Source organism: Candidatus Avoscillospira sp. LCP25S3_F1, from assembly GCF_052117125.1.
GTDB lineage: Bacteria > Bacillota > Clostridia > Oscillospirales > Oscillospiraceae > Avoscillospira_A.
Window position 1 is genome coordinate 1 of record NZ_JBQKJT010000016.1, and the last position, 54,597, is coordinate 54,597.

Annotated in this window: 53 protein-coding genes, 3 tRNA genes, 6 pseudogenes and 2 riboswitches; of the genes and pseudogenes, 29 read left to right on the plus strand and 33 right to left on the minus strand. The window is 56.1% G+C overall.

Annotation, left to right across the window (positions count from 1 at the left end; all coding sequences use genetic code 11):
- Positions 1-108: 108 nt before the first annotated feature.
- Positions 109-516 (minus strand): annotated as a pseudogene (locus ACTQ33_RS13275) (recombinase family protein); the annotation flags it as partial.
- Positions 513-722, minus strand: coding sequence for a transposon-encoded TnpW family protein (locus tag ACTQ33_RS13280; protein WP_441465080.1), 210 nt, complete (start codon positions 720-722; stop codon positions 513-515). The gene ACTQ33_RS13280 and the pseudogene ACTQ33_RS13275, both read right to left, overlap by 4 nt.
- A 248-nt stretch (positions 723-970) precedes the next feature.
- Here ACTQ33_RS13280 and ACTQ33_RS13285 point away from each other — a divergent pair, with 248 nt between their 5' ends.
- From ACTQ33_RS13285 to ACTQ33_RS13295, 3 genes are read left to right on the plus strand one after another with little or no spacing between them, the layout of a single operon-like run.
- Complete coding sequence (locus tag ACTQ33_RS13285) at positions 971-1,903, plus strand: sigma-70 family RNA polymerase sigma factor (protein ID WP_441465081.1); 933 nt, start codon at positions 971-973, stop codon at positions 1,901-1,903.
- A gap of 56 nt (positions 1,904-1,959) precedes the next feature.
- Positions 1,960-2,874 (plus strand): hypothetical protein, encoded by a 915-nt coding sequence (locus ACTQ33_RS13290; RefSeq protein ID WP_441465082.1) that lies wholly within the window; start codon positions 1,960-1,962, stop codon positions 2,872-2,874.
- Complete coding sequence (locus ACTQ33_RS13295) at positions 2,867-3,889, plus strand: virulence RhuM family protein (RefSeq protein WP_441465083.1); 1,023 nt, start codon at positions 2,867-2,869, stop codon at positions 3,887-3,889. Before ACTQ33_RS13290 ends, ACTQ33_RS13295 begins: the two co-directional genes overlap by 8 nt.
- Before the next feature lie 48 nt (positions 3,890-3,937).
- Here the strand turns inward: ACTQ33_RS13295 and ACTQ33_RS13300 are convergent, their stop codons facing one another.
- The 13 genes and pseudogenes from ACTQ33_RS13300 to ACTQ33_RS13360 form a co-directional block, all read right to left on the minus strand.
- Complete coding sequence (locus ACTQ33_RS13300; RefSeq protein WP_441465084.1) at positions 3,938-4,309, minus strand: TnpV protein; 372 nt, start codon at positions 4,307-4,309, stop codon at positions 3,938-3,940.
- A gap of 139 nt (positions 4,310-4,448) precedes the next feature.
- Positions 4,449-4,550 (minus strand): annotated as a pseudogene (locus ACTQ33_RS13305) (recombinase family protein); the annotation flags it as partial.
- 111 nt (positions 4,551-4,661) lie between these two features.
- The gene (locus ACTQ33_RS13310) at positions 4,662-4,850 is read right to left on the minus strand and encodes a transposon-encoded TnpW family protein (protein ID WP_002569233.1); all 189 of its coding nucleotides are present in this window, start codon (positions 4,848-4,850) and stop codon (positions 4,662-4,664) included.
- Positions 4,847-5,701 carry an ATP-binding protein gene (locus ACTQ33_RS13315; protein ID WP_441465085.1) on the minus strand — a complete coding sequence of 285 codons (855 nt, stop codon included), beginning with the start codon at positions 5,699-5,701 and terminating at the stop codon, positions 4,847-4,849. Before ACTQ33_RS13315 ends, ACTQ33_RS13310 begins: the two co-directional genes overlap by 4 nt.
- Positions 5,698-5,868, minus strand: a pseudogene (locus tag ACTQ33_RS13320) (phage replisome organizer N-terminal domain-containing protein); the annotation flags it as partial. The pseudogene ACTQ33_RS13320 and the gene ACTQ33_RS13315, both read right to left, overlap by 4 nt.
- A 9-nt stretch (positions 5,869-5,877) precedes the next feature.
- A pseudogene (locus tag ACTQ33_RS13325) lies at positions 5,878-6,072 on the minus strand (hypothetical protein); the annotation flags it as partial.
- Positions 6,073-6,256: 184 nt separating this feature from the next.
- Entirely contained in the window at positions 6,257-7,879 is a 1,623-nt protein-coding gene (locus ACTQ33_RS13330; protein ID WP_441465086.1) for a relaxase/mobilization nuclease domain-containing protein, read from the minus strand.
- Positions 7,851-8,249, minus strand: coding sequence for a plasmid mobilization protein (locus ACTQ33_RS13335; RefSeq protein ID WP_002569238.1), 399 nt, complete (start codon positions 8,247-8,249; stop codon positions 7,851-7,853). Before ACTQ33_RS13335 ends, ACTQ33_RS13330 begins: the two co-directional genes overlap by 29 nt.
- A gap of 648 nt (positions 8,250-8,897) precedes the next feature.
- Complete coding sequence (locus tag ACTQ33_RS13340) at positions 8,898-10,982, minus strand: methyl-accepting chemotaxis protein (protein WP_441465087.1); 2,085 nt, start codon at positions 10,980-10,982, stop codon at positions 8,898-8,900.
- A 216-nt stretch (positions 10,983-11,198) separates the two neighbouring features.
- Positions 11,199-11,315, minus strand: a pseudogene (locus ACTQ33_RS13345) (Maff2 family mobile element protein); the annotation flags it as partial.
- Positions 11,306-11,821 (minus strand): annotated as a pseudogene (locus ACTQ33_RS13350) (MSCRAMM family protein); the annotation flags it as partial. The pseudogenes ACTQ33_RS13350 and ACTQ33_RS13345, both read right to left, overlap by 10 nt.
- 101 nt (positions 11,822-11,922) lie before the next feature.
- On the minus strand, positions 11,923-12,264 hold the full coding sequence (locus ACTQ33_RS13355) for a translation initiation factor 2 (protein ID WP_441465088.1): 342 nt from the start codon (positions 12,262-12,264) through the stop codon (positions 11,923-11,925).
- A 348-nt stretch (positions 12,265-12,612) separates the two neighbouring features.
- Positions 12,613-12,689, minus strand: a tRNA-Pro gene (locus ACTQ33_RS13360).
- Positions 12,690-12,793: 104 nt separating this feature from the next.
- Between ACTQ33_RS13360 and ACTQ33_RS13365 the strand changes: the two genes are divergently transcribed.
- The 3 genes from ACTQ33_RS13365 to ACTQ33_RS13375 are packed head-to-tail and all read left to right on the plus strand — an operon-like array spanning position 12,794 to position 15,889.
- Entirely contained in the window at positions 12,794-13,345 is a 552-nt protein-coding gene (locus ACTQ33_RS13365; protein ID WP_441465089.1) for a site-2 protease family protein, read from the plus strand.
- Positions 13,346-13,398: 53 nt separating this feature from the next.
- The gene (locus ACTQ33_RS13370; RefSeq protein WP_441465090.1) at positions 13,399-15,231 is read left to right on the plus strand and encodes a TIGR03960 family B12-binding radical SAM protein; all 1,833 of its coding nucleotides are present in this window, start codon (positions 13,399-13,401) and stop codon (positions 15,229-15,231) included.
- Positions 15,224-15,889, plus strand: a complete 666-nt coding sequence (locus ACTQ33_RS13375; RefSeq protein ID WP_441465091.1) for a TIGR03936 family radical SAM-associated protein — start codon at positions 15,224-15,226, stop codon at positions 15,887-15,889. Before ACTQ33_RS13370 ends, ACTQ33_RS13375 begins: the two co-directional genes overlap by 8 nt.
- Positions 15,890-15,931: 42 nt before the next feature.
- Here ACTQ33_RS13375 and ACTQ33_RS13380 read toward each other — a convergent pair whose 3' ends face one another.
- The 5 genes from ACTQ33_RS13380 to ACTQ33_RS13400 form a co-directional block, all read right to left on the minus strand.
- Entirely contained in the window at positions 15,932-16,717 is a 786-nt protein-coding gene (locus ACTQ33_RS13380) for an amino acid ABC transporter ATP-binding protein (protein ID WP_441465092.1), read from the minus strand.
- Positions 16,718-16,729: 12 nt separating this feature from the next.
- A complete protein-coding gene (locus tag ACTQ33_RS13385) occupies positions 16,730-17,482 on the minus strand; it encodes an amino acid ABC transporter permease (RefSeq protein WP_441465093.1) in 753 nt (250 codons plus the stop codon).
- An 88-nt stretch (positions 17,483-17,570) separates the two neighbouring features.
- Positions 17,571-18,491, minus strand: a complete 921-nt coding sequence (locus ACTQ33_RS13390; RefSeq protein WP_441465094.1) for a transporter substrate-binding domain-containing protein — start codon at positions 18,489-18,491, stop codon at positions 17,571-17,573.
- 83 nt (positions 18,492-18,574) lie between these two features.
- Positions 18,575-19,873, minus strand: a complete 1,299-nt coding sequence (locus ACTQ33_RS13395) for a methionine gamma-lyase family protein (RefSeq protein WP_441465130.1) — start codon at positions 19,871-19,873, stop codon at positions 18,575-18,577.
- Between the two features lie 42 nt (positions 19,874-19,915).
- Positions 19,916-20,707 (minus strand): TIGR04255 family protein, encoded by a 792-nt coding sequence (locus tag ACTQ33_RS13400; RefSeq protein WP_441465095.1) that lies wholly within the window; start codon positions 20,705-20,707, stop codon positions 19,916-19,918.
- Positions 20,708-21,012: 305 nt separating this feature from the next.
- On the opposite strand from ACTQ33_RS13400, the gene ACTQ33_RS13405 reads away from it, so the two are divergent.
- The 8 genes from ACTQ33_RS13405 to ACTQ33_RS13440 all read left to right on the plus strand — a co-directional run bounded on the left by ACTQ33_RS13405 (position 21,013) and on the right by ACTQ33_RS13440 (position 31,829).
- The gene (locus ACTQ33_RS13405) at positions 21,013-21,954 is read left to right on the plus strand and encodes an alpha/beta hydrolase (RefSeq protein WP_441465096.1); all 942 of its coding nucleotides are present in this window, start codon (positions 21,013-21,015) and stop codon (positions 21,952-21,954) included.
- Between the two features lie 208 nt (positions 21,955-22,162).
- Positions 22,163-24,325, plus strand: a complete 2,163-nt coding sequence (gene nrdD, locus ACTQ33_RS13410; RefSeq protein WP_441465097.1) for an anaerobic ribonucleoside-triphosphate reductase — start codon at positions 22,163-22,165, stop codon at positions 24,323-24,325.
- Positions 24,326-24,483: 158 nt separating this feature from the next.
- On the plus strand, positions 24,484-25,641 hold the full coding sequence (locus tag ACTQ33_RS13415) for a cation diffusion facilitator family transporter (protein ID WP_441465098.1): 1,158 nt from the start codon (positions 24,484-24,486) through the stop codon (positions 25,639-25,641).
- 268 nt (positions 25,642-25,909) lie between these two features.
- Positions 25,910-27,418 (plus strand): ABC transporter ATP-binding protein, encoded by a 1,509-nt coding sequence (locus tag ACTQ33_RS13420; RefSeq protein WP_441465099.1) that lies wholly within the window; start codon positions 25,910-25,912, stop codon positions 27,416-27,418.
- Between the two features lie 14 nt (positions 27,419-27,432).
- Positions 27,433-28,500: an ABC transporter permease gene (locus ACTQ33_RS13425; RefSeq protein WP_441465100.1), complete on the plus strand. Its 1,068-nt coding sequence runs from the start codon at positions 27,433-27,435 to the stop codon at positions 28,498-28,500.
- A 1-nt stretch (position 28,501) separates the two neighbouring features.
- Positions 28,502-29,422 (plus strand): ABC transporter permease, encoded by a 921-nt coding sequence (locus tag ACTQ33_RS13430; RefSeq protein WP_441465101.1) that lies wholly within the window; start codon positions 28,502-28,504, stop codon positions 29,420-29,422.
- A 63-nt stretch (positions 29,423-29,485) separates the two neighbouring features.
- A complete protein-coding gene (locus ACTQ33_RS13435; protein WP_441465102.1) occupies positions 29,486-30,562 on the plus strand; it encodes a BMP family protein in 1,077 nt (358 codons plus the stop codon).
- Positions 30,563-30,689: 127 nt separating this feature from the next.
- On the plus strand, positions 30,690-31,829 hold the full coding sequence (locus tag ACTQ33_RS13440; RefSeq protein ID WP_441465103.1) for a 5-bromo-4-chloroindolyl phosphate hydrolysis family protein: 1,140 nt from the start codon (positions 30,690-30,692) through the stop codon (positions 31,827-31,829).
- 166 nt (positions 31,830-31,995) lie between these two features.
- Here the strand turns inward: ACTQ33_RS13440 and ACTQ33_RS13445 are convergent, their stop codons facing one another.
- Positions 31,996-33,591 (minus strand): NAD(P)/FAD-dependent oxidoreductase, encoded by a 1,596-nt coding sequence (locus ACTQ33_RS13445; protein ID WP_441465104.1) that lies wholly within the window; start codon positions 33,589-33,591, stop codon positions 31,996-31,998.
- Positions 33,592-34,818 (minus strand): NAD(P)/FAD-dependent oxidoreductase, encoded by a 1,227-nt coding sequence (locus tag ACTQ33_RS13450; RefSeq protein WP_441465105.1) that lies wholly within the window; start codon positions 34,816-34,818, stop codon positions 33,592-33,594.
- 329 nt (positions 34,819-35,147) lie between these two features.
- Here ACTQ33_RS13450 and ACTQ33_RS13455 point away from each other — a divergent pair, with 329 nt between their 5' ends.
- From ACTQ33_RS13455 to ACTQ33_RS13470, 4 genes are read left to right on the plus strand one after another with little or no spacing between them, the layout of a single operon-like run.
- On the plus strand, positions 35,148-35,993 hold the full coding sequence (locus ACTQ33_RS13455) for a putative manganese transporter (protein ID WP_441465106.1): 846 nt from the start codon (positions 35,148-35,150) through the stop codon (positions 35,991-35,993).
- A gap of 10 nt (positions 35,994-36,003) precedes the next feature.
- The gene (locus tag ACTQ33_RS13460) at positions 36,004-36,414 is read left to right on the plus strand and encodes a Fur family transcriptional regulator (protein WP_441465107.1); all 411 of its coding nucleotides are present in this window, start codon (positions 36,004-36,006) and stop codon (positions 36,412-36,414) included.
- A 42-nt stretch (positions 36,415-36,456) separates the two neighbouring features.
- The gene (locus ACTQ33_RS13465) at positions 36,457-37,245 is read left to right on the plus strand and encodes an RNA-binding protein (protein WP_441465108.1); all 789 of its coding nucleotides are present in this window, start codon (positions 36,457-36,459) and stop codon (positions 37,243-37,245) included.
- Between the two features lie 4 nt (positions 37,246-37,249).
- Positions 37,250-37,450, plus strand: coding sequence for a DUF896 domain-containing protein (locus tag ACTQ33_RS13470; RefSeq protein ID WP_441465109.1), 201 nt, complete (start codon positions 37,250-37,252; stop codon positions 37,448-37,450).
- 46 nt (positions 37,451-37,496) lie between these two features.
- On the opposite strand, the gene ACTQ33_RS13475 is transcribed toward ACTQ33_RS13470, so the two are convergent.
- The gene (locus tag ACTQ33_RS13475) at positions 37,497-37,781 is read right to left on the minus strand and encodes a DUF1294 domain-containing protein (RefSeq protein ID WP_441465110.1); all 285 of its coding nucleotides are present in this window, start codon (positions 37,779-37,781) and stop codon (positions 37,497-37,499) included.
- Positions 37,782-37,815: 34 nt separating this feature from the next.
- On the opposite strand from ACTQ33_RS13475, the gene ACTQ33_RS13480 reads away from it, so the two are divergent.
- Positions 37,816-38,334, plus strand: coding sequence for a hypothetical protein (locus tag ACTQ33_RS13480; RefSeq protein WP_441465111.1), 519 nt, complete (start codon positions 37,816-37,818; stop codon positions 38,332-38,334).
- Between the two features lie 280 nt (positions 38,335-38,614).
- Here the strand turns inward: ACTQ33_RS13480 and ACTQ33_RS13485 are convergent, their stop codons facing one another.
- Together ACTQ33_RS13485 and ACTQ33_RS13490 are read right to left on the minus strand one after the other, a co-directional pair.
- Positions 38,615-39,559 (minus strand): TIGR03943 family putative permease subunit, encoded by a 945-nt coding sequence (locus ACTQ33_RS13485; protein ID WP_441465112.1) that lies wholly within the window; start codon positions 39,557-39,559, stop codon positions 38,615-38,617.
- A gap of 12 nt (positions 39,560-39,571) precedes the next feature.
- Positions 39,572-40,747, minus strand: coding sequence for a GTP-binding protein (locus ACTQ33_RS13490; RefSeq protein ID WP_441465113.1), 1,176 nt, complete (start codon positions 40,745-40,747; stop codon positions 39,572-39,574).
- Between the two features lie 168 nt (positions 40,748-40,915).
- Here ACTQ33_RS13490 and ACTQ33_RS13495 point away from each other — a divergent pair.
- Both ACTQ33_RS13495 and ACTQ33_RS13500 read left to right on the plus strand, forming a co-directional pair.
- Positions 40,916-41,004: transfer RNA gene (locus ACTQ33_RS13495), tRNA-Ser, on the plus strand.
- Between the two features lie 26 nt (positions 41,005-41,030).
- Positions 41,031-41,122: transfer RNA gene (locus ACTQ33_RS13500), tRNA-Ser, on the plus strand.
- A 66-nt stretch (positions 41,123-41,188) separates the two neighbouring features.
- On the opposite strand, the gene ACTQ33_RS13505 is transcribed toward ACTQ33_RS13500, so the two are convergent.
- The 4 genes from ACTQ33_RS13505 to lexA form a co-directional block, all read right to left on the minus strand.
- Positions 41,189-42,370: a tyrosine-type recombinase/integrase gene (locus tag ACTQ33_RS13505; protein ID WP_441465114.1), complete on the minus strand. Its 1,182-nt coding sequence runs from the start codon at positions 42,368-42,370 to the stop codon at positions 41,189-41,191.
- 54 nt (positions 42,371-42,424) lie between these two features.
- A complete protein-coding gene (locus tag ACTQ33_RS13510; RefSeq protein ID WP_441465115.1) occupies positions 42,425-43,348 on the minus strand; it encodes a zinc ribbon domain-containing protein in 924 nt (307 codons plus the stop codon).
- A gap of 61 nt (positions 43,349-43,409) precedes the next feature.
- Complete coding sequence (locus ACTQ33_RS13515) at positions 43,410-44,129, minus strand: Ltp family lipoprotein (protein WP_441465116.1); 720 nt, start codon at positions 44,127-44,129, stop codon at positions 43,410-43,412.
- A gap of 42 nt (positions 44,130-44,171) precedes the next feature.
- Positions 44,172-44,792: a transcriptional repressor LexA gene (lexA, locus tag ACTQ33_RS13520; RefSeq protein WP_441465117.1), complete on the minus strand. Its 621-nt coding sequence runs from the start codon at positions 44,790-44,792 to the stop codon at positions 44,172-44,174.
- Positions 44,793-44,946: 154 nt separating this feature from the next.
- Here lexA and ACTQ33_RS13525 point away from each other — a divergent pair, with 154 nt between their 5' ends.
- From ACTQ33_RS13525 to ACTQ33_RS13560, 8 genes are all read left to right on the plus strand, one after another.
- On the plus strand, positions 44,947-45,144 hold the full coding sequence (locus ACTQ33_RS13525) for a helix-turn-helix domain-containing protein (protein WP_441465118.1): 198 nt from the start codon (positions 44,947-44,949) through the stop codon (positions 45,142-45,144).
- Positions 45,145-45,156: 12 nt separating this feature from the next.
- Positions 45,157-45,384: a hypothetical protein gene (locus ACTQ33_RS13530; RefSeq protein WP_441465119.1), complete on the plus strand. Its 228-nt coding sequence runs from the start codon at positions 45,157-45,159 to the stop codon at positions 45,382-45,384.
- A 334-nt stretch (positions 45,385-45,718) separates the two neighbouring features.
- On the plus strand, positions 45,719-45,916 hold the full coding sequence (locus tag ACTQ33_RS13535; protein WP_441465120.1) for a hypothetical protein: 198 nt from the start codon (positions 45,719-45,721) through the stop codon (positions 45,914-45,916).
- A 333-nt stretch (positions 45,917-46,249) separates the two neighbouring features.
- The gene (locus tag ACTQ33_RS13540; protein ID WP_441465121.1) at positions 46,250-46,495 is read left to right on the plus strand and encodes a hypothetical protein; all 246 of its coding nucleotides are present in this window, start codon (positions 46,250-46,252) and stop codon (positions 46,493-46,495) included.
- Positions 46,492-47,034 (plus strand): DUF4376 domain-containing protein, encoded by a 543-nt coding sequence (locus tag ACTQ33_RS13545; protein ID WP_441465122.1) that lies wholly within the window; start codon positions 46,492-46,494, stop codon positions 47,032-47,034. Before ACTQ33_RS13540 ends, ACTQ33_RS13545 begins: the two co-directional genes overlap by 4 nt.
- Positions 47,018-47,455 (plus strand): putative ABC transporter permease, encoded by a 438-nt coding sequence (locus ACTQ33_RS13550; protein ID WP_441465123.1) that lies wholly within the window; start codon positions 47,018-47,020, stop codon positions 47,453-47,455. Before ACTQ33_RS13545 ends, ACTQ33_RS13550 begins: the two co-directional genes overlap by 17 nt.
- A gap of 13 nt (positions 47,456-47,468) precedes the next feature.
- Entirely contained in the window at positions 47,469-48,986 is a 1,518-nt protein-coding gene (locus ACTQ33_RS13555) for an N-acetylmuramoyl-L-alanine amidase (protein WP_441465124.1), read from the plus strand.
- A gap of 514 nt (positions 48,987-49,500) precedes the next feature.
- Entirely contained in the window at positions 49,501-50,367 is an 867-nt protein-coding gene (locus ACTQ33_RS13560) for a DegV family protein (protein ID WP_441465125.1), read from the plus strand.
- 718 nt (positions 50,368-51,085) lie between these two features.
- Positions 51,086-51,357: riboswitch (cobalamin riboswitch) on the minus strand.
- A 93-nt stretch (positions 51,358-51,450) separates the two neighbouring features.
- On the opposite strand, the gene folK is transcribed toward ACTQ33_RS13560, so the two are convergent.
- From folK to folE, 4 genes are read right to left on the minus strand one after another with little or no spacing between them, the layout of a single operon-like run.
- On the minus strand, positions 51,451-52,269 hold the full coding sequence (gene folK, locus ACTQ33_RS13565) for a 2-amino-4-hydroxy-6-hydroxymethyldihydropteridine diphosphokinase (protein ID WP_441465126.1): 819 nt from the start codon (positions 52,267-52,269) through the stop codon (positions 51,451-51,453).
- A gap of 9 nt (positions 52,270-52,278) precedes the next feature.
- A complete protein-coding gene (folP, locus tag ACTQ33_RS13570; RefSeq protein WP_441465127.1) occupies positions 52,279-53,085 on the minus strand; it encodes a dihydropteroate synthase in 807 nt (268 codons plus the stop codon).
- Between the two features lie 18 nt (positions 53,086-53,103).
- The gene (locus ACTQ33_RS13575; protein WP_441465128.1) at positions 53,104-53,580 is read right to left on the minus strand and encodes an HD domain-containing protein; all 477 of its coding nucleotides are present in this window, start codon (positions 53,578-53,580) and stop codon (positions 53,104-53,106) included.
- 10 nt (positions 53,581-53,590) lie between these two features.
- Positions 53,591-54,142 carry a GTP cyclohydrolase I FolE gene (gene folE, locus ACTQ33_RS13580; RefSeq protein ID WP_441465129.1) on the minus strand — a complete coding sequence of 184 codons (552 nt, stop codon included), beginning with the start codon at positions 54,140-54,142 and terminating at the stop codon, positions 53,591-53,593.
- 163 nt (positions 54,143-54,305) lie between these two features.
- Positions 54,306-54,402, minus strand: a riboswitch (THF riboswitch).
- Between the last annotated feature and the right edge of the window lie 195 nt (positions 54,403-54,597).

A 54,597-nucleotide genomic window follows, 5' to 3' on the forward strand; every position in this document is an offset into this window, starting at 1 on the left:
GGCATATACCTGACAACATTCTATAAAAACGGTTTGCGATTGAACCGCATCGCTTTGTCGAAAAAGAGTGATTCAGCAGAACACCCTTCCCAAACAGCTTATGTTCTTCATAATGTTGAGGAAGGGGGCAAACTCGTTGCTGTTCTGATCGTCACTGTCCACGCTGTTGGCGATGGCGACAAAGTGAACGCCGTGCTGCCGGAAGAATACCTCCGTGTAAAACCCGGTTTGCAGATAGTCACGCCCCGCCCGGCTCATATCCTTGACGATCACATGGGCAACCTTGCCCGCCTCAATATCTGCGATGAGCCGCTTCCATGCCGGACGCTCGAAATTGCCGCCGCTCCAGCCGTCGTCGGTATAGTGACGGCAGTTGGTGTAGCCCCTCTGCTGGGCATAGCTTTCGAGGTATTTTTTCTGATTCACAATGGAGTTACTATCCCCGGCGTTGTCATCGTCGCGGGACAGCCGCTCATAGAGAGCGGTAATTTTGCTTTCAGTCTGTTTCACGCTCATGATGCGCTCCTTTCAGACTGCCGGCTCATTTGTGGTGTCTCCATTATAGCATAGGTTCCGTCGTTTGTAACCATATCATTGCGTACAATCCGCAAAATTTTATCCTCCATGGTCTCGCCGCCGTTTTCATTGAACACGACTTTGACCTTGTAGGTGGTGCCGCCGATCCGGCGGATGATAAACTGTTCTCGTTTGTTCTGCTCCATAGGCATCCTCCTTGCGTGATTGGTTGGTTTTTGATATAATGTGTTTGGTTCCGTTGGCTGTAAGCTAACCGTGGCTTTCTGTTGGTTTTCCATGCTCCATATCCTCCTTTTCTTCGCTGATGGCTCGGAAAGTAACCCGTGTAACTTGTGCTAAGATTACTTCCTCCACTAATAGGAGAAATACGGGGCGTAAATCGGAACTGCTTTTGAAAAAAAGAAAAATATTTTTTCGGGGAGGTGAAGCTGTCGTGGAATCATGGGAGGATGAACTGCTGCTGGATGATGGTTTTTCCGATGAGGAAGAAGATGCCGAGGAGCAAATAGAGGAAACCGGCCTTGAAATGGATGCGGACGGCTTTGCCGATTGGGAGGATTCGTCTGACACTGCGCCGGTGGATGAGACGCTGGAGGAAGCGCTTGCAGAGGAACACACGCTGGAGCTGGAAAGCGAGCTGGAACAGGACGAGCATCCCAGAGACTATGATGCCGAGCTGGAGGACGAGGAAGAGGAAGCCGCACCCACCAGCGAGAAGCGGCTCAAGCGGGAAATTCGGGCAGAGGCTCTGCGGCGGCTGGAGGAAGCAGCCCGGACGGAATCCGATTTTCTGACTGTGGTAGACGAGTGGAACAAGCTGGACAGAAATCGGGAACGCCGAGAGCGTGACCACGAAAACCTGCGTGGAGACGTGCCGCTGGAGTTTCAGGCGGTGCCCGATCCGAAGATCGCCCCGCTATGGATGAATCTGCCAAGATTCCGCCAGCTCTGTCAGGGAAATTTTCTTGACATCATCTTCTCCTGTCCCTACGAGCTGCATGAGCTGACAGCAAGCAGTTTTCTCTCCAAGCTCTTTTTCACCCTCAGTGATGAGCAGAAGGAGGTGCTGTATTACCTGTTCGTCAAGCAATACAGCACCGCACGGCTTGCTACCCTCCGCGGGCAGTCTGACCGGAATATCCGAAAGCTGCGGATGACCATTCAGAAAAAGCTGCAAAGGCGGATGTATGAGCATCTGAGCGAAAAGCTGGAAAACGATCAGAGCCTTACCCTGCGGGAGCGCGAATTCATGGAGAAATATGAAGCATCGCTGCAAACCATGGGCAAGGATGCCGTGATCCGCCGAGAGAACAAAACAAAGCCGAGAAAAAAGAAAGCCGTCCTTGACGATGCCAAGGACGGTTGATACAATAGTAATATGGTTAATATATAGATAGATTACGATTTGAGAGGAACAGCGTCATGAACAATCTGTTTGCGCAGTCCCGTTCCCATTGGGTGCGGTATGACCGCTATGAGATCAAGACCGGCAAGGACGGAAAACGCTATATTACGCCGGAGAAGGCGGCAAAGCCCGACATCTATAACCCGCTGAAGGAGTCCTCCGAGATGGTGCTGGAGGCGCTGAATGTGGGGATGCTGATGATGAACCGCAGGTCGGAGGATGCGGTGGAAAAGGCAATTCTGGCCTTTGTGAACCATTACGGTCTGTTGGGGCTGATGACGGCTTTGCCTACCACGCCGTCATTTATGGACTATGAGGCAGTCTATCTGCCGAAGAATCACTTCATCAAGGAAGAAAGCATGGCGACAGAGGACTACCTTGCTCTGTTCTATCCCTTCGACAAATTGGATGTGGTGAAAAAGGGCGTGGAATCCAGTTGGAATGTTTCCGGGGATAATATGATGATTGCCCTGACCATGACCTTCATGGATGAGCCGATGGCGAAGAACATGAGCTTCCAGCGGGAGTATGCCGAACCTTATGACTGGGTGGCGCAGCAGTTCAAGGATTGGGCGTTCACGCTGACTACCTCTATTTTGTACTACAATGACTACGACAGCATTGATGAGGACACAAGAAATCTTTACCGCAAGGCCATGGCTGCCTTCGGCGGCATTGCGCCTACCTATCATATTGAGCTGCTGGAGAAACCGACCATCTATTGGGACTTCCATTCGTTGCTGCTGGGCATCCAGATGATGTTCAGCTTTATGATGGTGGACGATGCAAGACCCCTGCGGCTGTGCAAGCACTGCCAGAAGGTGTTCCTCGGCAGTCGGACCAATTCCGCATTTTGCAGCGCCCGGTGCAAGAATCAGTATAATGTCTATAAAGCACGGGCTAAGAGCCGGGAGGATAAAGAGAATGGATGAGAATATGGCACTTACCCCATACGAGACAAGAGAAATTTTGTTTTATAAGACCGATAACGGCGACGTTAAGGTTGAAATCCTGCTATATCAGGAAAATTTATGGCTGACGCAGGCAAAGATGGCGGAGCTGTTTGAGGTGCAGAAAGCTGCCATCTCAAAGCACCTGAAGAATATCTTTACCTCTGGTGAATTGATGGAGGATTCAGTTGTTTCCGTTTTGGAAACAACTGCAGCAGATGGGAAAAACTATCCCACACGGTACTATAATCTGGACGCGATCATTGCGGTCGGCTATCGGGTGAACTCCAAAAAGGCCACCATGTTCCGCATCTGGGCGAACAGGATACTGAAGGAGTACATCATCAAGGGCTATGTCATGGACGATGAGCGCCTGAAAGAGCCGCAGAACTTCTTCGGGAAGGATTATTTTGAAGAACAGCTGGAGCGCATCCGTGACATTCGCGCCAGCGAGAGAAGATTTTACCAGAAAATCACGGACATATATTCCCAATGCAGCGCCGACTATGACGTGGACAGCCCTGTGACAAAAGAATTTTTCGCCACTGTACAAAACAAGCTGCATTACGCAATTACAAAGCACACCGCAGCGGAGATCATCTATGACCGGGCAGACAGCACGAAACCGAATATGGGCCTGACAACATGGAAAAATGCACCCAGCGGCAGGATCCGCAAATCTGATGTTTCGATAGCCAAGAACTATCTGGATGAAACTGAGATGGGAAGCCTGAACGAAATCGTCACAATGTATCTTGATTACGCCGAGCGACAGGCGCGCCGTGGAAACATCATGTATATGCGGGATTGGGTCGCACGGCTGGATGCGTTTTTGCAGTTTAACGAGGAAGAAGTGCTGCATCATAAAGGAAAAGTAACAGCGGCCATTGCAAAAGCCTTTGCCGAGAGTGAGTTTGAGAAATACCGTGTCATTCAGGATCGGCAGTATCAGAGTGATTTTGACCGGCTTGTAGCCAGCACCGAGGAAAAGGATTAAAACGCAGAAATGCCCGTTATCGGCCATGCAACCGATAACGGGCATCTGTCATTCATACACGAGCTCAGTCAGGACGATTTCCTCCGCACGGCTGCGGATGCTGTTCATGCGGCGCACCCATTCCATTTGGTCGGCGGCTTTCAGAGTTTCTGTCACGCCTTCCTGCTTCGCCATTGCAGGAACGATGATTTCCATACGCTCATTGCAAGCTTGGTCGATCTCGGCAAGGTGCCAATGCAGCGTTCCGCTTGTGAGCAGGTTTGCGTAGAGAACTGGACGATGTTCTTTCAGATAGCTGCGACGCATACGTCCATACTTGCCGATCTGGTATTCCGGTTCATCCGGCAGCGCAAGGTTCGGGATAAGATAATCACCCTCCTGACGGTAAGTGCCACCCATTTTCTCAAATAGAGATTTCATAAGAATTAGCTCCTTTTTGTGTTGATTTGCAGCGGTTATAAGGCTTTTTTGGCTCCTTTCCTACAACTGCTGTTCCATTCACCACAAATGAGCCGCAGTCATATGTATTAGGTGGGAGAAACCACCCTCTACATAGTAACTCTTGATTGGAAATGGAATTGCTCTCGCCTTGCAGCTCGTCCTCATGGGAAAGTCTTGGGTAAAGGGCGGTAATTGGTTGTTGGTTGGTCTGTCTTAACATAAAATCCTCCGTTTCCGACAGCCAGCCCCACTATTCCGTACCTTGATTGTACCACATGGGGCGGCTGTCTGTATAGCGGCAAAAGCGTCAAATCTGCTTCTTTATGGTCGGTCAAATCGCCGTTTTTTGTGTAGCAGCTTCCGCTTCCAGCACTTTCATCATCTTGTCGGCTGCGGTGTCGGTTGCGCCCTGCTTGAAGAAGCCGGAAACGGTAAGGACGGAGTTGCCCATGCGGATTTCCGTTACACAGTCCGGGCGGCGGTCTGTTTTGGTGGTGCTTGTCTGTTTGGTTTCTGTCATAGGCTCTCCTTTTGCTGCTTCATCAGTTGCTTTAAGCGTTCCAGCTTTTCCTGTGCGGTTTCCTTTCGGAAGTTGCTGCCCGTGAAGCGGACAGGGGCGCACATGGAAGTCAGCCTGTCATAGATACGGGCGTGGGGCGTGTCCTGCGGATGCTGCAATTCCTCCAGCGTGAGGTTGGTCGTGGCGATCAGCGGCTTGCCGCTTCGGTAACGGCTGTCAATCACGCTGTAAACCTGTTCCAGCCCGTATTCTGTCCCTCGCTCCATACCGAAATCATCAAGTATCAGCAGAGGGTAGCTGCAAAGGCGGGAAATATATTCGTTCCTGCCCTCAAAGCTGGCGGCAAGGTCATTGAGTATCGTTGCAAAGTTTGTCATGCAGACGGCAACCTCTTTTTCCATAAGGGCGTTGGCGATACAGGCGGCAAGGTAGCTTTTTCCCGTCACCACGCCGCCCCAAAACAGGTAGCCGATATTTTCAGCCTGCATGGTTTCCCAGCTCTCCACATAAAAGCGGGCGGTTTCGGTCTGCGGGTTTCTGCCGTTGTCATGCTCAAATGTCCAGTTCCGCATAGCAGGGTCGGTAAAGCCCCGGCGTTTCAAGTCCTCCACTTTTTCAAGGTGCTTCTGTCGGCTTTCGGCGGCTTGCTGCTTTTCACGGGCTGCTCGCTGGCAGTCGCAGTCTGTTGGGTGGCGGTCACGCCCGAAACAGGTCTTTCCCTCTGCAAAGTAGGCTTCTTTGGGCGTATGGCACTTGCCGCAGTATAAAAGCCCGTCCTCGCCCGTGTAGTCCTCCGCTTCGGCGGTAGTGGCTGTAATGTCCGTAATCATAGCTTCAATCTCGTTTTTCATAAGCTCTCGCCCTCCTTGCATGAATAATCGGGTATGCCCTGTTTCGGGGCAGCCTTGCCTTTGGCAGCGTCTTCCTGCGCCCACTTGTAAATGGTGGCTGCATGGCTGTGGTACTGCTTCCCAGTGGAAGCGATATGGCAGGAAAGCCGGTCAATATAATATCTGCCATTGTCCCTGTCCTCCTTTTTCCGGCGTTTGGAGTAGTAGCGGGGGCAGAGTATGATAACCGCCCGGAAGCTCTGCTTGCAGCTATGGGTACAGCCCCGGCAGAGGTCGTTGTATGTGATACGGTCGCAGGTGGTATTCCCAACTTTCACTTGCCGCAGGAAAAAAGACCATTCCAGCCGCCGTTTCTTGCTCATTCTTGGCATGGGTGCGCTCCTTTCTGCCGTTTCCGCTGGTGTAGCGGTATCGGCGGTAATTCTGTATCATCTCGGTATCATTTTCGGGGTTTTTCTGCCCTGTAAGCCCGTTAAAAAATCCTTTGGTATTGCGGATAGGGTACGGGGCAGCCCCCTTATTCTGTATGGGTTCGGGTACATTTTGGGGTGGTTTTTATCGCTCCTGTTCCTGCCTTTTCACAGGCTTGCGCTCCCGGCGTAAAATCTGGTCGATATTGCCCTTGACGGTCTGTAAGCGGCGGTATTCCTCCCGTTTTGCCCGGTAATCGTTGTAGCCGCTGTTTTTCTCTTTGATAAGGCTTTCAATCTCTGCTTGCAGGGATTTATAGCTCGGCAGCTTGGAAATGCCGTTCTCCCTGAAATAACGGGCGGCTGCGTCTGCTATGATAAAGTCACTTTCGTGCTTCTGTCGGTAGGCTGCTTTTGCTTTGGCGTTTTTCTGCTGTTTCAGCCCGTCCCGGACAGGGCGGGTCTTGGAATAGGCAAGTACCTGCCGTTGCAGCTCCTTTTTCCCGTTCAGCGTCTTTTCCACCTGCTTCAGCTCTGTAAGGCTTTCCTGCATGGCGGCATAGGCGGCAGAACAGGCTTCGTCCAGTTCCTCCGGGGAAGAAAAGCCGTACTGCTGATAAGCGGTAACGGTAGCTGCCATTTGCTTTAGGTTGTGCTTTGCCGCCCAGCGGTCATAGCCCACGCCCTTGCCCTCGGCTCGCTTGGCTTCCCGGTCAACCATGCGCTGCAAGGTGTTGTCTGCCGGGGTGGTTTTTGCAGCTTTTTCCCCTTGTAACGGCTTTATAACTGCGACAGGGTATTCGGGTATGGCTTTGGTCTGTTCGGCGGCTCTGTGGGCGTTCTGTGTGAGCAGGGCAAGGACAGCAGCCTTGTCAAAATCGTCCCCCAGCTTCCGGGCTGTGATAGGCTTTGTCCTGTCCGGCGTGAGGTAGGAAAGCCGCCCCCGGCTCTCCTTGACGGTCACGCCCTCCCGCAGCAAAAGGGAAGAAAACTCGTCAAAGCTGCCAGCTTGGGAAAATGCCTGCCGTATCGTCCGGCGCAGCTTCGCCTTGTCCGTTTCAAACTTGGTGGGCTTGGTCGGCTGTCCTGCGGCTTCTCTGACAGCGTTCTCTTTATCAAGGGCAAGCTGCCCTTTCTTTGCCGCCCAGTATTCCCGTTCGGTTATCCGTTCCTTGCTGCCGTTCAAGAGGTCGATTTGGTAAAGCCCCTCCCGGTGGCACATCTCCATGACTTCACTCTTGAAATATTCCATAGCGGCATTGGTGCAGCGGTGCTTGCAGCCCTCCCGTGTATCGGCTGGTCTGTCCATGTAGGGCAGAAGCGGGACTTCATAAATCCGCAGGGAGTTGATGACGATATGCACATGGATATTGCCGCTGTGGTTATGCCCGTCCGGGTGGGTGCATACAAGGGCTTGGTGTCCGGGGAAATGCTCTTTGCAGAACTGCTCGCCCAGCTCCTGTGCCCGGTCTACGGTCAAGCCGTTGTCTGTCCCGTCCCGTGGGTCAAAGCTGATGATATAGTGGTGGCTTTTCACATCTTCCCGTTTTTGGTTTTTCTCATAGCGGAGATTGGCTCGCATACAGGCAACGGCGAAATCCTCGCCCCCGCAGTTAAGGGAAGAAATGCGGTAATCCTCCCTCGGTATCAGCCGCCCGTTTTCATCAAGGGTGGGCTTCATGGTAAACTCGTCATGCTCAAATGTGAGGTAGGCTTCCGCTGCGCCATAGTCGGCATTTTTAGAGCTGATATGTTTGAATGTTGCCAACAGCGTCACCCACTTTCTGCAAGACTTCAAACTTTAGGGCAGCAAGGTCTGAAACCGCCGCCCGTACCTCCCCAGCAAGTTGCGGGTAGGGGCTGTGCCACTCGTTCAGCGTCCGGGCTATCTGGTTTAAGTTGCCGCCGATCCTGCCGTATTCGGCGGTCAGCTTCCCGACAGCGGCAAGCAGCTCGTCGTTGACGGGAGAAACGGTTATGATGGGGCGTATGGCTGCCCCGGTTATGGCTTGCCGGATAAACTCGGCTTGGCTCATGTTGTAGGCAGAAAGCCTTTCCGCAAACTCGGCGTATTCTTCCTCGGTCATGCGGGTCTTGACTACCCGGCTGCGGTGCGGCGTGTTATATCGTTTTCGCATGGTAAAAACCTCCTTTCGGCTGTGCGTGGTGCCTCTCACTAATAGGAGAAAAACAGGGTGTGAAGCGGAACTGTTTTTGAAAAATCCGAAAAAATATTTTGAGGGATTTTTAAGCGGCGTAAGCCGCATGGCAGGGTTTGGGGAAGGCACTCCCCAACAAGATTCCCGCAGGGGCAAAATGAGCGATAAGCGAATTTTGGTACTGCGGTAGAATCTTGCTCTGAGTAGCCGCAAACTCCAGTGTGTAGGTGGCTTACTTCTTTTCCGTTAAAGATACTTTGAAAATGGGCATTGCTGCCCGCTGTCCGGGGGAAACGGAAAATTTCTTTTTCCTACCGTTCCGGCAAGAGAAAAAGGGTATATCTCCCCGTTCACACCTTAATACCGCCGTTTTTTCGATTTGCCGGAAATGGGCGCAAAAAAAGCAGTAAATCTTTTTCAAGACTTACTGCTTTCACTGGCCGCACCGTTGGGCGGCGGTTATTCAGTTTTGAAAATAGAGAGGGGGCGGCAGCACTCTCTGCTGTCGCCCCTTGATTGCCTATCAGCAAAGGCGAGCGAGGCTGTCAACGGCGGCGCGTAGCGGCGTTCATTTCATCGTTGACTGTCTCGGTTGGCTTTGCTATTCACGTCCTTTTATATAATTATTTAATATTTTACACATTCCTGCCCAAAATTGTCATAGGATAGTTCCGTATCATTACTTTCATCACGATACATATTATCAAAACCATCACTGGCGGGCAACTTAAACTTGCTAATCATAGTTTTAAGTTCCTGTGCCTGTCCAGAAAGTTCTTCACTTGCTGCCGCACTCTGTTCCGCTGTCGCAGAATTGGTCTGCACCACACTGGAAATTTGGTCAATGCCTTGCGTCACCTGAGAAATAGCTTCGGCTTGTTGCTCGGATGCTTTTGAAATTTGTTGAAATACCTTATCCATTCCCAATGTTGATTCTATCACAACATCCATGCTTTTCTTAGTTTCAGCCATGCTCTCGCTGCCTTCTTCAATGGCTTCCAACATTCCTCCAATCAGTTCTGTTGTTGCCTTAGACGCTTCGGAAGAACGTCCGGCAAGGCTGCGCACTTCATCTGCCACTACCGCAAAGCCTTTTCCCGCTGTTCCAGCTCGTGCAGCTTCTACCGCAGCGTTAAGCGCTAAAATATTTGTCTGGAACGCAATATCGTCTATCGTTTTAATGATACCCCTTACTTGATCTGCACTGGCATGGATTTTTTCCATCAATTCAAGGGAATATTCCATGCGTTCGCCGCTTTCCGTAACATGACCACTCATTAGGTCGCCTTCTTTAGCTGCGTTCTGCACCATTTCTGTGTTAGCTTTTACCGTAGAGGAAAGTTCTGTGAGCGTTGCCGCCAATTCCTCTACTGAGGAAGCCTGTTCCGTAGAGCCTTGCGCCAAGGACTGCGCCCCGGAAGATACCTGTTCGGAGCCGGAAGATACCTGTTCAGAAGCCTGTGAAATACCATTCATCATCTGTGCCAGATTTTTTATAAAATCGGAAATAGAATGTTGGATTGGAAGAAAATCGCCTTTGAAATCAATGCTGCTCTTAACCGTCAGATCCCCGTCTGCTAATTTTCTCATAATAACATCAATTTCACTGACATAATGAGAAAGGGTTTCCATGCAAGAACGCAGAGACGCGGCAATCTCACCAATTTCGTCATTCCCTTTGTATTCAACTGTTGCTTGAAGATTTCCGTTGCTCATTTCCCTTAGTCCATGGTTAATTTCAGAAACAGGGCGCAGACGTTTCCCTACGACAAAATAAAGAATAACTGCTACAACCACTGTGGAAAGGAAAAGCAAGACACAAAGGGTAACTACCATCTTCACTGCAAGAGAATGATACTCCCAACTCGACATACGGGACAGAACCTTCCAGCCGCCGGAAAGCTCATCCATCACGCTCATGCGTTTTTCACCGCCAACGGTATATGAAAAAACATTCCCGCTCGGTGCCTGCAATTCGTTCTCAATCGCACCAGTAGCCCCAAATTCGCTGAAATTCTTTCCTACCAATTCGTCCCGTGTAAATCCTACAATTGTATTATCTTGTGAAAGAAGAATCATCTGCCCGGAATTTCCAAAAGTCATAGACTTAATAAATTCTGAAATAGAAGTAATCCTTAAATCTAAAATCAAAAGACCTGCGGTATTGGAACCATTCATCACAGGTGTTGCAATCGAAACACACATTTCACCGGTGGCTTCGTCCATATAAGGCTGTGTAACATATGTACCTTTGCTTGCTGCGCTGAAATAGGGACGTCCTGTCAAAGATACGTCCAGACGTCTCCCGTCCTGTGTATAAATGGTGTCCTCGGCAAGGCTGCCAAATCCTCCTCCCAGAATATCTGGATATTCTTCCATAGCTTCCTGCAATAAGCTGAGTGTTCCTTGAAAATTCCCATTGGATGAAAGCACTGTTTCGCTTCCTGCCATTAGGCCTGTCAAACGGTCATCTATTGACAGCATTTCCGTTACGCCAATGTATTTTTCAATAAACTGCTCTACCTGCGTTTTTGCGCTTAGAGTGACTTGTTTCATATATGCGTCCTGCTTTTGATTTACTCCATAACTAATAAGGCTACTCATCAAAATAGCACAGATTACATTAAACACAAACAGTATCGCTACGGAAAACAGCACAACTGTTGTAGATAACTTTCTAGTTTTTTTGTCTTTTTCTTTACTTGAAATCATTGTGGTTTCTCCCTTCTAAATGCCAATCCTGACATATTTTATCTGCAATAGTTTTCCAGACAAAAATTCACTTGCCTCCTTAAATCTTGTTTAGCTCACTTAATTTTTTATTATAGCACTCTCCATGACAAATTTCTACACAAATTAACGCTTTAATTTTACGGAATAATAGGGCTACTGCCTATTAAATTCTTGTGTGTTACTTTACGGCACATGAGCATTCGCGCCGGGGTTGTCGTTGCCGTAACCTTCCAGCAGGTTGATGACGCCCCACACGCCGAGACCAGCGCCGAGGGCAATCACGAGGGTCTGAAGAACGGTGATAGGGAATATACTCCAGGCTGTAAGCCCTCCCAAATGATCGTACCTGTGCTGGAAGTGGTCTGATCCATATACCGGCTGCCATCCTCAATCCGGGTCAGGCTGTATGTCACTCCGGCCAGGGCGGAGCCATCCGAACTGATTTTTGTGAGGCGGAGGGAAGGCAGCTTGCTGTTGGTAAAGACAAACTGGGCCGTCTCATTTCCATCCAGGTGGATGATCCTCTGTGCCTCGTCAATCACATATCCCGGACACTCCAGTTCAGTCACCACATAAGCGCCCACGGGGAGCTTGGAGAGGTCGATGGTCCCATCCTCCGAAGTCGTATATTCCTCCGGTCCCCAGGAGCCGTCCACCGCCTCAATGCGGAATTTGACATTGGCAATCGGCTTACTGAGATCCGCACTGTCTACCTTGATAAGATGGATGCCGGGCAGCTGGTCATTATAAAACACCCGTTCCACAATGCCCATGCCCGTGGTCAACTCCGCATATTGGGGGGTGGTATCTATAATATTGTTCGATGTCCGCTGTGCCCCTCTCCGCCTCCGTGCTGGCCTCACTGGCGTCTGGGGTGGTACCGGCGGCTCCGTTGTCCTCCGGGGCTTCCTCGGTGCTCTTAGGGGCCTCCTGTGGGGCCAGGCTGGCTTCGGGCTTCCGCCAGCGCCTGCTCGATCAGGCCCAGAACGAAGTCCCGCTGGGTGAGCTTTACGCCCGTCCGAGCAGTTTCTCTGGCCAGGTGGGTCTTGATGCGCTGGAAGAGTTCCTCGGGAATCTGGAATGCCATCGTTCTGCTGCCTGTCATGTTGATTCCTCCATTCTCATCTTTCATCTTGTAGTATTCAGTGAGCAGTGCTGCGATGTACTGGCTGGTGGTCATCTCCAGGCGGTCTTTTTCTTCTGTTACCCGGTTGTGCAGGGCAATGTCGATTTGAGCGCATAGGTTTTTCTTGTCTGCCATGGTCTGCTCTCCTTTCCTCGTTTTGCAACGCAAGTATATCCAAAACCATGGCGGAAAGCTATTACCAATACCACTAAGGAATGGGGAACAAAGCAAGCAATACTACTAACTGAAACATTCCTGCCTAAAAAAGCGAAAAGCCCCCGTTGGCAGTCCATTGTCCATTGGACTACCAACGGGGGCTTTTCGCTCTACCGTTGTTTGCTCCGGGGTTCGAGTCACCACACACTATAAAAACGGCCTTTTGTATCTCTGTCTCGGCTGGTGCTCGATTTTACCCCCTGAAACGGCTGAAACCCTTGCCGCAGCAAGGGTTTCATGGGTTGCATCTTTTTCAGCAACCTTAGTTGGTCGGAGTGCCGGGATTCGAACCCGGGGCCTCTTGGACCCGAACCAAGCGCGATACCAAACTTCGCCACACCCCGTAACGCTCATTTATTATAGTGGGTTTTCTCATTCTTGTCAAGTCATTTCCATGAGAATACTTTCACGTTCCCCCGCATATTCTGCCATGAGGTGGTTTCTCTTCATGGTTTTTCTGCACATCGACCCCGGATGGCTGGTCCTCATGGCTCTGCTCTGGTATTGGGACCCCCTGGGGTGTTTTTATCCCTTCTGCGCCGCCATGGCCCTCCATGAACTGGGCCATCTGGCGGCTCTTTCCCTGCTTCGCGTCCCCGTCCGGCAGATGCGGTTGGACCTCAGCGGCGCGGTTCTGGAGACCGGCGCCACCGACTACCGCCGAGAGATCGTTTGCGCCCTGGCCGGTCCCGCCGCCAACTGTCTGGGGCTTTTTTTCTGGGAGGTGATTCCCCTCTATGCCCGGTGTTGTCTGCTGCTGGGGGCCTTCAATCTGCTGCCCCTGCCACCCCTGGACGGTGGAAAAGCCCTGCGGGCGTTTCTGCTGCTGCGATGCAATACGGCCACGGCCTTTTCCATATTGATGGCCGTCACCTGGGTCACGGCAGCGGCGCTGATGCTATGGGCATTATGCCTGACGGCGGACCACGGTCTATGGCCTGTGGCGGCGGCGGGTCTGGCTTTACTGCGGTTGACTCTTACCATGAAAAAGCATTTGTAAATCCCGGCTGTACCCTGTATAATGGAGATAAATCTATACGAAAGAGGCCCAATATGACCACATTACTGGAACGCATTTTGCCAACAGTGCAAAAGCCCGCCCGCTATGTGGGCGGAGAATACAACCAGATCGTCAAGGACAAATCCCAGGTGCATGTCCGGGTGGCGTTCTGCTTCCCCGACACCTACGAAATCGGCATGTCCAATCTGGGTATGCGCATTCTCTACGGTGTCATGAACAACCAGCCGGACGTCTGGTGTGAGCGGGTTTTCGCTCCCTGGGGTGACATGGAAGCGCAGATGCGCAAGCACGCTCTGCCCCTTTGGGCGCTGGAAAGCCACGACCCGGTGAAGGATTTTGATCTCATTGCCTTTACGGTGGGCTATGAGATGAGCTACGCCAATATCCTGAATATGCTGAACCTGGCCCAAGTCCCCCTCCACGCCGCCGACCGCCACGATTTGAAGAACATTGTCTTTGCCGGCGGCGCCTGCATGTACAATCCGGAACCCCTGGCTGACTTCATCGACTTCTTCTCCCTGGGCGAGGGCGAGGACAGCACCGTGGAGATTCTCGATCTGTACCGGAAAGCCAAGTCCGAACACTGGACCAAAGACCAATTTCTGCTGGAAGTCTCCAAAATCGAAGGCATATACGTCCCCTCCTTCTACGAGCACACCTACCACGAGGACGGTACGTTACAAGCCATCACGCCCAAAAACGGCGCGCCCAAAACGGTGAAAAAACGCATTGTCCACGATCTGGACCACGCCTTCTACCCCACAAAGGACATTGTTCCCTCCACGGAAATCGTCCACGACCGGACCAATCTGGAGGTGTTCCGGGGCTGTATCCGAGGCTGCCGCTTCTGTCAGGCGGGTTTCACCTACCGGCCCGTGCGGCCCCGCAGTGTGGAGGTCCTGACACAGCAGGCCAAGGAGGCCCTGGAGGACTCCGGCAACCACGAGATCACCCTGTCCAGCCTGTCCACCTCCGACTATAAGCATTTGGAAGCGCTGGCCAACGCGCTGCTGGACTATTGCAGCCCCCGGAAGATCAACCTGTCTCTCCCCTCTCTGCGGGCCGACAACTTTTCCCGGGAATTGATGCTGAAGGTCCAGAAGGTCCGCAAATCGGGCCTGACCTTTGCCCCTGAAGCCGGTACCCAGCGGCTCCGCGACGCCATCAACAAGAACGTCACCGAGGAAGATGTTTTGGAGACCTGCGCCACGGCTTTTGAGGGCGGATGGAGCAGTGTCAAGCTGTACTTTATGCTGGGTCTGCCCACCGAGACCGATGAGGATGTGCTGGGCATTGCCGACTTGGTCTATAAAATCCTCAAAACTTGGCAGGAAAAGGCTACCAACCGGAAGCGTGGCTGCCGCATTAGCGTCGCCACGGCCTATTTTGTCCCCAAGCCCTTTACGCCTTTCCAGTGGGAGGCCCAGATTTCTCCCGAGGAATACACCCGCCGCCAGCGGCTTTTGAAAGAGCATATGCCCGCCAAGAGCGTGGACTACAAATGGCATGAATCGAGCCTGAGCCGTCTGGAGGCCGTACTGGCCCGGGGCGACCGCCGTTTGGGCGCAGTACTGGAACATGCGGTGCTCCATGGGGCCAAGCTGGACGGCTGGGACGAGTATTTCCGGTACGATCTGTGGTTGGACGCGTTCCAGGCCTGCGGCATCGATCCGGACTTTTACACCCGGGAGCGGAGCGAGGACGAACTGCTCCCTTGGGATACCATCGACGTGGGCGTAACAAAGAAGTTCCTCCAAAAGGAGCGGAAAGCCGCCTATGCTTCCACCATCACCCCCGACTGTCGGACCCAGTGTACCGGCTGCGGGGCCAATCTGCTCTATCCGGAGGGACCGTGCGATGCGTAGAATTTTGTTTGAAAAGACCGGCAACGGCATCTGGATTTCCCACCTCGATCTGATGCGGATTTTGCAGCGGGCATTCCGCCGCTCCGGCATCCTGCTGAAGCACACCCAGGGATTCAATCCCCACGCCTTTGTGTCGTTGGCCCTACCCCTGTCGGTGGGCACTGCCAGCTGGTGCGAGCTGTTGGAGTTTGAGTTAGCCGAGTCGGAGGGTGCCGTGGATACGGCGTCTCTGCCGGAGCGGCTCAACGCCGCGCTGCCTGACGGTATTCACTGTATTCTGGGCTATGACGGTGGACGAAAACTCAAAGAGCTGACCCATCTGCAAGTGGAGGTCCGGTTGGAATATGACCAGGGCGTTCCTACTGGGGCGGTAGATGCCATCGAAGATCTGTTCCATGGAGAAACATTGGTGGTGGAAAAGCGGTCGAAGAACGGTCCGGTGGAGCAGGACATTCTGCCCATGGTGAAATCCATGGCCGTTTCTGCCGAGGATGACAACACAGTGCTGCTGTCGGCGGTGATCTGTGCACAGAATCCATCGTTGAATCCGGACCTGCTGGCCAAGGCGGTGACTACCCACCTGCCCCAGCTGGCCCCGGACTTTGCCAAAAGTATGCGAATTGAGATGTTGACCCAGGACGGCACGCCCTTTCGTTAAACGCAAAAAATTCCGAGTTTGCTGTGCAAACTCGGAACTTTTTTATCCTTCGGAATACCGAGACAGAAATTGTCTCGTCCGCTCCTCTCTGGGGTCCTCAATGACCTGCCGGGCCGGGCCCTGCTCCACAATGAAGCCGCCGTCCATAAAGATGACCTGATCGGCCACATCCCGGGCAAAAGCCATTTCATGGGTGACGATGATCATGGTGGTTTTCTGCTCAGCCAAACCGCGGATAACCCGCAGCACCTCACCGGTCAGCTCCGGGTCCAATGCCGACGTAGGCTCGTCAAAGCAGAGGATATCGGGATGCAGCGCCAGCGCTCTGGCAATGGCCACCCGCTGCTGCTGTCCGCCGGACAGCTGGTGCGGATAATGGTCCGCCCGGGCCGCCAGACCGATATCGGCCAGGAGCTTCCGCCCCTCCTCCCGGATTTCCTCCAAAATACGCTTTTTGTTCTGCTTATAGTCAGGATACTCCTTGGCCAGCAGTTCCTTGGCCAGCGTCACATTTTGCAGCGCCGTGTACTGGGGAAACAGGTTGAACGACTGGAACACCATGCCGAAGTGGAGCCGTTTCCGACGCACGTCGGCCTCCCGCTGGGTGGTGGGGTCGTCGGCGTCAAAAATACAATCTTCCTTGATGTAAATGCGACCGCCGCTGGGCTTTTCCAGAAAGTTGAGACACCGCAGCAGCGTCGTTTTGCCGCTGCCGGACGAACCGATGATCGCCAATGCCTGTCCGGCTTCCAGATTGAAACTGATATCCTGGAGGACCTTGGTTTTATCAAAGTGCTTTTCCAGGTTCTGTACTTGTAAAATTGCCATAGGGACCTCCCATCACCGGAAAAACGCCAGCTTCTTTTCCACCCAGTTGAGGAACAGCGTCACCAGCCCACTGAACACCAGGTAGTACACCGCTGTGAAAAACAGAGGCCACACCAGACCGGAATAGCCCATGTTGCTTTTCAGGAAGGACTCGCCCATAAAGATGATCTCCTGCAAGGAAATCACGCGGGCCAGAGACGTGTCCTTGACCAGGGTGATGACCTCGTTGGACACCGGCGGTACAATGCGCTTGACCATCTGCAACAGCGTCACATGGCGGAAAATCTGGCCCTTGGTCATACCCAAAACCTGTCCGGCCTCCTGCTGGCCCACGGGCACGCCCTGGATACCGCCCCGGTAGATCTCCGAGAAATAACAGGCGTAGTTGATAATAAACGTCACACAGGCGGCCACCATGCGGCTGGAGGTGCCGCCGGGCCAGTTGAACCAGCCGATCATACCCGGCACATAGAACAGGGCGATCAATTGGAGCACCAGCGGCGTGCCGCGCACAATCCACACCACCAGACGGCAGATGGCGCTGATGGGCCGGAAGCCCATGATGGCGTTATACCACCGGGACTTTCCCTTCTGCTGAAACCGCCGCAAGGGAGCCCAGCGATTCATGGACCCCAGGCAGATCAACAGGCCCAGGGGCAGCGAGCCAATGAGGGTGATAAAGAACAGCTGCAACGTCCGAATACAGCCGGTGTTGATGGCCGATACAACGGTGCGAAATTCGTCGCTGGCGAAAAATTCTAACATGGAATCGTCCTCTCTTTGGGGATGATGCAAACGACACCACAAGGCAGAGCGCATTCCGCGCTCTGCCTCGCAGTCGAAACACAGCAGATTATTCCAGAATCACAGATTCCTGCAAGCCGTAGGTGGTAGCCACTTCCAGAACGGTACCGTTGGCAACCTGCTCGGCCCAGAACGTGTTGAACGCTTCGGTCACATCGGAGCCCTTGCGGAAGCCCACGCCGTACTCCTCCGATTCCAGGCCCTGGGCCTCATTGAGGTTCAGGCTGTAGGTCAGGTCGGCGTAAGAGGTACCCTCGCCCACCATGGCACCGGCCATCAGCAGGTCGATGACCGCGGCGTCGGAGGTACCGGCGGCCACTTCCATCAGGGCGTTGGACTGCGCCTGCACCGGCACGGTGGACGCACCCAGCGCCTGGGCGGCGGCTTCACCGGCAGAGCCGGATTCCACGGCCACGCTATAGCCTTCCAGGCTGGTCAGGCCCTCAAAGTCAGCAGCCTTGTCGGCCTTGGTCACCAGCACCTGGGCATTGAGACAATAGGGTTCAGAGGTGCTCATGGCGGAGGTCACATCATCGGTCAGCGTCATGCCGTTCCAGACACAGTCGATGCTCTTGTTGTCCAGCTCCATGATCTTATAATCCCAGCTGATCTCCTGGAATTCCACGCTGACCCCCAGCTCCTCGGCGAACTTCCGGGCCATATCGGCATCAAAGCCGATCCATTCATCGCTGCCCTCTTCCTTATAGTCCATAGGGGCGAAGTTGGTCATACCCACCACCAAGGTTCCCTTGTCTTTGATGTACTGCAAATCCGACGCGGCAGCGTCGCCGGTATCCTCGGCGGCGGCGTCATCACCGGCAGTCTCGTCAGTGCTCTCGGCGGTGTCGCCGGTATTGCCGGTCTCGGCGGTGCTGTCATCAGCGGCAGGCGCCTGGGTATCCTTGGAGCCGCAGGCGCCCAGGGACAGCAGCATCATCAGGGCCAGAAGCAATGCAAGCAGCTTTTTCATATCGATAAATCCTCCATAAACTGTCGTGTTATATTCTTGTGGAGGTATTTTATCATGCTAAAGTGCTAATGTAAAGAACTATCTTATCGGAATTGTGCCTGTAAATCCGCTGTAATTTTGTGCAGTTTCTCCAAATCCACCAAATTGGCGTTGCAAAGCTCCTGGAGCGACAGGAGAATCCCCAGCTTGGCGTGGTACCAGGTCAAGCCGCCCTGGAAGTACACGGCATAGGGCGGACGGATGGGACCGTCGGCGGACAATTCGATGGAGGACCCCTGGACAAAGGCGCCGGCAGCCATAATCACCTGGTCGTCATACCCGGGCATGTCCCAGGGCAGGGGCGTGGCAAAGCTGTCCACGGGGGCCGCCTCCTGGATGCCCTTGCAGAAGGCGATCATGGCGGCTTCCGAGCCCAGTTCCACAGCCTGAATGATATCGTGGCGGGATTCGGTGCCGTTGGGCACCACAGGGAAGCCCAGGCGCTCGTAGAGGTTGGCGGCAAAAATCGCGCCCTTCAACGCGCCGGATACCACCGTGGGGGCCAGGAAAAAGCCCTGGTAGAACGCGGGCATAATGCCGAGGTTCGCGCCCACCTCCTGACCCAGGCCGGGGGCGCTGAGACGATAGGCGCAGCGCTCGACGCATTCCGTCGTACCGCAGATGTAGCCGCCGATGGGGGCCAGGCCGCCGCCGGGGTTTTTAATGAGGCTGCCCACGATCATATCGGCTCCCACGTCGGAGGGCTCGATGGTCTCGACAAACTCACCGTAGCAGTTGTCCACCATGCACAGAACGTCGGGCTTGCATTCCTTACAGAACGCAATCAGCTTGCCGATCTGCTCCACGGAGAAGGTGGGGCGGGTGGCATAGCCCTTGGACCGCTGGATGGTGATGAGTTTCGTCTTGGGGCCGATGGCTTCCCGGATGCCGTCATAGTCAAAGGTGCCGTCGGGCAGCAAGTCCACTTGCCGGTAGGACACGCCGTACTCCTTGAGGGAGCACTGGGAGGGGCGAATGCCGATGACCTCTTCCAAGGTGTCGTAGGGACGGCCCACCGGGGACAGCAGCTCGTCGCCGGGCCGCAGATTGGCGCTGAGGGCCACGGCCAACGCATGGGTGCCGCAGGTGATCTGGGGCCGCACCAGAGCTGCTTCCGTATGGAAGCAGTCGGCGTAGACCTTTTCCAGGGTGTTCCGGCCCACATCGTCATAGCCATAGCCGGTGGTGGCGGCGAAGCAGGACGCGCCCACCCGATTGACCTGCATGGCGTGGAGGACCTTGGCCTGGTTGTACTCGGCCACCTGATCGATGGCCGCAAAACGGACGCGGAGGCTGTCCAGGACAGCCTCCCCGTAGGCCAGCACCGCCGGGCTGACGCCCATGGTGCCGTACAGTTCTTCTAAACTCACAGAACGGTCTCCTTTTTACAGCGCCGCAGGCTCCATGGCAGCGTGAAGCTGATCGGTGATGGCGTTGCGGAAAATGGGAGTCGCGTGCATGTGGAGCATTTGCAGCGCCGGAGCCGACTGGTTGACGGGAACCTTGCCGCCGGTGGACAGGTCGATGTCGAGAATCCAGCGGGTCTCCTTGTCCTCGGGCTGGCCGGGACGGCGGATCATGCCGGGAGCGGACCGCATTTTCAGACGGCAGCCACCGGCCAGCGCCATGTCCACATCCATAGTGCAGCGGCCCACGGACTGCTCCTGGACATCCTCCTCGGCCAGCATACCCAGAACGGCGGGAGACAGCAGATCCTTCCAGCTGACGCCCTCCAGGCCCAGCTCCCGGCGGGAGATGGCGTTCATATATCGCAGGCCCACCCGCTCAAAGTAGGCAGGCTCATAGATGCGGATAAAGCTGGCCAGCGCCTGGTCCAGCATCCGGGCGAACTCCTCCCAGCTGTCGTACCGGCGGCAGGTCAGGGCAATGAAGCTGTTGGTCAGGTTCAGTCTCCAGCGGCCATCCTCGGAAACGAAGTGGTAATTGGTCACGGGAGGCTGGGCCTGGACCGTGGGGTTGGCGGTGCCCATACCGGCCACCTTGGGGGCGGGCTGGTCCTGGTGCTTCTGGTACACGGGGAACGCCGCACGGACGGCCTCCTGGAACTCGGCAGGCTCCTTTTCACTGATGGAAAGAATGGTGGGGAACCGCAGCTGGCAGATGACCTCCAGCAGGGGGCTCTTCTCATAATGGCAGCGGTCGACTTGTTCAAACATTTAAAATCACCTCATAGGGAATAGAGTCATACGGTATTAGTATACCGCATTACGGGAAAAATGCAAGTAATGTTCTGTGGAATGCGTGGAAATCGTGCCTCTTTTCGACGGACGGTCTCTCTCGGCCCGTTGGGCCAATTCCCCTTCTCATGGAATCCGCCCCGACATAGTACGTGGGGCGCAACCGGCGCTTTTTTATAGGGACATTCCATATGCCCTGGCGGTACCATACTGTGCGGTTCCGCCCATGGCGGCAAATCGTATCCCATGCTATTGATTGAATTGTTTTATCAGGAGGCATTGTTTTGATCGTTTTCTGGACCCTGCTGATTCTGGCTGTCGTTGCCGCGGCGGGCTGGGTGGCCCTGCTGTTCGCCATGGGCCGGGGCCGGCTCTTCGACCCACGCAGTCCCCGGCTGCTGCTCCACAGCACCTGGGACCAATTTGAACTGCCCATACTGGCTGGAGCCGCCTGGATCACATCCCAGGAGACAGAGCACCAGACGCTGGAGAGCTTCGACGGTTTGACGCTCCACGCCCGCCTGCTCCCGGCGGCAGGTCCGGCCCTGGGCACCATTTTGCTGTTCCACGGCTATCGCTCCATGGCCGCCGTGGATTTCAGCGCCACGGCCAAGGCTCTCCACGACGAGGGGTTCCATCTGCTGCTGGTGGACCAGCGAGCCCATGGACACAGTCAGGGCCGGTGGATCACCTACGGCGTCAACGAGCGGCGGGACTGCGCTGCCTGGGCCTGGCACTGTTACCGCCGGTTCGGACCGGGCCATCCCCTGTTCCTCTACGGCATGTCCATGGGCGCCACTACGGTGCTGCTGGCGGCGGGGCTGGCCCTGCCGCCTACGGTCCAGGGCATTCTGGCCGACTGCGGCTTCACGGCCCCGGTAGCCATTCTGCGCCATGTGCTGAGCCGGTTCTGCCGTCCCCTGTCCTCCCTCCTGCTGTGGCTTCTGCGGTGGTACGCCCGGTGGCTGCTGGATGTGGATTTGGACTGCTGTTCCACACCGGCGGCGTTGCGCCGGACCCAACTGCCGGTGCTGCTGCTCCACGGCGTGGACGACAGTTTTGTGCCCATGGACATGAGCCGGGAAGCCGCAGCGGCCTGCGGTGGTTACCACCAGCTGTATCTGGTGACCGACGCCGGTCACGGCGGCGCCGGATGGGTTGACCGTAACGGATATTTATCGGCTGTCAAGGGCTTTCTCCACAATTTTCTCCACGACGCCACTTAGAAAGACAGAGAACGTAGCCACCATATCTTGTGTGTTTTCGCCAATCTTACACAAGATATATTGACAGAGTCCGCTCCCGCCGTTTATAATAACCCCGCTCCGCAGGGCCGGGCAGCACACCGGTCCAGCGGCTATGATACGTGTTACCGTCCATTCCATCGGAAGCGCTTCCGATGGAATTTCGTATGAGAACAGGGAGTTGTTTCTATTGAAAATCATCAAGCGCAACGGTTCCGAGGCCGTCTTTGATATCACCAAGATCATCCAGGCCATTGGCCGTGCCAACCGGACCGCCGCCGAAAATGAGCAGTTGACCCCCACCCAGATTCAGCGCATTGCCGAGCGGGTGGAGCTCAATTGCCGGGAGATGAACCGGTCCCCCGGCGTGGAGGAAATCCAGGACCTGGTGGAGACGCAGATCATGGCCCATGGCGCCTATGATGTAGCCAAGAAGTACATCACCTACCGCTACACCCGCAATCTGGTCCGGCAGGCCAACACCACCGACGACCAGATCCTCAGCCTCATCGAGTGCAACAACGAGGAGGTCAAGCAGGAGAATTCCAACAAGAATCCCACCGTCAACTCGGTCCAGCGAGACTACATGGCCGGTGAAGTTTCCAAGGACATCACCCGGCGCATTCTGCTGCCCCAGGATATTGTGGAAGCCCACGAGGCAGGCATCATCCATTTCCACGACTCCGACTACTTCGCCCAGCACATGCACAACTGTGATCTGGTGAATCTGGAGGACATGCTGCAAAACGGCACGGTCATTTCCGGCACCATGATCGAAAAGCCCCACAGCTTTTCCACGGCCTGCAACATTGCCACCCAGATCATTGCCCAGGTGGCTTCCAACCAGTACGGCGGCCAGTCCATTTCCCTGGCCCATCTGGCCCCCTTTGTCCAGGTGAGCCGGGAAAAAATCCGCCGCAGCGTGGAGCGGGAGGTTCAGGCCATGGGCCGTCCCCTGCCCGAGGCCCTGGTCAATCAGATGGTAGAAAACCGCCTGTTGGACGAGATTCAGCGGGGCGTGCAGACCATCCAGTACCAGGTGGTGACGCTGCTGACCACCAATGGACAAGCCCCCTTTGTCACGGTGTTTATGTATCTGGGCGAGGCCAAGAACGAGCGGGAAAAGGCCGATCTGGCCCTGATTGTTGAGGAAGTACTCAAGCAGCGTTATCAGGGCGTGAAGAATGAGGCCGGTGTGTGGGTGACCCCCGCCTTCCCCAAGCTGATCTACGTGCTGGAGGAGGACAACATCCATAAGGATTCCCCCTACTACTATCTGACGGAACTGGCTGCCAAGTGTACGGCCAAGCGTCTGGTGCCCGACTACATCAGCGAAAAGAAGATGAAAGAGCTGAAGGAAGGCAACTGTTTCCCGGTCATGGGCTGCCGTTCCAACCTGAGCCCCTGGAAAAACGAGAAGGGCGAATATCAGTTCTACGGCCGGTTCAATCAGGGCGTGGTCACACTGAATCTGCCGGACATCGCCCTGTCCTCCGGCGGCGACCTGGACAAATTCTGGCAGATTTTTGACGAACGCCTGGATTTGTGCTACCGGGCGCTGATGTGCCGCCACAACCGGCTCAAGGGTACGCTGTCCGACGCGGCCCCCATTCTGTGGCAGTACGGCGCCTGCGCCAGACTGGCCAAGGGCGAGCCCATCGACAAGCTGCTGCTCGGCGGCTACTCCACCATCTCCCTGGGCTACGCGGGCCTGTATGAGTGCGTCAAGTACATGACCGGCAAGTCCCATACGGACCCGTCGGCCACCCCCTTCGCCCTGGAGATTATGAAGTATATGAACGACGCCTGTAACCGCTGGAAAAAGGAGACCACCATCGGCTTCGGCATCTACGGCACGCCCCTGGAATCCACCACCTACAAGTTCGCCAAGTGCCTGCAAAAGCGGTTCGGCATCGTTCCCGGCGTGACAGACAAGTCCTATATCACCAACAGCTACCACGTCCATGTGACAGAGGAAATCGACGCCTTCTCCAAGCTCTCCTTTGAGGCCCAGTTCCAGGCCTTGTCCACCGGCGGCGCCATCAGCTATGTGGAAGTGCCCAACATGCAGCACAATCTGGACGCGGTTCTGGCTGTCATCCGGTACATCTACGATAATATTATGTATGCGGAGCTGAACACCAAGAGCGATTTCTGCCAGGTCTGCAACTACGACGGCGAAATCGAGATTCAGGAGGATGAGGACGGCAAATTGGTCTGGGTCTGCCCCCAGTGCGGCAATCAGGACCAGAGCAAGATGAATGTGGCCCGACGGACCTGCGGCTATATTGGTACCCAGTTCTGGAACCAGGGCCGGACCCAGGAGATCCGTGAACGCGTGCTGCACCTGTAAGCGTCCTGTTAGACACCGTAAACTTTTAGTCATAACAAACTGTAAAAATCCCGTTCTTTTTTGGAAGAACGGGATTTTTACGTAAACTACCCTCTTGCAATCTCCCGGGAAACCCGCTACAATACTGCGTATATGTTTTAGGAAAAGAGGTCTTTCTCATGACCAACCTGCTGCCGCGTCTTTTCATCCGCGACTACAAGAATTTAGAAGACCCTGCGGTCCGCTCCGCCTACGGTAAACTGGCAGGCATGGTGGGCATCTTCTGCAACATGCTGCTGTTTGCCGCCAAGCTGGCCATCGGTCTGCTGTCGGGCAGCGTATCCATCACCGCCGACGCTGTCAACAATCTGTCCGATGCCTCCAGCTCTGTGGTGACGCTGCTGGGCTTCAAACTGGCCGAAAAGCCCGCCGACGAAGACCACCCCTACGGCCACGCCCGCATGGAATATCTGTCCGGTCTGGCGGTGGCGGCGCTGATTCTCGTCATCGGCGTAGAACTGGTAAAATCATCCATATCGAAAATCATTCACCCGGAGCCGGTGTCTTTTTCTCCTGCCCTGGTGGTGGTCCTGGCGCTCTCCATGGCCGTCAAGCTGTGGATGTGCCACTTTAACAGCTCCCTGGGCCGCCGCATAAACTCCGATACCCTGAAAGCCACCGCCGCCGACAGCCGAAATGACGTGATTACCACCGGCGCGGTGCTGCTGGCCGCCATTGTGGCCCAGGTGACCAATTTGTATATCGATGGTTACGCCGGCCTGCTGGTGGCCCTCTTCATCCTGTGGAGCGGCGTGGGCATTGCCAAGGACACCATGGACCCCCTGCTGGGTCTGGCCCCGTCGCCGGAGCTGGTACAGCAGATTTCCGATGAAATCCGCGGATATGACAAAGTCCTCGGGCTCCATGATCTCATGGTCCACGACTACGGCCCCGGCCGCCGCTTTGCCAGCGTCCATGTGGAGATGGACAGCCAGGAGGACCCTCTCCTGTGCCACGATATCATCGACGACATTGAGCACGACTTCCTCAAGAAGCACCGCATCCATCTGGTCATTCACTACGACCCGGTGATCACCGACGACGCCGAACTCAACGAAATGCGGACCTTGACGGAGCAGGTGGTGCAGGAGATGGACCCCCGGTTCACCCTCCACGATTTCCGCATGGTGCGCGGTCCCGGACACACCAATCTGGTCTTTGATCTGGTCATCCCCTTTGAACTCCATGAAAAGCGGCGGGAAATTGCCCGTCAGATCAACGAACGCATCAAAGCTGTCGACGAAAAATACAACGTGGTCATCACCTTTGACCACTAATCGGCCCCGGGCGTGCTGCCAAATTCAGCACGCCCGGTTTCTCTGCTTTGTATACGTTATGACATTGATGTTTTGCATAAATTTCCATGTCATTTTCTTTGCAATTTATACAATACATCCAAAAAAATTTTCTGCTGTTCACCAAAATAATTTTCTGTAGCTTAACAAGATACTGGGAATTCCATATGATATTAATAGCAATTCTCGATACATTTTTATAGAAGCTGCACAGGCCCCCGGGAAGGTGCGGTTGAAAGGAGTCGAGCCGATGGAAGAACTATTGCGCATGGAGCATATCACCAAGCGATTCGGTGACGTCTATGCCAACCGGAACATCAATCTTGATGTACGCAAAGGCGAGGTACATACGCTTTTGGGCGAAAACGGCGCCGGCAAGAGCACGCTGATGAACGTGCTGTTCGGCCTGTATCAACCCACGGAGGGTACCATCTACCTCCACGGACAACCGGTTCGCATTGAGTCTCCGGCCCAGGCCGTCAAACTGGGCATCGGCATGGTGCATCAGCATTTTATGCTGGTGGAGGCCATGACCGTTTTTGAAAATATCATTCTCGGCGACCGCAACACCAAGGGCATTTTTATCAACCACGACGCCCGCAAAAAGGAGATTCTGGAACTGTCGGAACGCTACGGTCTGGACGTGGAGCTGGATAAGCCCATCACCGACATTGCCGTGGGCGCCCAGCAGCGCGTAGAAATCCTCAAAGCTCTCTATCGCGGCGCGGACCTGCTGGTGCTGGACGAGCCTTCGGCGGCTCTGACGGACCAGGAGGTGGAAGGTCTCTTCGACATCATGCACAAGCTGACCAGCGAGGGCAAGAGCATCATTTTCATCAGCCACAAGATGCGTGAGGTGCTTCACATCTCCGACCGGATCACCATTCTCCGGGCCGGCGAGACGGTCTGTACCCTGAACCGGGGCGAAACCACCGGCGAGGAACTGGCCAATCTGATGATCGGCCGGGAGCTGACGCCCTCTCATTATGAAAAGGTAGAGAACCCCGGCGAAGCCGTGGTATCCCTGGAAAACGTGGACTACGACAAAACCTCCAAGCACAACGGCCTTAACGGCGTCAGCCTCACCGTGGGCCGGGGCGAGATTGTGGGCATTGCCGGTGTGGACGGCAACGGCCAGAGCCAGCTGGCCCAGGTGGTCACCGGCGTTTTGACCCCCAACGCCGGACAGGTGGACCTGAAGGGCTCCCGTGTGGCCCAGTTCTCTCCCAACGGCTTCATTCTGGAGAGCGTCTCCCACATTCCCGAGGACCGCAACAAAATGGGCCTCATCGGCAATATGACCGTCCGGGATAACATCGTGCTCAAATCCACCGAGTCGCCGGAATTCTCGGCGGCCCACGGCCTGTTCCTCAAAAAGAAAGCCATCCGGGACTATGCCCTGAAGATGCAGGAGAAATACGACATCCGCTGCTCCTCCATCGATCAGGAGGCGAGAAACCTGTCCGGCGGCAACCAGCAGAAAATCATTCTGGCCCGGGAGCTGGAAGGCAAGCCCGATCTGCTGGTGGCGGTCCATCCCACCCGCGGTCTGGATATCGGCGCTACGCGCTTTGTCCACGACACCATGATCGAGGCACGGGACCGGGGCTGCGGCGTGCTGCTGATCTCCGCCGACTTCGATGAAATTCTGGAGGTCTCCGACCGCATTGTCGTCATGTTTGAAGGACAGGTCATGGGCGTGTTCTCCGGCAAGAATCCGCCCATCGCCGAAATCAGCCTGGCCATGGCCGGTAAGTGAGGAGGAATGGGACCATGAAACACACCAACCGTATTGTCAACCTTCTGGTGCCCGTCATTTCTGTGCTGCTGTCCTTTGTCATCGGCTGCATCATCATGGCGGCTCTGGGCGCCAATCCCGCCACAGCGCTGCAATCCCTTTGGATCGGCGCTTTCGGCACCATGCGCAACGTGGGTACCACCCTGTCCCGTGCCACACCCCTGATCTTCACCGCCCTGTGCGCCTGCTTCGCCTACCGCTGCGGCGTCTTCAACCTGGGCGGCGAGGGCCAGTTCCTCATGGGCGCCATTGTCTCCTGCGTCATCTCCACCCAAATGGGCATCACAGGTCTGCCCGCCATCATTCTGTGCCTTATCGCCGGCGCCCTGGCCGGCGGCATCTGGGCGTTGATCGCCGGTGTCCTCCGGGTCTTCCGCGGTCAGAATGAGATGATTATTTCCATCATGCTCAACTATGTGGCCACCCTCTTTATGGGCGTCATCTACACCAACTGGCTCCGCGACGGCAGCGTGCCCCAGACTGTGGCCGTGCCGGCCGAGACCCAACTGAGCCGCCTGGGCGATCTGCGGGCCACCACCGCGTTCATTCTGGCCTTGGTGGTGGGTCTGCTGGTGTATTACTTCCTGTTCCATACGTCCAAGGGCTTCCAGCTGCGGGCCGTGGGTCTCAACATGACGGCGGCCCAGTTCAACGGCTTCGCCGTGAAAAGGTTCATCCTCATGAGCTTCATCGTCTCCGGCGCCATCGCCGGTCTCGGCGGCAGCGCCGACCTGCTGGGCACTCAGTTCCGCCTCATCAACGGCTACGGTTCCGGCTACGGCTTCGACGGTGTGGCCATGGCCCTGATCGCTCAGCTGCATCCCATCGCCGCCATCGTGGTCGCCATCTTCTTCGCCGCCCTGCGGGTGGGTTCCACCACCATGCAGGCCGCCACCGGCGTCCCCACCAGCGTGTCCGATATCATTCAGGCGCTGGTCATCGTCTTTACGGTGGCGGGTCTGGCCATGGTGAAGCTGCCCCAGTTCCGGGCCGTCATTGACCGCATGGCCACCAAGTCCGTACAGAAGAAGGAGGCTGTGTAAGATGATTTCCGAAGTTTTGCTTTCCACCGTCCGCATGGCCACGCCCCTGATCTTCCTGGCGTTGGCCGAGCTTTACTCCCAGCGGGCCGGTCTGGTCCACATCGGTCTGGAAGGTCTGGCCGCCATCGGCTCCCTGGTGGGCTTTCTGGTAAGCCTGATCACCGGCAGCCCCATGCTGGGCGTGGTGGCCGGCGCCGCCGCCGGTATCCTCACCAATATGATCTTCGCCTATGCCACCATCACTCTCTGCGCCGAGCAGATCGTCTACGGCATGGCCATCAACATTTTCGCTCCGGCCCTGGCGGCGTTCATTTACCGCGTCTACTTCGGCGCTGGCTCTGAGCTGGTGCAGGTGGGCCTCATGAGCACCCTGAGCCAGTCCCTGGGCATCCAGTCCAACAACTTTATCGTCCAGCTGTTCCTGGACCAGACCCCCATGGTCTATCTGGCCTACATTCTGGTCATCGTCACGGTGATCTACTTCAACCGCACCAAGTCCGGCCTCAACTACAAGGCCGTGGGTGAATACCCCAAGGCCGCCGCCACGCTGGGCATCAACGTCATCGGTGTCAAGTATGTGGCCAGCATCCTCTGCGGCGCATTGGCCGGTATGGGCGGCGCGTACCTGACCACCTGCTATGCCAACACCTATGTGGACGGCAACGTGGCAGGCCGTGGCTTTATCGCCCTGGCCGCCGTGATCTTCGGCCGCTGGACCGGCGGCGGCGTCCTGCTGGCCTGTCTGTTCTTCGGCTTCTGCGACGCTTTGCAGATTCGTCTGCAAGTGGGCAGCTTCGGCATTCCCTATCAGTTCTTCCAGATGATTCCCTATGTGGCCACCGTGATAGTTCTGGCGCTGCTGGGTATGAAAAAAGCCGGTCCCAAGGGCGTGGGCAAGGCGTATCTCCCCGAGGAGCGGTAACGATGTGACTGCCGCCGTCGCGGCTGTTTCATAACCATTCTACATTTTAGGAGGAAAACGAACATGAAAAAGCTTCTGGCTCTGCTGCTGGCCCTGACCATGGTCCTGTCCCTGGGCGCCTGCGGCAACAAGACCACCACCGACAGTGGTACCAACACCGGCGACACCGGCAGCACCAGCGATACCGCGACCAACGAGGGCGGCGCCGATTCCACCGGTCTCAAAGTGGCCATGATCTGCGACTCCAGCATCTCCGACGGCGGATGGGGCATGTCCTGCTACAACGCCATGGTTGCCGCCGCAGAGGCCAACGGCTGGGAGACGGCCTACTCCGACAGCATCGCCCAGTCGGCCTACTATGACACCATCGTCTCCTACTGCGACTTGGGCTACGACCTGATCTACGCCCCCGGTAACCAGTACACCGACGCCGTGCTCCAGGCCGCCGAGGAATACCCCGAAATCGCCTTTGCCCTGCTCAACGGCGGCACCGACACGCCGGACAAGGCCACCAACGGCAACGTCACCTCTCTGCTGCCCGACGCCCAGCAGGTCGGCTGGATCGCCGGCGCTCTGGCGGGCCTCATGACCGAGACCGGTACCGTCGCTTTCATCGGCGGCATGGAGCTGGACACCACCCTGGGCAAGTATGAAGGCTTTGCCGAGGCTGCCGCCTATGTGGGCGAGCAGGCCGGCAAGACCGTGTCCGCTCTGGACATCGTGTACTCCGGTGACTTCTCCGCCACCGACAAGGGCATCGAATTTGCCAAGGCCATGATCAACCAGGGCGCCGACGTGTTCTTCGGCGACGCCTCCGCTGTTGACTCCGGCGCACGGCAGGCCATCGACGAGGCCAACACCGCTTCCGGCTCCGTCAAGATCTATGACATCGCTCAGCCCTCCGATCTGCTGGGTCAGAACGATTGCATCATCGGCAGCCAGGTCACCGACAACACCGCTCTGGTAAGCCTGTGCATGGAAGCTGTCGCCGACGGCAGCTTCGGCGGCGAGGTCATCTACGGCACCCTGCAGAACGGCGTTCTGTCCGCCGGTGCTCTGAGCGACCTGGTCCCCGCTGAGGTGCAGGATCAGTACAACGCTTACCTGCAGGAGATGCAGGACGGCACCTTCATGCAGTAATCTTCTCCCTCTGTGGGGCGGGACACCTTTCGGGGTGTCCCGCCCTTTCTGCAATATTTTGTATTTGCACCCACTTTCCTGCCGTGCTATGATATAGAAAAACAATCCCATCCACGGAGGGACTTCCATGTTGAATCAACAGCGCAATCCAAAGGAACCGCCCATTCTCTCCTGGGCCATCACCATCGGTTTGTTTCTGGTGGGCGCGTGGCCCATCGCCCTGTTTACCCTATTCCGGATTCTCAGTGTCGGTTCCATCACCTCCCCGCCCAAACAGCAGAAGCGCCCACTGAACGCCCCCCGCGAACCCATTGACCTGGAGCCGGTGGCAAACAAGCCCGCCAAGAAGGCCAAAGTACCCAAACCGGCCCGCCGGAGCGGCACCGTTCCCATTCCGAAAAATTGGGGCAAACGGCTTTGTTTTTGGGGCCTGATTGCCGCAGTGGTCACCGGCTTGATTCTGGGCGACACACTTCTGGAGACGCTTTCCGAGCTGAAACACGGGCTCACCTTCGATGATATTCAGGAGCTGCTGCAACCCACCGGCTTTTTTGCCGGCAGCCTGGTTGTGCTGTTCTGCGGGTTATCCCGCAAGGGCAAGGCCGCTCGCTACCGTCGGTATTTACAGCTGATCGGGCAGCGAGAGACGATTTCAGTGGCGACCCTGGCCGACGCCCTGCCCGTCTCCTATCGCCATGCCTGCAATGACCTCCAGGACATGCTGGAGCGCGGCTACCTGCCCGCCGGATACATCAACCGCAATTCCAGGATGTTGATTCTGTCGGAAAGCGGCTTGCGGGAGGAGGCGCCCAAGCCCCAAAAGCCGGTCCCGGAACAGCCCCCGGCCCAGGAAGACGACGTACTGCATCAAATTCACCAGCTGCGGGACAGCATCGAGGACTCGGCCATGCGGCAAAAGGTGGACCGCATCGGTGAGATCACCGCCCGGATTCTGGACTATCAGAAGGCCCATCCCGACTGTGCCGCGGAGCTGCGGAGTTTTCTCGATTACTATTTGCCCACAACGCTGAAAATCCTGCGTTCCTATGAGCAGATGGAGGAACAGCGCATTGATGGCGAGAACATCCGCACCACCAAGGCCAAAGTGGAAGGCATGATGGACCAGGTTGTGGAGGGCTTCGAGACGCGGCTGGACAAGCTGTTCCATGCGGAAGCTGTGGACATCACCAGTGACGTACAGGTGCTGGAGCAGATGCTGCGGCAGGACGGTCTCACCGGCGAAGACCTAAAGCTGCCCCGACAATAAAAAGGGCCTGTTTCAAACACTGAATTCCCAAAATACAGTTTGATAAAAATAACCGTGAAACTCAAAAAACAGAGTTTCACGGTTATTTTATGATGCGTTACGATTCCAATTTGTTGTAAAAACTGTATTCTGCGGCAGGCCCTTTCAGGATTGGGCGCACCGCGTATCAAAGGGACTGAAGCAGCGCTTCGGCGCAGCGCACACCATCCACGGCGGCAGAGGTGATGCCGCCGGCGTAGCCGGCACCCTCACCGCAGGGAAACAAGCCCCGCAAGGCCGACTGCTGGCTTTCATCTCGCAGAATCCGGACCGGGCTGGAGCTCCGCGTTTCCGGGGCCGTCATCACGGCATCGCCGTCGGCAAAGCCGGGGAGCTTTTTGTCCAGTTCCGGCAAGGCCCGCTCCAGTACGTCGGTAATCTTCTCCGGCAGACAGCTGCGGAGGTCCGTAAACGTCACGCCGGGAGCGTAGGTAGGCCGCACCGAAGCCGGACCCGTACTGGCCCGATGGTTCAGAAAATCGCCCACCAGCTGGGCCGGGGCGTGGTAATTGCTGCCGCCCGCTTCATAGCACCGCTGTTCCAGCTGTCTCTGCCACTCCATGCCGCCCAGGACGCCCGAAACTGGGAAATCCTCCGGGTGTAGCGTCACCAGGACGGCTGCATTGCAGTTCTCCCCGTCCCGGTCGGCGTTGCTCATGCCGTTGGTCACTACGCCGCCCGCCTCCGACGATGACGCCACCACCTGTCCGCCGGGACACATGCAGAAGGTATAGGCCGAGTTGCCGTCCGGCAGATGGGCCGCCAGCTTGTAATCCGCCGGAGGCAAACTGGGGTGGCCCGCCGCCTCGCCGTACTGCCGCCGGTCCAGCCACGACTGCCGGTGCTCAATGCGGACGCCCATGGAAAAGGCTTTCGGTTCCATGGGGACGCCGGATTCCAGCAGCATGGCAAAGGTGTCCCGGGCGCTGTGACCGATGGCCAGAATGGCCCGGTCACAGTCCAGGTGCACGGTCTCCCCTGCCTGTTCATAGACCAGCCCCGTCAGATGGCCCATGGTCTGCTCCAGTCCCGTCACCCGGCAGCCGAACCGAACCTCACCGCCCAAGGATTCAATCTTTTTCCGCAAATTCTGGACCACCGTCACCAACACGTCGGTACCAATGTGGGGCTTGGCGTCAAACAGGATGTTTTCCCGTGCGCCCGCTTGGTGGAACTGCTCCAGAATCCAGCCCATACAGGGGCTTTTGATACCGGTGGTCAGCTTGCCGTCGGAAAAGGTGCCCGCGCCGCCCTCACCAAACTGCACATTGCACGTGGGGTCCAGCTTGCCCGTCTCCCAAAATTCCCGGACTTTTTTCTGGCGGGTCTCCGCATCCAGGCCCCGCTCCAGCACAATGGGCTTCAAGCCCGCTTCCGCCAGAATCAGCGCCGCAAAAATGCCGCCGGGGCCAAAGCCCACCACCACCGGCCGGAGCCCCTCATGCCGCACGGGCCGCGGCGGCTGATAGCCGTCCAGCTTGGCCGGGCTGATTTTTTTGTCGCTGCGGACCCGCCGCAGCACCTTCTGCTCGTCCCGGTGGACCGTCACATCCACCGTATAGAGGATCCGGATATCCTGCTTTTTCCGGGCGTCGATGGACTTTTTCCGGATGTGGACCGACCCGATTTCCGTATTGGCCACATGGAGCCGCCGGGCGGCGGTTCGAATCAGATGGTTCATATCCTGCCCCAGGGGCAGGGAGATATCACGAATGCGGATCAATTACGATTCCTCCGTTTCTTTCGATGCGGACAGCCCCGCCAGACGACCCGACGACCAGGCCCATTGGAGATTATACCCGCCGCAGTCGCCGTCGATATCCAGGACTTCCCCACAGGCATACAGCCCCGGCACCCTGCGGCTTTCCAACGTCTGCGGGTCAAACCCTGCTGTTTCCACACCGCCCACGGTAACCTGGGCATTGTCCATGCCCATGGTGCCGGTGACGGTCAGACGCAAATCCCCGATGGTGTCGGCCAGCCGGTCCAGCCGGTCCGGCCCCAACGCCCCCAGACGCGCCTCGGCGCCGATTCCAGCGGCCTTTCCCAACAGTTTGCCCAATCGGTTGTGGACCATGCCGGTCAGCAAGTCCTCGGCGGGCCGGTCCGGCAGCTGGGCGCAGCGGGTTTGGAGCAGCGTCACAATGGCTTCTTTGGAAAACTGGGGCAACAAATGGAGCGACAGCGTCAGCCCGTCGCCGCCGGTGGACACGGCCCTGGAAATCTCAAAGACGGCGGGACCACTGACACCGGTTTCGGTAAACTGAATCTCACCCTCGGTGACAGCCAGGACGCGGCTGCCCCGCAGCACCGTCACACGGCCATTGGCCCGGACCCCTTTGAGGCCCCTGGTAAAGGTCCCCTCGGTGCAGACCTGCACCAGCGCCGGATGGAGGACCGTTGATTTGTGGCCCAAGGCCCCCAGCAGGTCATAGCCCAAGGTGGTGCCGCCCAGTTTGGCCCCCGCCGCGCCGCCGGCGGCAAGAATCAGCTTCTCCCCTGCCGCTTCGCCGCCGTCCCATTTTAACAGGAAGCCGTTCCGGCGCTTCCAGATTTTCCGCACCTCACAGCCCGCATGGACTTCCACACCGGCCTGTTCCAGCGCAAACCGCAGCACGTCCAGCACGCTGTTGGCCTGGTCCGAATAGGGATACACCCGACCGGTCGGCTCTGTGACCGTCAGCAGGCCCAGCCGGTGAAAATAGTCCAGCGTATCCGTCACGGAGAAGGCTTCCAGCGCCGGACGGCAGAACGCTGGGTCCGTACCGTGGTAGGAATCGCCGTCGGCGTGGGTGTTGGTGAGATTGCAGCGGCCATTGCCGGTGGCCAGGAGCTTGCGGCCCAGCCGGGCCTGCCGCTCCACCAGCACCACCCGGTGACGGCCGCATTCCGCCGCCGCCAACGCGGCCATCATGCCCGACGCGCCGCCGCCGAGAATCAAAATCGTCATGGGATATACCTCCCCATTTTAATCATGATTCCATGGTAGTGGCGTAACCCTAAAAAGTCAAGTAAAACCCAAAAGAAAACGCTTTTCCTACATTTTTCTCGAAAAATCCTGGGGTTCAGGGGCAAAGCACCTGTCTCCCGCCGCAGCGAGCGAATCCCCCATCGTCCCCGGCGTCATCCGCAGATGGCGCAATCTCTGCGGCAAGGCCGCAAGGCCCAGCCCCCTGCTCTGCAAAAATCAGGGCACCTCTTGACTTTCCCGCTGGTTGTGCTATACTATCATTCGTAATTGCAAATGATTAGCATTTGCGCTAAAGAAGGAGTCTGCCCATGCTGCACTTGATCGAACATGCCCTGGAACATACGCTGACGCTGCTGCCCTTTCTCTATGTCACCTATCTGGCCATGGAATTTCTGGAACACAAGCTCCGGGGCCGCAGTGGCCGCTGGGTCCGCAAGGCGGGAAAATTGGGCCCCCTGGCCGGTGGACTGGTGGGCATTCTGCCCCAGTGCGGTTTTTCCACCGTGGCCGCCAACCTCTACGCCGGACACATCATCTCCGTCGGCACCCTGCTGGCCGTCTTTCTGTCCACCTCCGATGAAATGCTGCCCCTGTTGATCTCCTATCAGACGGCCCCGTCGAAAATGGTGCAGATTCTTGCCCTAAAAGCCGCCATCGGCATCGCCGCCGGTTTCCTGGTGGATTTGCTCCTGCGCAACCGGAAGCAGCCGGAGGACATCGGCCACCTGTGTGAGCATGAACACTGCCATTGCCACCAGGGCAATCTGTTTCTGTCGGCCCTGCGCCACACGGTCAGCATCGGCCTGTTTCTCCTGATCATCTCCATCATCCTGGAAATTGTCCTCCATGAAGTAGGCGAGGATACCCTCTACACCGTGCTCCAGGGCAATTCCATTCTGACGGTGGTACTGTCGGCCATTGTGGGTCTGATTCCCAACTGCGCCGCCTCCGTGACCATTACCACCCTGTATCTCGACGGCCTTCTCAGCTTCGGCGCCATGATGGCGGGCCTGCTGGTGGGCGCTGGTATGGGCCTGCTGGTGCTGCTGCGAATGAATCGGGACTGGAAAGACAATCTTCGGATCATCGGTCTGCTGCTGGCCGTGGGAATCGCCTGCGGCGTGGTGCTGGATGGACTTTCCATTGCGCTGTGAGGTGTGATATATGGAAGCACTCCAATGGCCCAAGGGCCTGAAACGAACCAAGCCCAGGGAACAGGTCTTCGATGTTTTGGCCGCCGCCGACCGCCCTCTGGATGTCCGGGAAATCTACAGCCGTCTGGAGGGACAGGGCTTGGCTTTGTCCACGGTTTACCGGGTGTTGACGGCCTTTGAAGAACACCAGATGGTCACCAAGACCACCATCATGGGCGAGGACACGGCTCTTTACGCATTGCGCCGCCACGATCATGCCCACTACGCCATCTGCATGGGCTGTCACAAACAGGTGCAGCTGCCCCGCTGTCCCTTGCAGCCGGTGGAACTGGAAATGGACGGTTTTTCCATCACCAACCACCGGCTGGAGCTGTACGGCTACTGCCGGGACTGCAAAAAACGCCATGGGCAAGACCATTGACCTGTGGCATCATTCACGGAATCCCAACCACGGAGGAACCCTATGGACAAGCAAACCGCCATCGCCAAACTGGCCGAGAGCGACGAGGATAAAATTTTATTGGCCCGTGTTTACGACCGGATGACGGCTGCGGAACAACGGTGCATTCCGGCGGCCAGCTGTTTTTTGACGGCACGGGAGCAAGTGCTGGTCCAACGACTTTTGCCCCACTTGTCCCTGCACTTCTTCGGCGGCTGCGACGGGGCAGAACGGGCCGTATGCTGCTATGTGCCGGACTATCTGGAACCGGCAGACTGGTTTCACAGTGACGACGGCCCCATCTGCGCTGTCCGGGCCACCTTTTACGAGAAAGACGAAGTCACCCACCGGGATGTGCTCGGGGCGCTCATGGGCATCGGCATCAAGCGGGAAACGGTTGGCGATCTCTATGTGCAACCGGGCCGGTGCGACTTTCTGGTGACCCGGGACATTCTGCCCTATGTGATGCAGAACCTCACGTCCGCCGGACGGACCAAGCTGCATCTGTCGGAATTGTCCCTGGAGGCACTGGAACCGCCGGTACAGGCCGTTCGGGAGATTCGGGACACCGTATCCACGCTGCGTCTGGACGCCGTGGTGTCATCCGGCTTCGGTCTGAGCCGCGGCAAGGCGTCGGTCTGCATTGAAAGCGGCAAGGCGTCTCTCAACGCCCTGCCCTGCACCAAACCCGACCGGACGGTATTGGAGGGCGATGTGATTTCCGTCCGGGGTTTGGGAAAACTGGAACTGGCCCAGGTTTTGGGCACCACCAAGAAAGGAAGGACCGGCATTCTCATCCGCCGGTATATGTAAGATCATGGAACAGAAAAAAATTGACCGCATCAACGAACTGGCCCACAAGGCCAAAGCAGAGGGTTTGACGCCGGAGGAAACGGCTGAACGGGATGCGCTGCGCAAGGAGTATCTCGCCGCTGTCAAGCGAAATCTGGTGGCCCAGCTGGAGCACACTTATATCGTGGACAAAAAAGGCAATAAGACGCCTCTAAAGAAGAAATAAGCGAAAGGGCGGTGTATCGGAGTCGATACACCGCCCTTTCTGACGTTCAGAGAAACCAATACCACACAGCCGCCAATGCCAGGGACAGCTGGGCCAGCAGAATCAGCGGCAACCCAATGTAAAACTTGGGGTGCTGCGTCTTGTGGCGAAACAAATACATTCCCAGAATGCTGCCCACGCTGCCTCCGATGGCCGCAATGGTCAACAGGCGGGCCTCCGGCACGCGCCGGTGATTTTTTTTGGCAAACTGCTTGTCGGCACACATAATCCCCAATCCCACCGCATTGATTAGGAGCAGATAGGCAAACAACAGCTTGTACAGGAGCTCCATGGAGTTCCTCCTTTCAAAAATGGGGTGGTATGAAATGAAACATCGTTGGCTTCTGGCACTGGCGCTGGTGCCGCTGCTGAGCGGGTGCAGTGCGCCGGTGACGTGGGAGACCGTGGACGATCCGACGGTCACCGTATCCGCCGCCGTGGAACAGCCGTATCTCATCACCTTCGGCGTTCCCGATGATGTGTCACAGCCCGTCAGCGGCGTGGACGGCGGCAATCTCTATGTACAGGAGGACGGAGATTACGAGATTTACAGCGAAGTGCTGACGGCATCGGACAAGGATGCGGCCATTCGCATGGTATCCGGCTTCGAGGCCGCCGACCTGGACATTGTAGAAACAGAACGGTTCGGTCTGCCGGAATACCGCTTCGCCTGGGTGTCGGCTTCCGATGAGGGAAACTACGTCTCTCAGGCGTCGGTGGTGGAAGACGGCAGCTACTTCTATACGCTGATTTTCTCCGTCCGGGAGGAAGCCGGGAACCAGTACGCCGACTGTGCTCAGGCGGTCTTTGCCTCCTTCGGCGTCTATGGCAATGAAATGCTCTAGTTTTGGTGAGGGCGTCCGTCGTCGGTGGTCTGCGGCCCTCGCCGTGCCCCCGCTTTTCCCTCTCGGTCCGAAAACATAAAGTTTTTACGCAAATTTTTTACCTTACATTGCGGAGACCAGAGGCCCTGCCTCTGGTTGCCGGCCACAGCCAGTAAAATCCCCCATGGTCCCAAAGCGCCATCCGCAGACGGCGGAATCCCCTGCGGCATCTGCCGCAAAGGCCCTGGCTCCACCCGGTAGGGGTGGCAGTCAGGGCCTTTCTGTTCTTCCCGCGGCAAACTCAGAACGTGCAGACGTCCGGCTCGGCGGCATCGGCCGGTTCCACGGACAGGGCCGTCAGAACCGGTCCTACCTCGCCGTGGTACAGGTTGTGGGCCTTGGATTCCACATGGGCCGTCACCCATACCCAACTGCGCATGGTCAGTTCTTCGCACCGGTCATACTTGCAGGGGATGGCCATAAACTCGATATCCTCCACACAGCAGGTCATGACGAAGCGGCCAGGGGCAAACCATCCCTGGACACCCCGGCGCAGATTGGCCACCTGGGCCTTGAAGCGGACGTTCTTACCGTCGTACTTCTGAGACTCCTCGGCAATGTCCCGGTACCAGATGGCGTAGTCGTCGTCGTTGATCTCGATGGTGTCGGCGGTGATATCAAAGGGCAGCGGGTCCTCGATTTCGTCGAATTGCGTAGTGCCGTCAGTGTAGTCATAGATGATATCCACCCGGCGGTTCAAAGCGCGGGCCAGCTTGTGGTAGGGCATGACGTCCTGACCCTTTTCCATACGGTTGAACACCACCAGCTCACAGCCCTGGAGCTTGTCCACCACCAGCGAACGCATGTTGGCATTGAAATTCAGGATGGAACGGGCGTCGGCAAAAAACACCTCCTGGGCGATTTCCCAGTTTTCCGGCATCTTTTCATAGAACGCGCCGGCTGGCTGCATGCCGTTGAGCTCCACCACCACCCGCTGGGCCTTGTACTGCTTCTGCCAGCCCTGGAGCTTCTCCGGTGTCAGATCGTCGTAGTCCTCCACCACCTCTTTCCACACGTTCTTGTGGGGATAGGTGGAGAAGTCGTACTCCTCCTCGCCCTCTTCGCAGACAATCAGAAGAGTCCGCTCTCCGCTGTTAAAACGGGGATCTTCCAGCGTTTCCTGAATAAATTTCGTCTTGCCGGACTCCAGAAAGCCCGTGAAAGCGTAGACGGGAACGGTTTTCATGCGGTCTCCCCCTTACACGCCGAAGAGGGTGCTCAGCGCCTGCTCGTTGATCTTGGAGCCGATGACACAGAGACGGCCGGTGACAGCGGGGCTGCCGTCACGAATGTCCGGATCACCGGGGACATAGTCGAAGTAAATCCACTGGCCGTCCTCGCCTTCCACATAGCCCTTGGCCCGCAGAACAAAGCCGTACAGCGATTCGTCCTCCAATGCCGCCAGCATGGACGCAATGCCCACCTTGGTAAACTTCTTGGGCGTCTCCACACCCCAGGAGGTAAAGACCTCATCGGCATGGTGATGATCGTGGTCATGGCAGCCACAGGCGCAGCCCTCGCCGTGATCATGGTCATGATCATGGTCATGGTCATGATCGTGGTGATGCTCATGGTCGTGATGGTGCTCGTGGTCATGATCGTGGCAGCCGCAGGTGCAGTCGGGGCCATGGTCATGGTGGTGCTCATGGTCATGATCGTGATCATGATGATGCTCATGATCATGGTCATGGCAGCCGCAGTCACAGTGCTCGTCGTGCTCATGCTCAGAATGATGGTGCTCGTGGTCGTGTTCCAGGTGCTCCAGTTCCTGGGCCAGGGTGTTCTCCTGCTCCATGGCGGCACGGAGCTGCTGGCCGGTGAGCTGCTGCCAGGGCGTGGTGACAATGGTGGCGTGGTCGTTGCGGGTACGGATCATTTCCACGGCCTGATGGAGCTTTTCCTCGCTGACCATATCAATGCGGCTGAGGAAGATGGTCTGGGCCGTCTCGATCTGGTTATTGTAGAACTCACCGAAGTTCTTCATATACATGCGGCACTTGGTGGCGTCGGCCACGGCCACGGCGCTGCCCAGCTCCACACCGGGACGAAGTACCCGCTTGACGGCGGCGATGACGTCGGACAGCTTGCCCACGCCGGAAGGCTCGATGATGATGCGGTCGGGGTGGTACTGGTCCAGGACCTGGTTGAGCGCCTTACCGAAGTCGCCAACCAGACTACAGCAGATGCAGCCGGAATTCATCTCGGTGATCTCAATACCGGCTTCCTTTAAAAAGCCGCCGTCAATGCCGATCTCACCAAACTCATTTTCAATGAGTACCAGCTTTTCGCCCTGATAGGCCTCCTGAATCATCTTCTTAATTAGGGTCGTCTTACCGGCGCCGAGAAAGCCGGAGTAGATGTCGATTTTCGTCATGCGAACAGAACCTTTCCAAATGTGAAATTTATGGTTAGTGTAAGTATACCACCAATTCCGCAAAAATCAATCCTGGCCGCATGGGACAAAAATTTTTTACGATTTAGGGGTTGACAAATCGGCACTGCTCTGGTAATATAATTTGCGTATCTCACAAGGAACTGATCTGGAGAGATGTCCGAGCGGTTTAAGGAGCTGGTCTTGAAAACCAGTGACTCAGCAATGAGCCGTGGGTTCGAATCCCACTCTCTCCGCCATTCTTTCCCAAGTTCTGACTGGCCATGGAGTGGTACCCAAGAGGCCGAAGGGGCTCCCCTGCTAAGGGAGTAGGCGTCTAAACAGCGCGCGAGGGTTCAAATCCCTCCCACTCCGCCACAGAAAATGACCCGCAACCATTGAGGTTGCGGGCTTTTTCACGTTTTGGGGAAAATTGGGTTACCCTTATTTTACCCTTACGCGCATTTGAATGAATTTCTCCATACGGTCGGCGCTCTCCTGTTTCATCTCCTCTGTGACGTGTCCATAGACATCCAGCGTGAAGGCGGCTGTGGCGTGACCCAAGGTATCTTGCACCGTTTTGATATCGTCCCCGGCCCGGATAGCTGCCACAGCATAACTATGCCGGAGATCGTGTACCCGCAGATCGGGACGGCCAATCGACGCCGCTGCGTCTTTCAAATGCCGGAACACCGTATATGGCACCAGATGGCCGCCGGTAGCATTGGTCCACACCAGATTGTCGGGGTTGAACCACAGCGGCCCAGCAATCAGCCGTTGCTCTGCCTGGTGGGCACGCTGACGCCGCAAAATTTCCACGACAAACGGGGCTGGAGTAATAGTCCGGGGTTTGCTGTTTTTGGTCGGGGCAAGGTAATACTTGCCGCCGGCCTTTTTCTCTTTTTGGAGCTGCTGGCAGATGGTCACCACTCCCCTGTCCAGATCGACGCAATCCCAGGTCAGCCCCAGCAACTCTCCTTCCCGCAGACCAGTAAACAGGGCCATGGTCAGCGGTGCTTCAAACGGATCGCCCTCCAGGGCCTCCAGCAGCTGCCGCATCTGCTCACTGTCCAGGGGCCGTATCTCAGGCCGCTGGTGCTTCGGCAGCGTACAGGCCGCCGCCGGATTGATTCCCAGTATCCCGTTTTTCACAGCCTGCTGTAAAGCCTTATGTAGAATGCCATGGACATTGTGGACCGTCTTGGCCGACAGCCTTTCCCCCAGGCGATTATAAAATAGCTGGATATCATGGGGCTGCAGCTTGACCAGCTGTGCCGCACCCAGGCCGGGGATAATATGATTCCGGATGGCCGCCTGATATGCTGCCAGCGTCAGCGGTTTGATATCCACCAGATATGCTTCCTGCCAAATACCCAGCCAGGCCGCCACGGTCATTTTAACGGGATCGCGGTACGTACCATTATCTACGGCAGCGGCGGCGGCCTGGATTTTCTCCCGGACTTCCTTCTGGGTTTTACCGTAAAAGGAGCGCTGTTTCTGCCGCCCGGTGCCTGGATCACGTCCAACGGTCACACGGCCCTCCCAGTAGGTGTATTCTTTTCCGTCACGGAGGACTGTCTTTTTGCGAATGCTGCCGCCACCAGCGGCGCCTTTGCCTTTTGCCATACCATTCTCCCTCCTATGAATAGCCCGGTGTCCAGATTGGACACCGGGTGTCTTTTAATGGCATTTAGAACAAGGTTCATAGCCTCTGCTTTTAGCTTCTGATATGGTGACCTGAGAAGGATTTTTCATATTGCTGCAAGTGGATGTGCTGTGATATTTACTACCACTTTGCGGTATCCAGACCATTGTTTCGCTAGCTTCTGGTTCAGTAACTGTCTGGGTGGCTTGCTGGGGCTGCTCCGCCGGTTGTTCTGTGGGCAGGGCCTCCTGCGGCACGGCTTCCGTTGTGGGTTCTGTCACTTCTTGCTGGACAGGCTGCTCCACAAGGCCAAGGGTCTCCAGATGCTCCTGGATTTGCCGGAGATTCTCCTGTGTGGCGTCATCCTCCACGGTCTCGGCCCCACGGTACACATACTTGACCGCCTGTGAAACATCCATCCCCAATTCCGCATAAGTCTGAGATGCTTCGTCATCCTGATAGGCATATTCCAGCCAGAAGCCATAGGCCATGGCCTGCTCCATAATGCTGTTATCCGTGTAATAGTCCGGGTAATGATCGACAAGGAACGTCACGGCCTCATCCCGCTGCCCATCCGTTACCCCTTCCGCAACGGCCGCCTTTGCTTCCAGGGCCAGGGCGTCCACCTTTTCACTGGTGTTTGGCTCCGGCTCGGCTGCGGGTTCGGGCTCAGTCTCCGGCTCCTCCGCAATCGGTTCGGCATCCTCGGTTGTCGGCTCGACCGTTTCCATGATGGCAATGGGTTCCTTGGCATCCGGTACAGGGGTTTCCTCTGTGTCACCGCCGCCTGCGATACCGCCGATAACAACACAAGCGGCTATGGCCCAGACCCACCATTTTTTATAAAACGGTTTAGAGGTTTTGGGATTTTTCACGCCGCAAGATAAACAATACGGCGCATCTGCACGAATTTCTGCATGACAGTTTGGGCATCTCACGGTCTTTTTTGTTTGTTTCATAGCTCTCTCTCTTTTCTTCTTTCTTCAATGCCCGGTGTCCAGATTGGACACCGGGCATTGATTAGTTCAGATTATCAATTGCGTACTGGGCTTCCTCAGCGGTAAATTTTTCGCCGTACTCAGAAACCAGCTGGTCATAGATTGCTGCGGGAGACATCGCCATAGTATCCTGATAGGTCTTGGCCTTGGCCAAGGCGTTGGCGTTCCAGTCAGCTTCCATGTTGTCGATAGCGTACTGTGCCTCCTCAGCGGTAAAGCGCTCACCCACATCGGACACCAGCTGATCGTAGATGCCAGCTTTGGACATGTACATGGTCTCACTGTAGGTCTCCGCTTTGGCCAGCGCATTGGCGTTCCAATCGGCCTTGACGTTCTCAATGGCATAGGTGGCGGCCTCCGCAGAGAACTGCTCGCCATACTCAGAGGTCAACTGGTCGTAGATGCCGGCCTTGGACATTGCCATCATATCGCTGTAACTCTGTGCCTTAATCAAAGCGGACTGATACTCAGCAGGAACATCGTCCTCCTTGGGCTCTTCCACTACGGGAGTATCAGCAGTTTCGTCCGGTTGTTCCACGGATTCCTCGGGGGCGGTATCCTGGTCTGCCCCGGTATCCTCCGGCTCAGCCGAAGAGGAGAGCGCCGCATTGGTATCCTGGTCAGATGTACCGTCCTTAGCGCCACCACCTGCAACACCCCCGATGACAATGCAAGCAACGATGACCCAGAACCACCATTTTTTGAAAATAGGCTTCTTTACTTTCTCTGCATTTTTCTCCATTTTCTCTTTTTCCTTTCAGTTGTGTCCAATTTGGACACCAGATTACAATTTCCGTTTAACCTCAATTGCTACGCCAAAAATTTGTGCATGACCGGTTTCAAAGTCCTTAGCCGGAACAATAATTGGCTCATAATTGGGATTCTCGGGCATGAGAAAGACGGTTTCTCCCTGCTGGCGAAAACGCTTGAGAGTGGCTTCGTCGCCGTTAACCTTACAGGCCACAATCTGGCCGCTGTCGGCGGTGGGCTGCTGGCGAATCAAAACAAGGTCGCCGCTCTGGATGCCTGCGCCAATCATGCTGTCACCCTCTACTCGAAGATAGTAGCAGTTTTCCGGGTCAGAGACTGTCACCGGCTCATAGCCCTCAACTTCTTCGATGGCTGAAATAGGGACACCCGCCGCGATGCGGCCCAGCACGGGGACGGTGCCGGTAGGGCAGTATGGAATAAAATTACTATCCTGTTGATCTTGGCGGTCATTACCGAGCAAATAGTCTGTTGAGACATTGTACATTTTGCTTAGTTTTAACAAAATATTTGGGTTCGGAGTAGTTACGCCACGTTCCCACTGGCTCACTGCTGTTTGATTGACGTAGAGTTTTTGGGCCAGTGCCGCTTGGGTTTCATACCCGTGCTCTATGCGTAGTTGTTTAAATCGATTCACAAGCACTTCCCCCCTACGCCTTAGTTTAGTAGTTGCGCTAATATTTTTCAAGCCGGTTTGTAATATTAGTAGATTTACTACTTGACAAACATTTCCCTCCCTCTTATAATACTGTCATAGTAGTTAAACTACTACAGCAAAAGGAGGTGACACAATGCCTATTTTGCGTATCAGAAGCCGCAGACTAGAAATCGGTTTGTCGCAGGAAGAACTGGCAAAAAAGCTGGGCGTAAATCAAACAGCAATTAGTCAGTGGGAGCGAGGTGTTGCCCTTCCTAGCTGCGAGAAACTTCCGGAAATATCGAGAGCATTATGCTGTAAAATTGACGAGCTGTTTGTGGCGGGACAATGAGGAGGTGATCACTTGAACAACGCTAAAATTGCCAGAAAAGCGGCTATCAGTATTGCAACTGTCATTGACACCTATGCTGAAACGCTTCAAACGCTGCTGCGTGAAGATGTTCCCGTTGAAGACGAAGCCCATTGGAATCATATCGCAGATGGACTAAGGGCCTTAAATCATGCGGCTGCTGCCATTGAACGGCTGTGCCGGATCATTGAGCAATCATCCGACACAGCGTTGGACTGCTAAATTCTCTCCCATTCAGAGATATCAGTCGGCACGTCATCTACCATACCGTCCAAAGCGTCCCATTCATCGCAGCCAGTAACGTGCAAATATACATTGTCCGCCTCTGCTGCGGGGGTACTGCTGGATTCCCAAACTGTTCCGTTATAGATCAAACCATGCCGGCCGTTTGGTAGTTGCTTGATGTAAAGATCGCCAATTGGTGAGTGGTATACCCACACATAAGTCACCTCCTTATATCAGGTTGACAGTCCCCCAGACTGTTGAATCCAGTATACCAGAGCATGCAGTGAAAGGAAAGAAGTGGATTTTACGGGAGTGAGGAGGTGAGTATCACGTGAGTTGGCAAGATGTTGTTTATGACAACAGGCTATCTATTACTGAAGCGCAGCGTATCGCACTAAAAAAACGGGAGATGGCTCAGAAAGTGGCCGCAATCCTTTCAGAAAATGAGGCCACCCTGGTGGACATTGACGATATTTTTGATGCAGCAAAGTTTTATTTGTCTGTCACGCTTCGTCAAACTGACCGCTAAACCGTGCGTTTGAGGAGGTGATTGTCGAAATGTCTGGTATCACGAGGGAGTTCTGGGAGACACTCCTCGAAGCATCCCCCAGTAAGTTTCCGATGACATTCATCGTTGCAGGACAAATCGATTTCCGTACCTGGCGGGAGACGGGCCTCTAGCATCACTGGCGGCATTGCGGGACTTGGATGTCGGGTCCCGTTGCGGATAACGGATCTATCTGTCAGCGGCAGTTTATCCGGAAACGTTGTAAGCGCCAGACAATGTACTTTTTTAAGTTGTGCAAGTTGTTCCATTGATGGAAGTGGTATCACCGTCGGCAGTTCGGCGGTTTACTTTGAAATGAGTAATGCTTCTATTTATTACACCACTATATCCAATACACAGGGCGCCGCTGTATTGGGGACAGCGGGCACACTCTATGTAAACGATCTGTCAGGAAATAGCAACAGTATTGGAATCCAGGCCGGTTCAGACGGTAATGCCTTGCCCGCATTGATTGTCGCAGGCACCGTCAATTTGACCGCTGAAACCAAATATAAGAAAGTGCGCGGTGGCGTGGTTCTGGAGAATGGAGTGTTGGTATGAAAGTAACATATACGAATCAGTCCTACGACTGCACCAAGGCAGTACGAGAGGGCGAAAAGGCCACGCTGTATTTGTCGGACGGCAGTGTGGTGGAGTTTGTGGGTGTGGCAGAGAGCGCCTGGGAGAAGTTCCAGTTTGAGGGTGGCGACTGGTACCAGCCGCCCCTGGAGGAGGTCAAGGCCCAGCGCATTGCACAGAGTAAGGCCGATCTGGCAGCGTATCTGGAGTCCCATCCCATCCAGTGGACCGACGGTGAGCGGTATTCCATTACCGCAGAGAAACAGCAGCAGCTCACCGGCAAAATCCTGTCGGCCACGCTGGCACAGCAGACCTCCACGCCGTACACGCTGACGTGGAACAGCACCGGCCAGGTGTGCAAGGAGTGGACGCTGGAGGAACTGGGCAAGCTGGCCTTTGCTATCGATGCCCGTGTCACGGCCCTGGTCACCTACCAGCAGACCCAGGAGGTGGCCATACGGGATGCCGAAAGTCTGGAAGCCCTGGCGGCCATCGAGGTGGACTATGACACGGTGGGGTAATCGGGTCCTGTCCATGCTCCTCTGGAGCTGGGGCGGTACGGTGTACTTCCTTTTGGAAGTGGCATTCAAGACCGCCACCAGCCACCCGGAGCGGATCAGCTGGACCATGCTGGTGCTGGCCATCCTCCTGTCCATCCTCCTGGAGCGGTTTGGCGCGGAGCTGCCCTGGGAGATGCCCTTGATGCTCCAGGCCGCCATCTGCACTGTGGCCATTACCGCCACGGAGTTGGTGGCCGGGCTGATCCTCAATACCTGGCTGGGCCTGGGCGTCTGGGATTATTCCCATCTGCCCCTTAACCTATGGGGCCAAATCTGCGCACCGTACAGCCTGCTCTGGTACGGCCTGTGCCTGATTTTCATTCCTGTATTCGACTGGCTGCGCTATGCAGTCGAAGGCGGCGATAAGCCGCACTATACATAAGTGAGGCGATTGCATGATTACTGTTATCCCCAAAGCATCTATCCGCAAAATTGGCTTGTATGTCAATGCAAGCCGCAAGACCATGACCGCGATCCAGCAGGAGACCGGCTGCACCTACATCCTCAACGGCGGTCTCTACGACATGGCGAAGTTCCAAGCCATCAACCACTTGACCGTGGACGGCAAGGTGCTGTCGGCCAACGGCAACCCCTACGGCTACGGCATCAAGGGGACTACGATGATTTTTAGTTACGGTAACAATGTCAAGGCCGATAACTTCCTGGGTGCGTATCCCGTCCTGGTGCGGGACGGCAAAGCCACCGGCGCGGCGGCTCCCGTGGGCCTGGAGGGGTACCGGCCCCGGTCAGCGGTTGGCGTAACAGCAGACGGTGACATTGTCCTGCTGTGCGAGCAGGCTAACCGCTCCCTGGATGGTATTGCCGAGGAACTGGTGGAGATGGGCTGCGATACGGCCATCAATCTGGATGGCGGCGGCTCGTCTCAGTGCATCTTTGACGGCGAGGCCCTCAAGGCGTCCCGCATTGTCCATAACTATCTGCTGATCTGGTGCAACGATGCACCGGACAAGCCCACCAATAATGAGGAAAAGGAGGAACGCGACATGTTGAAAGTGCTTTTGATTGCCGGTCATGGTGCCGGTGACTCTGGGGCTGTCTCCGGCTCCTGGAAAGAAGCCGACGAGACCCGGGCCGTGGTGTCCAATCTGGTCACGCAGCTGGAAGGCATCTGCAAGGTGGACGTCTATCCCACCGAACGCAACGCCTATGCTGATCTCAAGGCCGGGAAGCTGGATGTCCAGTGGAGCAACTATAACTATGTGCTGGAGGTCCACTTCAACGCCTTTGACGGTGCTGCCAGCGATGGCAAGACCAAGGGTGTTGAGTGCTACGTCACCACGTCCGAGGGCGGTACCTCTGTCGAGGAAGCCATCTGCAAAAACATTGCATCTCTGGGCCTGACCAATCGCGGCGTCAAGCGCAAAAACTACGACGTCATCCAGGCCGCCCGGTCGGCGGGCGTCAGTTCTGCGTTGCTGGAGGTCTGTTTCCTGGACGATCCGGACGACATGGAGATTTACCAAAACAATAAGGCCGCCGTGGCCACGGCCATCGCCGCTGGTATCGTCTCCGGCTTCGGCATCCAGCCCCCCGCACCGGAGCCGACACAGCCCTGGTACCAGGAGGCAATGGATTGGGCTAATGTCCTACAACGATTTGAGCATGGACTGGATGAAATCCTGACGCAGTCAGGAAACACTCTGTCCGGTGGCGAACGGCAACGAATCGCTTTAGCACGGATGGAATTGTTAAATACTCCTTTTATAATTTTAGACGAGAGTTTTGCCAATCTGGATATTCAGTCAACTCAGCGTATTCTTTCAGATCTTACGAGAAAAAAAGAGAAGACTGTAATCTATATTGGGCATCAATTGCCCGAAGAGATTACATCTCTATTTGATGAAATAGTTGAAATTAGAGATAAAAAGCTGGCCACAAAAGGGTGCCTGTGATGGATTCCTATCGGGTGAGGTGCTGATCATTTCCATAAGAAATAATGGAAAGGAAAAATCCTATGAATAAACCAGAAATGATGTAGTTCTGGGATGGGATTTTTTAAAGGTGAATTCTGGCGGGACCCCTAAACCCAGGTCCACAGCTAATTTTCCCCCTTATTTTTCCCCTTACGCCGAGCGAGATGTAAAGCACGCTATTTCGTAAAATTCCCTTTTCTGTGTGAAAATCTGAACTATTTTCGTCAAAAATCGCTTATTTCTCCCTTATTTTATGTTTCCAAATAGTTCAAATCCCTCCCACTCCGCCAAGAGCATCTGCGTTTTTCGCAGATGCTCTTCTTTTTGTCTCCATCATGTGCCATAAAAGAACGGTTGCAGTTCCCTTTTCTTGCAGCTTTTTCAACGATGTTCCATTTTTTCCGTTGCCTTTTTAGGAAAAAAGCGCTATACTATTCGATGCTATCTACACTGTGACCCGCCATTGGCTGCGTCACGTCAGAAAGGACGTCTCATGAAACGGATCGCCATCGTCACCGACAGCAACAGCGGTATCACCCAATCCGAAGCAAAACAACTGGGAATTTCCGTGCTGCCCATGCCTTTTTTTATCGATGATACCCTCTATTTCGAAGACATCACATTGACCCAGGAGGCTTTTTACGAAAAGCTCTTACAGGACGCCGACATCTCCACCTCTCAGCCCTCCCTGGGCGACGTGACCCAGCTGTGGGACCAGCTGCTTCAGGAGTACGAATCCGTTCTGCACATCCCCATGTCCAGCGGTCTGAGCAGTTCCTGCCAATCGGCCCGGATGCTGGCCGACGACTACGACGGTCGCGTGGTGGTGGTGGACAACCAGCGGATCTCCGTCACACAGCGCCAATCCGTTTGCGATGCCATGGCCCTGGTGGAAGCTGGACACAGCGCCGAGGAAATCCGTACGATTCTGGAAGAACAAAAGCTCCAGGCCAGCATTTACATCAGTCTGGAAACCCTCAAATATCTGAAAAAGGGCGGTCGCATCACTCCTGCCGCCGCCGCCATCGGTACGGTCCTCAATCTGAAGCCCGTCCTGCAAATCCAGGGCGAAAAGCTGGACGCCTATGCCAAGGTGCGCGGCAAAAAGGCCGCCCGCCGCACCATGATCGAGGCCATGCAGAAAGACCTGAATACCCGCTTTGCTCAGCCCTTGGCAGAAGGCCGTATGGGTTTCGGCATTGCCTACTCCGGTAATCTGGAAGAAGCCTTGGACTGGAAAGCGGAATTGGAAGCTGCCTTCCCCGGTGCGAACTTTCAGATGGACCCCTTGAGTCTCAGCGTCGCCTGTCACATCGGCTACGGCGCTCTGGCCTGTGGCTGCTATGTGACTGTAACATAATATCCTAAATGGGAGTTGTGATCTGCACAGCTCCCATTTTTCGCAAATTTAACAAATTATTCACGATTTATTCGTTGTTTTTTCATAAATCCCAAGTATAATGAGAAGCAATTAAAGACAAGAAAGGAGGATGCAATATGCTGTATCATACCATTCCTGATATCGATGATCTGATCTTCGGCAATGAGGAAGATTGTTCCTACAACAGCGAAAAGTAAGGACCAGGGATTCGGGGACGAATGCCCTGGCTTTTCTTTTTGTCCGGTCCCGCCCGCCCCAGTGGGCCGGAGAGCCTCTTTGAAATTTTTCTCATCATGCTTACATGATGTTCTCATATTCAGTTCATGGATTGCAACAAGGACCGCCGCGGACATTTCCGGGCGGTCCTTGTTTTTTGGTCGTGATTGGTCCGGCGGGGCGGCGGCATGGCATGGGCCGTCCGTTCCGCCGGACCGTGGAAAAGAGGGGGATATCACGGGGACGGGGACCCCGGGCCTGCCTCGTCCCAGGGGTCCTTACCGTCCAGAGATACGGAATACCACTGCCCGCTCTCGCGGCTCTTTGGGAGACAGGCAAGACGGGGCCCATCTGGTCCCCGCTCCCGCAGGCCGCAAAAAAGCGGACGTAGTCACGTCCGCTTTTGTCATTTCCATTCTGGAATACCGGAGCCGATGCCGCTGCATCGCTCCCTTTGGCGTTATTTCAGAGCAGCCCCCATACGGGGGTGAAGCTCCTAGTAGGTCTTCTGACTGAAGCGTTCAGGCAGTCCGTCCTGCCAACGGGTATCTCTCGCCTTCCCAGCAGCTGCGCCGCCAGTGACCTGCTTTCGCAGAAAAGAGACATCCTCCGCCATCACAGCTAGGCATCCGTCCTCCGCCCGGACTTTCGTCCGAGGTTCCGGTACGGCGCCTGTCCGGGAATTTCACCCGATTCCCTTGTTCAGTACAAGGATGCGTGTCCTGTCCGTGGACAGGGTCGCGCATAGTGCCACAAAAGCCGGATCTGGTATTCAATTCTCTGCAACCATACTACCACATTCCGGCCCCGCTGTAAACCCCGGCTGGATTTTTTTCTGCGTTTCTTTTATCCCTTCCGCAGCTCCGCCAGCATGGTCTCCACGGTCTTTCCCGTCACCGGGTGGCGCTGCCACGGGGCAATCTGGGCCATGGGTTCCAGGACGAAGTCCCGCAGGTGCATCTCCTTATGGGGGATTTGCAGGACCGGACCGTCCAGCACCCGATCATCATAGAGCAGAATGTCCAGGTCCAGGGTCCGGGGACCCCAGTGAATGGTACGCTGCCGGTTGGCCGCCGCCTCAATCGCATGGAGACAATCCAGCAGCTCCTCCGGCTCCAGCAGAGTCCGCAGTTCCAGCGCGCCGTTGAGGAAATCGTCCTGTTCCACGCCGCCATACGGCGCCGTCACCAGATAGTCCGACACCCGGACCACCTGACAGTCCTCTCGCCCATTGAGCTGAGCCACCGCATCGTCCAAATACGCCTGCTTGTCCCCCAGGTTGGAACCCAGGGCCACATAGGCCGTGTGCCAGCCCCGGTGGATGGCCACCGAGACCGTTTGGAGCGGCAGGCCGATGGGGGCCCAGGGCTTCTCCACCTCCACGTCCACCTGTTCCAGCAGGGGATATTCCAGCAGCAGCGCACGGGCCAGCTGCTCCGCCACACGCTCCAGCAGCTTCCAGGTATGCGCCTGGACATACTGCTGGACAAAGTGGCTCACCTCGCCATAGTGGAGGGATGCGGTCAGATCGTCGGTACACCCGGCCTTGCGGGTGCTGAGGTACAGCGTGAGATTGAATACAAATTTCTGCCCCAGAACAGTTTCTTCGGGAAAAACGCCGTGATGGGCGAAGACTTCCAGCTTTTGAATGGTAATCTTGTCCATGGTACCTCCTTACCGGCCCAAAATGGCCTCGGTCATGGTGATGGCCCGGCGGTTTTCCTTCACGTCGTGGACCCGCACAAAGGCACAGTCCTGGAGTACGGCCATCACCGTGGTGACCAGCGTTCCCTCCACCCGCTGATCGGCGGGCAGGTTCAGGGTCAGGCCGATGACCGATTTCCGGGAGGTTCCCAGGAGAATGGGCAGATTCAACTGGTGCAGCCGCTCCAACCGGCGGATGCACAGCAAGTTCTGCTCATAGGTTTTGGCAAAGCCCACGCCGGGGTCCACCATGATGTTCTCCCGGGCCACGCCGGCAGCCTGGGCAATGGCCACGGAATCCTCCAGGTCCCGGACCAGATCTTCCAAAAAGTCGTCATAGACCGCCTCCCGGCGGTTGTGCATCAGGCAGCAGGCGGCCCCGTATTGAGCCGTCAGCTCCGCCACCCTGGGGTCATGGCGGAATCCCCAGATATCATTGACCAGATCAGCCCCCGCCGCCAGGGCCGCCGCTGTCACGGCGCCCTTGTAGGTGTCGATGGACACGGGCACATCCAGCCGGGCCTTGACTGCTTCAATGACCGGCGCCACCCGGTCGATCTCCTCCTGGTCGGTAATCACCGTATGGCCCGGGCGGGTGGATTCGCCGCCGATGTCGATGATATCCGCGCCGTCGGCCACCATCTCCTCTGCATGGCGCAGCGCCGCATCGAGACGATCAAATCTGCCGCCGTCAGAAAAGGAATCGGGCGTCACATTCAGAATGCCCATAATGTAGGTCTTTCCATGGTCCGCAAAGGTGCGGTTTCCAATCTTCATATCGAAGCTCCTCGCAATTCAATAGGAAATTTTCAGGGTTTTCTTTTCCGGCGGCCAGTTGCACTCGTCCGCCGCCGGGCAGGCATAACAGGCCCGGGACACCTTGTCGGCCCTGTACAGGCTGCGGCACAGCCAATCCGTCTCTCCCGTCTTCCGGTGGGAGAGAATCGCCTGCTGAATGGCGGCGATCTCCGTTTCGGAAAAGCCGCAGTCCCGGAGAATCTCACCGGCCAACCTGGCCCCGGCAATCTCATGGGGCGTCCCCGCCGTCCTCTGTTCCTGACGGCCCACGTCGTGGAGCAGGGCGGCAGCGTACAGGACCTCTTTCGACAGGTCCACACCGTCCTCCAGCCCCAGGATGTACAAAATCCTGGCCACATCCAGCAGATGTTCCATGGAGTGGCGGCAGAATTTCCGGTCCGCCTCCGCCGCCCACAGTTGCCCATACTCCCGCTGAAACACCGGGTGACATCGGACGGCCTCCAGTCGTTTCATACCGTCCATCCTATTTCACCATCTGGAGGAAGGTCTGCTGCAAGGACAGGTCCTCGGCAAAGACGCCGCGGACAATGGTGGTGACGGTCTTGCTGCCGGGTTTCTGGACGCCTCGCATGGTCATGCACAGGTGCTCCGCTTCCAGCATGACCATGACGCCCTTGGGGTGCAAATGCTCTTCCAATGCGTCGGCAATCTGGGCGGTCATATTCTCCTGAATCTGGGGCCGCCGTGCAAAGACCTCCACGGTCCGGGCCAGCTTGCTGAGACCTGCCACCCGACCGTTGGGGATGTATGCCACATGGGCTTTCCCGTAAAAAGGCAGCAGGTGGTGCTCGCAGACAGAGTAAAAAAGAATATCCTTTTCCAGCACCAGATTGTTGTTGACCGCCTGGAACTGTTTGGCCAGGTGTACGCCCGGGTCCTCGCAGAGACCGCCGAAAATCTGGGTACACATTCTGGCGATGCGGTCCGGCGTCTCCAGCAGCCCCTCCCGGTTTACATCCTCGCCGATGCCCTCCAGCAGCAGCCGGACGCCTTCTCTGATCTTGTCCTGATCCATTCTGCTCGTGTTCCTCCTTTTTTTCTTTTTCGGGACGCGAGCCGAGGTATAAAAAAGCATCCCGATATGTGAGTGTGCCGTTGGAATCGACAATACCGCACAACCGCCCTGCGGCAGCTGCACTACCCCTTCACAATCGAGATGTTACTATTCATCTGTATGCTGCAACGGGTGCGGACTCCGCATCGTAAGACGAGCTTTTCGTTTCTGTGGCAACTCCCCATCCACGGAACACTTGACGCACAGAGTCCTATTCTGCAATATTGTTCGCCGTGAGTATAGCACAGCCGCGGCGGGAATGCAATGGGCAATTCCGCCGCAGGGCGGCCATATTCGGTATCTTTCTATGAATGAGCAAAACTGAAAAAGTGCACAAAAAGAAGACATCACCCCGTTGAATGATGTAGAATGTTTTTGATGAGAAACAAACTCCAAACAAAGGGGGATGCCTTATG

What these genes read in the sequence shown, in the direction of transcription:
- ACTQ33_RS13280 (WP_441465080.1), bottom strand. Translation starts at nt 722, where the DNA reads ATGGAGCAGAACAAACGAGAACAGTTTATCATCCGCCGGATCGGCGGC.
- ACTQ33_RS13290 (WP_441465082.1), top strand. Translation starts at nt 1,960, where the DNA reads ATGAACAATCTGTTTGCGCAGTCCCGTTCCCATTGGGTGCGGTATGAC.
- ACTQ33_RS13295 (WP_441465083.1), top strand. Translation starts at nt 2,867, where the DNA reads ATGGATGAGAATATGGCACTTACCCCATACGAGACAAGAGAAATTTTG.
- ACTQ33_RS13300 (WP_441465084.1), bottom strand. Translation starts at nt 4,309, where the DNA reads ATGAAATCTCTATTTGAGAAAATGGGTGGCACTTACCGTCAGGAGGGT.
- ACTQ33_RS13310 (WP_002569233.1), bottom strand. Translation starts at nt 4,850, where the DNA reads ATGACAGAAACCAAACAGACAAGCACCACCAAAACAGACCGCCGCCCG.
- ACTQ33_RS13315 (WP_441465085.1), bottom strand. Translation starts at nt 5,701, where the DNA reads ATGAAAAACGAGATTGAAGCTATGATTACGGACATTACAGCCACTACC.
- ACTQ33_RS13335 (WP_002569238.1), bottom strand. Translation starts at nt 8,249, where the DNA reads ATGCGAAAACGATATAACACGCCGCACCGCAGCCGGGTAGTCAAGACC.
- ACTQ33_RS13340 (WP_441465087.1), bottom strand. Translation starts at nt 10,982, where the DNA reads ATGATTTCAAGTAAAGAAAAAGACAAAAAAACTAGAAAGTTATCTACA.
- ACTQ33_RS13355 (WP_441465088.1), bottom strand. Translation starts at nt 12,264, where the DNA reads ATGGCAGACAAGAAAAACCTATGCGCTCAAATCGACATTGCCCTGCAC.
- ACTQ33_RS13365 (WP_441465089.1), top strand. Translation starts at nt 12,794, where the DNA reads ATGGTTTTTCTGCACATCGACCCCGGATGGCTGGTCCTCATGGCTCTG.
- ACTQ33_RS13370 (WP_441465090.1), top strand. Translation starts at nt 13,399, where the DNA reads ATGACCACATTACTGGAACGCATTTTGCCAACAGTGCAAAAGCCCGCC.
- ACTQ33_RS13375 (WP_441465091.1), top strand. Translation starts at nt 15,224, where the DNA reads ATGCGTAGAATTTTGTTTGAAAAGACCGGCAACGGCATCTGGATTTCC.
- ACTQ33_RS13380 (WP_441465092.1), bottom strand. Translation starts at nt 16,717, where the DNA reads ATGGCAATTTTACAAGTACAGAACCTGGAAAAGCACTTTGATAAAACC.
- ACTQ33_RS13385 (WP_441465093.1), bottom strand. Translation starts at nt 17,482, where the DNA reads ATGTTAGAATTTTTCGCCAGCGACGAATTTCGCACCGTTGTATCGGCC.
- ACTQ33_RS13390 (WP_441465094.1), bottom strand. Translation starts at nt 18,491, where the DNA reads ATGAAAAAGCTGCTTGCATTGCTTCTGGCCCTGATGATGCTGCTGTCC.
- ACTQ33_RS13395 (WP_441465130.1), bottom strand. Translation starts at nt 19,873, where the DNA reads ATGGGCGTCAGCCCGGCGGTGCTGGCCTACGGGGAGGCTGTCCTGGAC.
- ACTQ33_RS13400 (WP_441465095.1), bottom strand. Translation starts at nt 20,707, where the DNA reads ATGTTTGAACAAGTCGACCGCTGCCATTATGAGAAGAGCCCCCTGCTG.
- ACTQ33_RS13415 (WP_441465098.1), top strand. Translation starts at nt 24,484, where the DNA reads ATGACCAACCTGCTGCCGCGTCTTTTCATCCGCGACTACAAGAATTTA.
- ACTQ33_RS13420 (WP_441465099.1), top strand. Translation starts at nt 25,910, where the DNA reads ATGGAAGAACTATTGCGCATGGAGCATATCACCAAGCGATTCGGTGAC.
- ACTQ33_RS13425 (WP_441465100.1), top strand. Translation starts at nt 27,433, where the DNA reads ATGAAACACACCAACCGTATTGTCAACCTTCTGGTGCCCGTCATTTCT.
- ACTQ33_RS13430 (WP_441465101.1), top strand. Translation starts at nt 28,502, where the DNA reads ATGATTTCCGAAGTTTTGCTTTCCACCGTCCGCATGGCCACGCCCCTG.
- ACTQ33_RS13435 (WP_441465102.1), top strand. Translation starts at nt 29,486, where the DNA reads ATGAAAAAGCTTCTGGCTCTGCTGCTGGCCCTGACCATGGTCCTGTCC.
- ACTQ33_RS13440 (WP_441465103.1), top strand. Translation starts at nt 30,690, where the DNA reads ATGTTGAATCAACAGCGCAATCCAAAGGAACCGCCCATTCTCTCCTGG.
- ACTQ33_RS13450 (WP_441465105.1), bottom strand. Translation starts at nt 34,818, where the DNA reads ATGACGATTTTGATTCTCGGCGGCGGCGCGTCGGGCATGATGGCCGCG.
- ACTQ33_RS13455 (WP_441465106.1), top strand. Translation starts at nt 35,148, where the DNA reads ATGCTGCACTTGATCGAACATGCCCTGGAACATACGCTGACGCTGCTG.
- ACTQ33_RS13460 (WP_441465107.1), top strand. Translation starts at nt 36,004, where the DNA reads ATGGAAGCACTCCAATGGCCCAAGGGCCTGAAACGAACCAAGCCCAGG.
- ACTQ33_RS13465 (WP_441465108.1), top strand. Translation starts at nt 36,457, where the DNA reads ATGGACAAGCAAACCGCCATCGCCAAACTGGCCGAGAGCGACGAGGAT.
- ACTQ33_RS13470 (WP_441465109.1), top strand. Translation starts at nt 37,250, where the DNA reads ATGGAACAGAAAAAAATTGACCGCATCAACGAACTGGCCCACAAGGCC.
- ACTQ33_RS13475 (WP_441465110.1), bottom strand. Translation starts at nt 37,781, where the DNA reads ATGGAGCTCCTGTACAAGCTGTTGTTTGCCTATCTGCTCCTAATCAAT.
- ACTQ33_RS13480 (WP_441465111.1), top strand. Translation starts at nt 37,816, where the DNA reads ATGAAACATCGTTGGCTTCTGGCACTGGCGCTGGTGCCGCTGCTGAGC.
- ACTQ33_RS13485 (WP_441465112.1), bottom strand. Translation starts at nt 39,559, where the DNA reads ATGAAAACCGTTCCCGTCTACGCTTTCACGGGCTTTCTGGAGTCCGGC.
- ACTQ33_RS13490 (WP_441465113.1), bottom strand. Translation starts at nt 40,747, where the DNA reads ATGACGAAAATCGACATCTACTCCGGCTTTCTCGGCGCCGGTAAGACG.
- ACTQ33_RS13505 (WP_441465114.1), bottom strand. Translation starts at nt 42,370, where the DNA reads ATGGCAAAAGGCAAAGGCGCCGCTGGTGGCGGCAGCATTCGCAAAAAG.
- ACTQ33_RS13510 (WP_441465115.1), bottom strand. Translation starts at nt 43,348, where the DNA reads ATGAAACAAACAAAAAAGACCGTGAGATGCCCAAACTGTCATGCAGAA.
- ACTQ33_RS13515 (WP_441465116.1), bottom strand. Translation starts at nt 44,129, where the DNA reads ATGGAGAAAAATGCAGAGAAAGTAAAGAAGCCTATTTTCAAAAAATGG.
- ACTQ33_RS13525 (WP_441465118.1), top strand. Translation starts at nt 44,947, where the DNA reads ATGCCTATTTTGCGTATCAGAAGCCGCAGACTAGAAATCGGTTTGTCG.
- ACTQ33_RS13540 (WP_441465121.1), top strand. Translation starts at nt 46,250, where the DNA reads ATGAGTAATGCTTCTATTTATTACACCACTATATCCAATACACAGGGC.
- ACTQ33_RS13545 (WP_441465122.1), top strand. Translation starts at nt 46,492, where the DNA reads ATGAAAGTAACATATACGAATCAGTCCTACGACTGCACCAAGGCAGTA.
- ACTQ33_RS13550 (WP_441465123.1), top strand. Translation starts at nt 47,018, where the DNA reads ATGACACGGTGGGGTAATCGGGTCCTGTCCATGCTCCTCTGGAGCTGG.
- ACTQ33_RS13555 (WP_441465124.1), top strand. Translation starts at nt 47,469, where the DNA reads ATGATTACTGTTATCCCCAAAGCATCTATCCGCAAAATTGGCTTGTAT.
- ACTQ33_RS13560 (WP_441465125.1), top strand. Translation starts at nt 49,501, where the DNA reads ATGAAACGGATCGCCATCGTCACCGACAGCAACAGCGGTATCACCCAA.
- folK (WP_441465126.1), bottom strand. Translation starts at nt 52,269, where the DNA reads ATGGACAAGATTACCATTCAAAAGCTGGAAGTCTTCGCCCATCACGGC.
- folP (WP_441465127.1), bottom strand. Translation starts at nt 53,085, where the DNA reads ATGAAGATTGGAAACCGCACCTTTGCGGACCATGGAAAGACCTACATT.
- ACTQ33_RS13575 (WP_441465128.1), bottom strand. Translation starts at nt 53,580, where the DNA reads ATGAAACGACTGGAGGCCGTCCGATGTCACCCGGTGTTTCAGCGGGAG.
- folE (WP_441465129.1), bottom strand. Translation starts at nt 54,142, where the DNA reads ATGGATCAGGACAAGATCAGAGAAGGCGTCCGGCTGCTGCTGGAGGGC.